This window comes from Streptomyces sp. NPDC047117, from assembly GCF_040643545.1.
GTDB lineage: Bacteria > Actinomycetota > Actinomycetes > Streptomycetales > Streptomycetaceae > Streptomyces.
In genome coordinates this window covers 110,412-168,082 of record NZ_JBEYUN010000008.1, presented here as the reverse complement: position 1 = coordinate 168,082, position 57,671 = coordinate 110,412, and the positions used below count along the sequence as shown (strand labels likewise).

At 71.4% G+C, this 57,671-nt stretch carries 47 protein-coding genes and 1 pseudogene (1 of these 48 only partly in view); 31 read left to right on the top strand and 17 right to left on the bottom strand.

Annotated elements, in window-relative coordinates:
- From coaE to ABZ840_RS17535, 3 genes are all read left to right on the top strand, one after another.
- On the top strand, positions 1-440 hold the 3' portion of the coding sequence (coaE, locus tag ABZ840_RS17545; protein WP_361560370.1) for a dephospho-CoA kinase. The gene continues 151 nt to the left of window position 1, outside the view; 440 of the gene's 591 nt are visible here — the last part of the coding sequence; its start codon lies off the left edge, out of view; the stop codon is at positions 438-440.
- Positions 441-462: 22 nt separating this feature from the next.
- Positions 463-834, top strand: coding sequence for a cupin domain-containing protein (locus ABZ840_RS17540; RefSeq protein ID WP_361560367.1), 372 nt, complete (start codon positions 463-465; stop codon positions 832-834).
- Between the two features lie 341 nt (positions 835-1,175).
- On the top strand, positions 1,176-1,559 hold the full coding sequence (locus tag ABZ840_RS17535; protein ID WP_361560364.1) for a tetratricopeptide repeat protein: 384 nt from the start codon (positions 1,176-1,178) through the stop codon (positions 1,557-1,559).
- Positions 1,560-1,750: 191 nt separating this feature from the next.
- On the opposite strand, the gene ABZ840_RS17530 is transcribed toward ABZ840_RS17535, so the two are convergent.
- From ABZ840_RS17530 to ABZ840_RS17520, 3 genes are all read right to left on the bottom strand, one after another.
- Complete coding sequence (locus ABZ840_RS17530) at positions 1,751-2,098, bottom strand: DUF6343 family protein (protein ID WP_361560361.1); 348 nt, start codon at positions 2,096-2,098, stop codon at positions 1,751-1,753.
- A 19-nt stretch (positions 2,099-2,117) separates the two neighbouring features.
- A complete protein-coding gene (locus ABZ840_RS17525; RefSeq protein WP_361560358.1) occupies positions 2,118-2,297 on the bottom strand; it encodes a hypothetical protein in 180 nt (59 codons plus the stop codon).
- Between the two features lie 61 nt (positions 2,298-2,358).
- Positions 2,359-4,110: a UvrD-helicase domain-containing protein gene (locus ABZ840_RS17520; RefSeq protein WP_361560355.1), complete on the bottom strand. Its 1,752-nt coding sequence runs from the start codon at positions 4,108-4,110 to the stop codon at positions 2,359-2,361.
- 339 nt (positions 4,111-4,449) lie between these two features.
- Here ABZ840_RS17520 and ABZ840_RS17515 point away from each other — a divergent pair, with 339 nt between their 5' ends.
- The 7 genes from ABZ840_RS17515 (at position 4,450) to ABZ840_RS17485 (ending at position 17,207) form a co-directional block, all read left to right on the top strand.
- On the top strand, positions 4,450-7,452 hold the full coding sequence (locus ABZ840_RS17515) for a DEAD/DEAH box helicase (RefSeq protein ID WP_361560352.1): 3,003 nt from the start codon (positions 4,450-4,452) through the stop codon (positions 7,450-7,452).
- Positions 7,449-10,001 carry an SWIM zinc finger family protein gene (locus tag ABZ840_RS17510; RefSeq protein ID WP_361560349.1) on the top strand — a complete coding sequence of 851 codons (2,553 nt, stop codon included), beginning with the start codon at positions 7,449-7,451 and terminating at the stop codon, positions 9,999-10,001. The genes ABZ840_RS17515 and ABZ840_RS17510 overlap by 4 nt, the downstream gene beginning before the upstream one ends.
- 536 nt (positions 10,002-10,537) lie before the next feature.
- Complete coding sequence (locus tag ABZ840_RS17505; RefSeq protein ID WP_361560346.1) at positions 10,538-11,941, top strand: cytochrome P450; 1,404 nt, start codon at positions 10,538-10,540, stop codon at positions 11,939-11,941.
- A gap of 555 nt (positions 11,942-12,496) precedes the next feature.
- Complete coding sequence (locus tag ABZ840_RS17500; protein WP_361560343.1) at positions 12,497-13,855, top strand: cytochrome P450; 1,359 nt, start codon at positions 12,497-12,499, stop codon at positions 13,853-13,855.
- 77 nt (positions 13,856-13,932) lie between these two features.
- Positions 13,933-15,894: a helicase-associated domain-containing protein gene (locus ABZ840_RS17495; RefSeq protein WP_361560340.1), complete on the top strand. Its 1,962-nt coding sequence runs from the start codon at positions 13,933-13,935 to the stop codon at positions 15,892-15,894.
- A 156-nt stretch (positions 15,895-16,050) separates the two neighbouring features.
- Positions 16,051-16,704 (top strand): uridine kinase, encoded by a 654-nt coding sequence (locus tag ABZ840_RS17490; protein ID WP_361560337.1) that lies wholly within the window; start codon positions 16,051-16,053, stop codon positions 16,702-16,704.
- Between the two features lie 50 nt (positions 16,705-16,754).
- Complete coding sequence (locus tag ABZ840_RS17485; RefSeq protein ID WP_361560334.1) at positions 16,755-17,207, top strand: type II toxin-antitoxin system PemK/MazF family toxin; 453 nt, start codon at positions 16,755-16,757, stop codon at positions 17,205-17,207.
- 100 nt (positions 17,208-17,307) lie between these two features.
- On the opposite strand, the gene ABZ840_RS17480 is transcribed toward ABZ840_RS17485, so the two are convergent.
- The 3 genes from ABZ840_RS17480 to ABZ840_RS17470 form a co-directional block, all read right to left on the bottom strand.
- Positions 17,308-17,859: a DUF1697 domain-containing protein gene (locus tag ABZ840_RS17480; RefSeq protein ID WP_361560331.1), complete on the bottom strand. Its 552-nt coding sequence runs from the start codon at positions 17,857-17,859 to the stop codon at positions 17,308-17,310.
- A 55-nt stretch (positions 17,860-17,914) separates the two neighbouring features.
- The gene (locus ABZ840_RS17475; RefSeq protein ID WP_361560899.1) at positions 17,915-18,421 is read right to left on the bottom strand and encodes a methylated-DNA--[protein]-cysteine S-methyltransferase; all 507 of its coding nucleotides are present in this window, start codon (positions 18,419-18,421) and stop codon (positions 17,915-17,917) included.
- Between the two features lie 244 nt (positions 18,422-18,665).
- Positions 18,666-19,562: a glycerophosphodiester phosphodiesterase family protein gene (locus ABZ840_RS17470; RefSeq protein WP_361560328.1), complete on the bottom strand. Its 897-nt coding sequence runs from the start codon at positions 19,560-19,562 to the stop codon at positions 18,666-18,668.
- 427 nt (positions 19,563-19,989) lie between these two features.
- Between ABZ840_RS17470 and uvrB the strand changes: the two genes are divergently transcribed.
- Both uvrB and ABZ840_RS17460 read left to right on the top strand, forming a co-directional pair.
- The gene (gene uvrB, locus ABZ840_RS17465) at positions 19,990-22,122 is read left to right on the top strand and encodes an excinuclease ABC subunit UvrB (protein ID WP_361560325.1); all 2,133 of its coding nucleotides are present in this window, start codon (positions 19,990-19,992) and stop codon (positions 22,120-22,122) included.
- Positions 22,123-22,446: 324 nt separating this feature from the next.
- Positions 22,447-23,448, top strand: a complete 1,002-nt coding sequence (locus ABZ840_RS17460; RefSeq protein WP_361560322.1) for a TerC family protein — start codon at positions 22,447-22,449, stop codon at positions 23,446-23,448.
- A 68-nt stretch (positions 23,449-23,516) separates the two neighbouring features.
- Here ABZ840_RS17460 and ABZ840_RS17455 read toward each other — a convergent pair whose 3' ends face one another.
- Together ABZ840_RS17455 and ABZ840_RS17450 are read right to left on the bottom strand one after the other, a co-directional pair.
- Positions 23,517-24,173, bottom strand: coding sequence for an MBL fold metallo-hydrolase (locus ABZ840_RS17455; RefSeq protein WP_361560319.1), 657 nt, complete (start codon positions 24,171-24,173; stop codon positions 23,517-23,519).
- Between the two features lie 77 nt (positions 24,174-24,250).
- A pseudogene (locus ABZ840_RS17450) lies at positions 24,251-24,978 on the bottom strand (maleylpyruvate isomerase family mycothiol-dependent enzyme).
- A gap of 568 nt (positions 24,979-25,546) precedes the next feature.
- On the opposite strand from ABZ840_RS17450, the gene uvrA reads away from it, so the two are divergent.
- Positions 25,547-28,618, top strand: coding sequence for an excinuclease ABC subunit UvrA (gene uvrA, locus ABZ840_RS17445; RefSeq protein WP_361560316.1), 3,072 nt, complete (start codon positions 25,547-25,549; stop codon positions 28,616-28,618).
- A gap of 450 nt (positions 28,619-29,068) precedes the next feature.
- Here uvrA and ABZ840_RS17440 read toward each other — a convergent pair whose 3' ends face one another.
- Positions 29,069-29,644 carry a rhodanese-like domain-containing protein gene (locus tag ABZ840_RS17440; protein WP_361560313.1) on the bottom strand — a complete coding sequence of 192 codons (576 nt, stop codon included), beginning with the start codon at positions 29,642-29,644 and terminating at the stop codon, positions 29,069-29,071.
- A gap of 93 nt (positions 29,645-29,737) precedes the next feature.
- On the opposite strand from ABZ840_RS17440, the gene ABZ840_RS17435 reads away from it, so the two are divergent.
- Positions 29,738-30,007 carry a metal-sensitive transcriptional regulator gene (locus tag ABZ840_RS17435; protein WP_361560897.1) on the top strand — a complete coding sequence of 90 codons (270 nt, stop codon included), beginning with the start codon at positions 29,738-29,740 and terminating at the stop codon, positions 30,005-30,007.
- 142 nt (positions 30,008-30,149) lie between these two features.
- Here the strand turns inward: ABZ840_RS17435 and ABZ840_RS17430 are convergent, their stop codons facing one another.
- Together ABZ840_RS17430 and ABZ840_RS17425 are read right to left on the bottom strand one after the other, a co-directional pair.
- Entirely contained in the window at positions 30,150-31,130 is a 981-nt protein-coding gene (locus ABZ840_RS17430; protein ID WP_361560310.1) for a carbohydrate kinase, read from the bottom strand.
- 204 nt (positions 31,131-31,334) lie between these two features.
- Positions 31,335-32,333 carry a LacI family DNA-binding transcriptional regulator gene (locus ABZ840_RS17425; RefSeq protein WP_361560307.1) on the bottom strand — a complete coding sequence of 333 codons (999 nt, stop codon included), beginning with the start codon at positions 32,331-32,333 and terminating at the stop codon, positions 31,335-31,337.
- A 266-nt stretch (positions 32,334-32,599) separates the two neighbouring features.
- Between ABZ840_RS17425 and ABZ840_RS17420 the strand changes: the two genes are divergently transcribed.
- The 3 genes from ABZ840_RS17420 (at position 32,600) to ABZ840_RS17410 (ending at position 35,557) form a co-directional block, all read left to right on the top strand.
- Positions 32,600-33,604, top strand: a complete 1,005-nt coding sequence (locus ABZ840_RS17420) for a zinc-dependent alcohol dehydrogenase family protein (protein ID WP_361560304.1) — start codon at positions 32,600-32,602, stop codon at positions 33,602-33,604.
- 5 nt (positions 33,605-33,609) lie between these two features.
- Complete coding sequence (locus ABZ840_RS17415; protein WP_361560301.1) at positions 33,610-35,064, top strand: sugar porter family MFS transporter; 1,455 nt, start codon at positions 33,610-33,612, stop codon at positions 35,062-35,064.
- Positions 35,065-35,137: 73 nt separating this feature from the next.
- The gene (locus ABZ840_RS17410; protein ID WP_361560298.1) at positions 35,138-35,557 is read left to right on the top strand and encodes a Rieske (2Fe-2S) protein; all 420 of its coding nucleotides are present in this window, start codon (positions 35,138-35,140) and stop codon (positions 35,555-35,557) included.
- A 95-nt stretch (positions 35,558-35,652) separates the two neighbouring features.
- On the opposite strand, the gene ABZ840_RS17405 is transcribed toward ABZ840_RS17410, so the two are convergent.
- A complete protein-coding gene (locus tag ABZ840_RS17405; protein WP_361560295.1) occupies positions 35,653-36,591 on the bottom strand; it encodes a hypothetical protein in 939 nt (312 codons plus the stop codon).
- A 238-nt stretch (positions 36,592-36,829) separates the two neighbouring features.
- Here ABZ840_RS17405 and ABZ840_RS17400 point away from each other — a divergent pair, with 238 nt between their 5' ends.
- The 14 genes from ABZ840_RS17400 (at position 36,830) to ABZ840_RS17335 (ending at position 50,890) form a co-directional block, all read left to right on the top strand.
- Positions 36,830-37,447 (top strand): papain-like cysteine protease family protein, encoded by a 618-nt coding sequence (locus ABZ840_RS17400; protein WP_361560292.1) that lies wholly within the window; start codon positions 36,830-36,832, stop codon positions 37,445-37,447.
- Between the two features lie 4 nt (positions 37,448-37,451).
- On the top strand, positions 37,452-38,300 hold the full coding sequence (locus ABZ840_RS17395) for a hypothetical protein (RefSeq protein ID WP_361560289.1): 849 nt from the start codon (positions 37,452-37,454) through the stop codon (positions 38,298-38,300).
- Positions 38,301-38,495: 195 nt separating this feature from the next.
- Positions 38,496-40,565, top strand: a complete 2,070-nt coding sequence (gene uvrC, locus ABZ840_RS17390; RefSeq protein ID WP_361560286.1) for an excinuclease ABC subunit UvrC — start codon at positions 38,496-38,498, stop codon at positions 40,563-40,565.
- Positions 40,566-40,609: 44 nt separating this feature from the next.
- Positions 40,610-41,512 (top strand): RNase adapter RapZ, encoded by a 903-nt coding sequence (rapZ, locus tag ABZ840_RS17385; RefSeq protein WP_361560895.1) that lies wholly within the window; start codon positions 40,610-40,612, stop codon positions 41,510-41,512.
- Positions 41,509-42,567: a uridine diphosphate-N-acetylglucosamine-binding protein YvcK gene (gene yvcK, locus ABZ840_RS17380; RefSeq protein WP_361560283.1), complete on the top strand. Its 1,059-nt coding sequence runs from the start codon at positions 41,509-41,511 to the stop codon at positions 42,565-42,567. Before rapZ ends, yvcK begins: the two co-directional genes overlap by 4 nt.
- Positions 42,558-43,547 (top strand): DNA-binding protein WhiA, encoded by a 990-nt coding sequence (gene whiA, locus ABZ840_RS17375; RefSeq protein ID WP_031065284.1) that lies wholly within the window; start codon positions 42,558-42,560, stop codon positions 43,545-43,547. Before yvcK ends, whiA begins: the two co-directional genes overlap by 10 nt.
- A gap of 246 nt (positions 43,548-43,793) precedes the next feature.
- Positions 43,794-44,798: a type I glyceraldehyde-3-phosphate dehydrogenase gene (gene gap / locus ABZ840_RS17370; RefSeq protein WP_361560279.1), complete on the top strand. Its 1,005-nt coding sequence runs from the start codon at positions 43,794-43,796 to the stop codon at positions 44,796-44,798.
- A 122-nt stretch (positions 44,799-44,920) separates the two neighbouring features.
- Entirely contained in the window at positions 44,921-46,132 is a 1,212-nt protein-coding gene (locus tag ABZ840_RS17365; protein ID WP_361560276.1) for a phosphoglycerate kinase, read from the top strand.
- A gap of 6 nt (positions 46,133-46,138) precedes the next feature.
- Positions 46,139-46,915 (top strand): triose-phosphate isomerase, encoded by a 777-nt coding sequence (gene tpiA, locus ABZ840_RS17360; protein WP_361560273.1) that lies wholly within the window; start codon positions 46,139-46,141, stop codon positions 46,913-46,915.
- 173 nt (positions 46,916-47,088) lie between these two features.
- Positions 47,089-47,319 (top strand): preprotein translocase subunit SecG, encoded by a 231-nt coding sequence (gene secG / locus ABZ840_RS17355; RefSeq protein WP_199896898.1) that lies wholly within the window; start codon positions 47,089-47,091, stop codon positions 47,317-47,319.
- A 159-nt stretch (positions 47,320-47,478) separates the two neighbouring features.
- The gene (locus ABZ840_RS17350) at positions 47,479-47,814 is read left to right on the top strand and encodes an RNA polymerase-binding protein RbpA (RefSeq protein ID WP_078600932.1); all 336 of its coding nucleotides are present in this window, start codon (positions 47,479-47,481) and stop codon (positions 47,812-47,814) included.
- A 280-nt stretch (positions 47,815-48,094) separates the two neighbouring features.
- Positions 48,095-49,747 carry a glucose-6-phosphate isomerase gene (gene pgi / locus ABZ840_RS17345; RefSeq protein WP_361560893.1) on the top strand — a complete coding sequence of 551 codons (1,653 nt, stop codon included), beginning with the start codon at positions 48,095-48,097 and terminating at the stop codon, positions 49,745-49,747.
- A gap of 23 nt (positions 49,748-49,770) precedes the next feature.
- Positions 49,771-50,010 carry a hypothetical protein gene (locus ABZ840_RS17340; RefSeq protein WP_361560268.1) on the top strand — a complete coding sequence of 80 codons (240 nt, stop codon included), beginning with the start codon at positions 49,771-49,773 and terminating at the stop codon, positions 50,008-50,010.
- Between the two features lie 151 nt (positions 50,011-50,161).
- Entirely contained in the window at positions 50,162-50,890 is a 729-nt protein-coding gene (locus tag ABZ840_RS17335; protein WP_361560266.1) for a hypothetical protein, read from the top strand.
- Positions 50,891-50,953: 63 nt separating this feature from the next.
- Here the strand turns inward: ABZ840_RS17335 and pgl are convergent, their stop codons facing one another.
- Genes pgl through tkt form a run of 5 tightly spaced genes read right to left on the bottom strand, consistent with a single transcriptional unit; the run spans position 50,954 to position 57,566 of the window.
- Positions 50,954-51,736, bottom strand: coding sequence for a 6-phosphogluconolactonase (pgl, locus tag ABZ840_RS17330; protein ID WP_361560263.1), 783 nt, complete (start codon positions 51,734-51,736; stop codon positions 50,954-50,956).
- Entirely contained in the window at positions 51,733-52,797 is a 1,065-nt protein-coding gene (gene opcA, locus ABZ840_RS17325) for a glucose-6-phosphate dehydrogenase assembly protein OpcA (protein ID WP_361560260.1), read from the bottom strand. Before opcA ends, pgl begins: the two co-directional genes overlap by 4 nt.
- Complete coding sequence (gene zwf, locus ABZ840_RS17320; RefSeq protein ID WP_361560257.1) at positions 52,794-54,317, bottom strand: glucose-6-phosphate dehydrogenase; 1,524 nt, start codon at positions 54,315-54,317, stop codon at positions 52,794-52,796. Before zwf ends, opcA begins: the two co-directional genes overlap by 4 nt.
- A 5-nt stretch (positions 54,318-54,322) precedes the next feature.
- The gene (tal, locus tag ABZ840_RS17315) at positions 54,323-55,441 is read right to left on the bottom strand and encodes a transaldolase (protein WP_361560254.1); all 1,119 of its coding nucleotides are present in this window, start codon (positions 55,439-55,441) and stop codon (positions 54,323-54,325) included.
- A 34-nt stretch (positions 55,442-55,475) separates the two neighbouring features.
- A complete protein-coding gene (gene tkt, locus ABZ840_RS17310) occupies positions 55,476-57,566 on the bottom strand; it encodes a transketolase (protein ID WP_361560251.1) in 2,091 nt (696 codons plus the stop codon).
- Positions 57,567-57,671: the final 105 nt, after the last annotated feature.

The window sequence follows — 57,671 nt, the reverse complement described above, 5'->3', positions numbered from 1 at the left end:
AAGCATTCGGTACGGACGTACTGACTCCGGACGGCACCCTGGACCGGCCCAAACTGGGCGCCCTCGTCTTCGCCGACCCCGACAGGCTCAAGGCACTCAACGCCATCGTGCACCCCCTCGTCGGCGCCCGCTCCGCCGAACTGGAGGCCGCGGCCGGCGCGGACGCGGTGGTCGTCCACGACGTGCCCCTGCTGACCGAGAACGGCCTCGCCCCCCTCTACGACGTGATCGTCGTGGTGGACGCCGCCCCCGAGACGCAACTGCGGCGCCTGGTGGAGCTGCGCGGCATGACCGAGGACGAGGCGAAGGCCCGCATGAACGCGCAGGCCGACCGGAAGCAGCGCCTCGCGATCGCGGACCATGTCATCGACAACGACGGTCCGCTGGAAGCCCTCGAGCCGCAGGTGCGCGAGGTCTGGGAGCGGCTGCGGACCCGCTGAGGCCGGGCGGTAGCCTCACGCCATGACAGCTACCGATCTTGCCCCCGCGTCGTTCGTCGTCAACATACCCGGCGTCCCGGAAGCCGAACTGGAACCCGAGCCGCTGGACCCGGAACAGATCGTCTCCGGCGACCCCGTCGTCACCGGCAAGGTGTACTGGGAGTCCCCGGACGGCAAGCAGCTCCGCGGCATCTGGCAGATCACGCCGGGCGTCGTGACGGACGTGGAGGCCAACGAACTGTTCGTGGTCGTGTCCGGCCGAGCCACCATCGAGGTCGAGGGCGGTTCGACCCTGGAGGTGGGCCCCGGCGACGCGTGCTTCCTGCGCGAGGGCGACCGGACGCGGTGGACTGTCCACGAGACGCTTCGGAAGGCTTACCACATCAGTTTGTAGGGGCGGGGAGTTGTGGGCCCTCGGGTGAACCTCGTGGGCCCTGTAATTCTGGGCCCCGGGCCCGGGTTGGGATGGGGGCGGCCGAGGCCGGGACGGTGGATGAGCGGGTGACTTGAGAGGGCGGGCGGGTCCGGGGCCGGGCGGGGAATGTGGTGGCGGGCGGCTTTGTTGGGGCTTACGTAACGACCGGGCGGTCGGCGTTCCGGGCTGCGCGCAGGCGGCGAGTCGCCTGAGCGTGGCGGCCGCCGGTACGGCGCGGGCGCCCGTATCCGTATCCGGGACAAGGCGAGTGCCTGTACGTACGAGGTGAATTGCCTGTACGTGTCGGAGAGGAGACGGCCGTGACCGAGCGCACCCCCGAGACGCATGTCATCGACTTCCGTGCGGCTGAACAACTGCTGGCCGCGCGCGACCCGAGGGGTGCTGTTCAGCTCCTGGACCCGGTCATCGCCGCCCACCCGGAGAACACCGCCGCCCGACTGCTGCGCGCCCGGGCCTTCTTCCTGGCGGCGCAACTGCGCCCCGCCGAGCTGGAGTTTCAGGTCGTCCTCGAACGCGAGCCGGACAACGCCTTCGCCCACTTCGCGCTCGGCCGTACCCTCCAGCGTGCCAACCGGCCGGACGAGGCGCTGCGCCACTTCCGCCTGGCCGCCGCGCTGGACCCCCGCCCGGACTTCATTGAAGCAGCACGATTCCCGCTGCCGCCGGACGACTTGGGGGAGTGAGCGGGGGCTGGGGCCGAGTGGAGGCCCGGGGCGGGAGCGGGGGGGCGGGGCGTGACGGGGGGATGAGGGGCTGGGGGTGGGGTGGGGCCGGGGCAGCCTCTGGCCTCTTTCACCCCCGCTGCTCTCGGGGGCCCGCCCCCCCCGCCCCCACCCCGCCTCCCCCTCCGCCCCCATATGTCATCTGCTTGTGCTCAGCGGCCACCGGCATCGCTGTTCTGGTTGCCGTCGCCGTCGCCGTTGCTGCTGCCATCGCCGTCGCCTCGGCCCCCGTGACCTCCACGGGTGTGGTCGCCGCCACCAGGGACGTACCCGGTGTTGCGGCCCCTGTCCGGTTCGTACGGTGGTATGTCCTTGCCGGGCTGGTAGTGCGGCCCTTGGCGTATGTGCCGGCACACGATCACAAGGTCGGTAGCGGCCAGCGCCGCCACCATCGCACAGGCCGCGGCCCACCCGGGGCGCCCGGCGATCAGGAAGGCGGCCACTCCGGCGGCCGCCCAGACCAGCCCCCACAGCGCGAGCGCCCGACGCGTCTTCAGCACGCTCCGCGCTTCGACAGGCTCACTGCCCGTACGCATCTCTCCTCACCACACACCCCGCCTCGTCGCCGTTCACCCACCTCGGCTCACCGCAGGTTCCGGTCGGCCGGCTCCCTCCCTTCTTGGCATACTCCAGCTCGCTGAGCTGGTGTTTTACCCAGTCCTGGCGACTCCTGCTCTCCTCAACCTTCTTCTCAAGCATCCTCCGGTTCGGGCTGTCCGTCACGTCTCTGGTTCGGCCTGTGGATAACTCGTGAGAGGGCTCAGAATGGGGGGATCGCTACCGTCCGTACTCGCCCTGAGCGACCGAGCGACCGGGCGTCCGGGCGTGTGGGCGCGTAGGTGTCCGAGGCGGGTTCAGACGTCATCGTCCGAAGCCAGCGCCCCGACGTCACCGTTCCGATGTCCCCCGCCGGGTGGCTGTTGATCCAGGACAGTCCGCCGAGGTCGAGGCGCTTCCGGGCGCGGGTGACCGCCACGTACGCCAACCGCGCCTCAGCGAGATCGATCGGGCCGGGCAACGGTTCGCCGTGCTCGTCGGTGTCCTCCAGCTCTTCCGGCTCCGTGAAGTCGGCAGCGATGCGCACGCTCGGCCACTCCCGCCCCTTCGCGCGGTGGGCGGTCGACACCGTGATCTCCGCCGACTCCTCGCTCGACAGGCAGCGCAGTGCTCGGAGAACGCTGTCGGCACTGTGCTCGTCGAGGAGTTCGACCAGTGGCAGCAGATCTCTGCCGGACGGGTCGGAGGCGGCGTACTCCCGCAGTTCCTCCCAGGACGGGAACAGCATCAGTTCCGGGTGGGCGGTCCGTCTGCCGCCCTGGAGATCATGTGCGGCTCGGGCCAGTGCTGTCAGTGCTTCGCCCCCACCTGTCAGTGCGACTCTGCGTCCGTCCGACAGCAGCCTCATGACCTCCGCCATCGCGCCGGCGTTGGACCGGCAGAGCACCGCATCGGGGCGGGGCGCGGGGGCCAGCTCCGTGTCGACCAGTCGTGATCCGGTGAGGCGGACGGGGGCGTCGACGATGGCCAGCCAGCGGTTCGCTTCCGCTGCCAGCGCGGGCCCGAACCGGAACGATCGGGAGAGCGTCAGCTGTCTGCCGCGGAACCCGGTCATCACATCGCGTGCGCCTCGCCAGCCGTAGATGGCCTGGGCGGAGTCGCCGACGAGGACGAGCTGAGCGTGCGAGCGCTGGGCGTTGAAGACTTGCTCGACCACGGGGTTGGTGTCCTGGGCTTCGTCCAGGAGAAAGAAATCCGTCTCGATGACCGGTGCGCTCAGCGCCCACATCTTGAGGTAGTGATCGTGCTCGAAGCGGACGGCACCTCGGTCCGGATCTTGAAGATCGGCCCATGCCTTGCGGGCGTACGGGAGGACGATCCGCGCCAGCTGGTCGTGCAGCGCGTCCGACTCGGCGCCGCGCAGTCGTGGCACGTGAGCGGCGGTGAGTGCCGGGGCGGCAGAGCGGCAGTAGCCGGTGACGGTGCCCAGGACCGTGTACGAGAGGGCCTTGCCGGTCAGTGTTCGTGTGCCGAGGCGGAGCCGGAATTCTGGTTCGATGCCCAGAGCGGCGCCGGTTCGCCAGCCTGCCTGGCGTGGTGCGCTCATCCGCCGTTGGAACCGATGGCCGACGGCCGCGTACGCCAGTGAGTGCGCCGTACTGCACGTGACGTGAGCGGGGAAGCGCCGGGCCGCGTCCTGTGCGATGGCTTTGTTGAAGGCCAGGTATCGGCCGGGGCGGCGGGTGCTGCGGGCGAGCATGGCCAGCGTGGTCGTCTTGCCCGTGCCCGCTCCGGCCTGGATCGCTAGATGATCGCCCGCGTGGAAGGCGTCGGCGGCGGCCAGTTGCTCGCCGGTGGGGGAGTGGTGAGTCGCTTCCCCCGAGCGGTGGTCGGGCCGTGCGTCGGGCGGCCGGCTCCGGTCGCGTGGGTTGCGGGGAGGGGGTGAGGTTCCGTGCGCGGGGGAGTCGGTGAGGGGGCGAGGCGTGGTGGTGAGTGCGAGGGACTGGTCGGACATTCGTCTGCTCCCAGGTGATCGGGTGGGCGGTCATCGGCGGCGAGCAGCGGCCGGGGTGCTGAAGGCATGCTCACCGCACTCCGATAACTACGGAGAGTTATCGACGTGGGAACGTTAGCGGATCGCGGTGGGCTGTGGGGGAAAATTTCTTGACCAGCGGTTATGCCTGTGGATAACCCGTCGACGGGGAGATCGTCGGGCATTGTCAGTGCCATCTGCTTCCATGAATTTCACGCTGGGTCGTGGCATCGCCGCCGCAGTCGCCCGGCGGAGGCAAGGGGGGATCAAATGGAGGCGACCGTAGACTCACGAGTCGGAGCACGACACGAACGGAACGGCATGGCAAGACGCTGGGATATGAGCGCGCGGGACGAGGCCGGGGAGCCCCGGTCCACCGACGCCGCGTCATTCGCGTCATCCGCGTCATCCGCGTCATCTGTGTCGTCCGCCTCGGTCGTGGTGTCGTCAGATGCGGCTCGGTACGCCGCTGTGTTCCTGCCCGACGAGCCGCCGAGGGCCGGGGAGATCGCTTTCTGGAGTCCGGACGGTCTGCCGCTGCCCGAGCCCGCCGACGCGGCGGAAGCGACGGACCTGAAGGTCGTGCGGCGGCACGGCAACTCCGTCCGTAGCCGTACGGTTCCCGCGCTGCGGCTGACCGTTGCCGAAGCTCTGCCACTGCTCGTTCAGGCACGTCACGACCCGGCGGCGCATCCCGCTTCCGCCTGCTGGGGCGCCGCGGCCCTGCACGCGCTGCACCTCGCGGCGCGCGGCCGGATGCTCCCGGGACTCACCGCCGGTGATGTGGACGCCTGGCGAGCCGGCCCCCTGGACGCCGAGGACGCCGCGCAGGTGCGGGCGATCGCCGCCGCCATGCCTGTGGAGGCGTACGCCGTCCCCGTGCCGGACAGCAAGCCCCTCCAACTGCACGCACCGAACGCACTGGTCCGTGCCTTCATCGATGCCGTCGTCGACGCCCTGCCGCGCACGCCGGCAGCGGTGGACGTGGCAGGTGCCCCCTTCGCCGCGGCGGAGCCGCAGCGGCTGCCCGGAGCACGGGACTGGGCCGCGGAGGTCGCGGCGGGTGTGGACAGCGGCGTGCGGATCTCGCTGCGCCTGGATCTGGCAGCGCACGAGCTGTTCGACATGTCGGAGGAGGCAGAAACACCGGAGACGTCGCAGGCGCGGCAGAGTCCGGAGGCATGGGAAGCGGGGGCAGTAGCGGGAGAAACGGCGGAGACAAGCGGCAGGGCCGGGGCCGCGGCTGCGGTGCTGCAGGTCAGCCACCTCACCGATCCGACGCTGGTCGCCGACGCCCGGCAGCTGTGGGAAGGGGAGGCGCCCGACGGGTTCGGGCCGCGTGCGCAGGTGGACACGCTGCTCGCCCTGCGTCGGGCGGCTCGTGTCTGGGCCCCGCTCGGTCGGCTGCTCGACCGTGACGTGCCCGATGTGCTGTCACTCGACGAAGAAGAGCTGTACGAACTGCTGGGGGACGCCGCGCCGCGCCTCAAGGCCGCGGGCGTCGCCGTTCACTGGCCGAAGGAGCTGGCCCGGGGGCTGACCGCGAGCGCTGTCCTACGGCCGTCGCCGGGGTCGGCGGCCGACGGGTTCGGGTTCTTCGATGCCGAGCGGCTGCTGAACTTCGAATGGCAGATGGCCCTCGGCGGGGTCCCCTTGAGCGACGCGGAGATGAACGTACTCGCCGAGGCGCACCGTCCTCTCGTACGGCTGCGCGACCAGTGGGTGCTGGTGGATCCCGCACTCGTACGCAAGGCCCGTAAGCGCGAGCTGGGGTACCTCGATCCGACCGAAGCGCTCGCCGTGACGCTCGCCGGCGAGACCGATGTCGACGGGGAACGCGTCGAGGTCGTACCGCTCGGAGTGCTCGCCGGCCTGCGCACGCGCCTCACCGCAGACGTCGCGCCCCTGGAGAAGCCCGCCGGGCTCCAGGCCACCCTCCGGGACTACCAGCTCCGTGGCCTGGCGTGGCTGGACCGCATGACCGCCCTCGGGCTCGGCGGCTGTCTCGCCGACGACATGGGGCTGGGCAAGACCGTCACCACCATCGCCCTGCACCTTCACCGTGACCACCCCGACCCGACCCTTGTGGTCTGCCCGGCCTCGCTGCTCGGGAACTGGCAGCGGGAGATCGAACGGTTCGCGCCCGGCGTGCCCGTACGGCGTTTCCACGGGACGGGCCGCAGCCTGGCGGACCTGCGGAAGGGCGGCTTCGTCCTCACCACGTACGGCACGATGCGCAGCAGCGCGAAGAGGCTGGCCGAGTGTTCCTGGGGGCTGGTCGTCGCCGACGAGGCGCAGCACGTGAAGAACCCGCAGTCGTCCACGGCCAAGGCACTGCGGACGATCAAGGCGCCCGCACGGGTGGCCCTCACCGGCACACCTGTGGAGAACAACCTCTCCGAGCTGTGGGCGCTGCTCGACTGGACCACCCCGGGGCTGCTCGGGCCGCTCAAGACCTTCCGGGCACTGCACGCCCGCGACATCGAAGGCGGTGAGGTGCCGGGGGCCGCGGAACGCCTCGCCCGGCTCGTCCGGCCCTTCATCCTCCGGCGGAAGAAATCCGACCCCGGCATCGCCCCCGAACTGCCGCCCAAGACGGAGACCGACCATCCGGTGCCACTCGGTCGCGAGCAGGTGGCGCTGTACGAAGCGGCGGTTCGCGAGACGCTCGCGCGCATCGAGGCGGCGGACGGCATGGCGCGGCGCGGGCTGGTGATGCGGCTGCTCACCGTGCTCAAGCAGATCTGCAACCACCCTGCGCAGTACCTGAAGGAGACGGCTCCGGGCCTCACCGCGCGCTCCGGAAAGCTCGAACTGCTCGACGAACTGCTGGACACCATCCTCGCGGAGGACGGTTCGGTGCTGATCTTCACGCAGTACGTGGAGATGGCGCGCCTTCTCGAAGAGCACCTCGGCGCCCGTGGCGTACCCACGCAGCTGCTGCACGGTGGCACGCCGGTTGCCCAGCGAGAGGTCATGGTCGACCGCTTCCAGGCCGGGGAAGTGCCGGTCTTCCTGCTGTCGTTGAAGGCGGCGGGCACGGGCCTGAACCTCACTCGGGCCGGCCATGTGATCCATTACGACCGCTGGTGGAACCCGGCCGTGGAGGAGCAGGCGACCGACCGCGCTTACCGGATCGGGCAGACGCAGCCCGTCCAGGTGCACCGGCTGGTCACGGAGGGCACGGTGGAGGATCGGATCGCCGAACTGCTGACAGCTAAGCGTTCCTTGGCCGAGGCCGTGCTCACCGGAGGCGAGGCGGCACTGACCGAACTCACCGACGCGGAGCTCGCCGACCTCGTCACGCTGAGGAGGACGGCATGACCGGTCATGAACGCGACGAGCAAGGGCAGCACGGCGAGGACGCGCAGTACGACGTGCACGGGCAGCGCGATGCGCACGAAGAGGAGTCGGCGTCGGCCGCCATGGGCGAGGGGCTGGAGAGGGTTCGCCGGGAGCTGGAGCGCGGGCGGGCCATGGCGCGGGCGCGTGAGGCCGCGGCGGAGGCGATCCGTGCCCGGGAGGCCGAGGAGCGGCCAGGACCGGACGATGACGCTGCCTTCGAAGCGTGCGGTGCCGCGCGCGAAGAGGACGGCGCTGGTCGCGGTACGGGTGAGCCGCCCGCGGGGGACGACCGTACGCAGCAGAGCGACCTGGTCGACCCCGCCGACGTGGCCGGCGCGGCCAAGGTGGCCGACGCGGCCGGGGAGAGCGGCAGTGGGCGGGTGCCCGGGGCCGGGCGGCGGAGCGAGGCGGCCGAGCGCGCGCGACGGGCGGTGCGGCGTACGGGGGAGGGGCCGCGGAACAGCCCTGCTCACGAGACCGGGGAAGCGGGTCCGAACGCCGTGGGCGAGACGGGCGCCGGGCTGTCGTCGGCTGGAACCAGCGGCGAAGCGGGTACGGGGCGGAGCCGTGCAGCGGAGGAAGCCCGGCAGGCGCTGAAGCGGGCGGCTCCCGAAGCGAGGCGCGCCCGGGAAGAAGCCTCCCGGCCACCGGCCCGGGAGCCGCAGCAGGACGCGGAGGCTGCCGAGAACGGCGCGGAGCAGAAGGCCGTGCGCCGGAGCGCAGCCGCGGAACGAGCCCGCCAAGCGGTGGCCCGCCCTGGGCAGGCCAGGAAACGTACCGATGGCGGCCGTGGCCATGAAGCCCGTGGCTACGAGGACCGTGGCGATGAGGGCCGGGGCTATGAGACGAGCGCCGGAGCGGACCTTGCCGGTGCGAAACCTCCCGAGGACAGGCGGCCCGGCACAGCGGAGCAGGAGCAGCAGTCCTTCGGTACGGGGGACACCCGCAGTACGAAGGGAAGCCGCCCCGCCGAGGCGAACGCGAAAGGGCACCTCGACGCGCTGCGTAAAGAGGCGAGCCGTTCCGAGGTGAGCCGCTTCGAGGAAACCTCGAAGTCCACGCGGCGGGCGTCACCACCGGCTCCGAAGCCCGCGCAACAGGGCCTCCGGCGCGTGGGGGACGCCCTGGGAGGCGAAGTCGAAGGCAGAGGCAAAGGCAAGGACGAAGGCGAACGAGGCGCTGCGAGTGCCGCGGAGGAGGAAGCCGCGGCGGCGGGGCGGGTTGCGGGGCGGGCCCGGGTGTTTCCCGCGGTGGCGGTCGGCGGTGCGGATGGTGAGGAGTTCGCCGAGACCTGGTGGGGCCGGGCGTGGCTCGACGCACTGGAGAGCACGGCGCTCGACACGGCGCGGCTCGCACGGGGACGGGACTACGCGAGCGGCGGGCACGTGGGCCGGATCACCGTGGCCCCCGGGCGTATCTCCGCGCCCGTGACGGGCAGCCGGCCCTACCCCTACCGGGCCGAACTCCGCCTGCGGCCCTTCCCGGACGCCGTGTGGGAAGCCTTCCTCGACGACGTTGCCACGCGGCCCGCTCACCTCGCGGCGCTGCTGGGCAGGACGCTGCCGCGCGCACTGGCCGAGCGCGAGGACGAGGCGGGCGTCCGGTTGCTGCCGGGCCCCGGGGACCTCGTACCGCGCTGTTCGTGCCCCGACCGCGGGCATCCCTGCAAGCATGCCGCGGCCCTGTGCTTCCAGGCCGCGCGCTTGCTGGACGCCGACCCGTTCGTGCTGCTCCTCATGCGCGGACGTGGCGAGCGTGAACTGCTCGACGAGCTGTCGCGGCGCAATGCCACGCACAGCGCCGACACCGAACGAGCGGCCCGCGCGACGCTTCCCGCGGTCCCGGCTCGTGCCGCGTTGCACGCACGGGAACTTCCGCCGCTACCGCCCCCGTTGTCCGTACCGGAGCACACCGGTCGGCCGCCGGTGCTGCCGACGGCCGACGACCCCGCCATCGACCCGGCTGCCGTCGAACTGCTGGCCGCCGACGCCGCCGCCCGGGCCCGCGCCTGCCTGGCCGCCGCGCAGGCTGCCGTCGCCGCGCCGAGGCAGAGTGGTACCGCCTCTCGGGAGGGCGGACTCACGCCGTTCCCCGCCCGTACTCTCTGGGAGGACGCGATCCGGCTGGTCGCGGGGGCGCACCCCACCTCCGGGCTGACCGCCAGCACGCGGGAGATCTACCGCGGCGTCGCCGAGGCCACCGGCCGGCCGGTGAACGAGGTCGCGCGGGCCGTGGCCGCCTGGCGGCAGGGCGGCCCCGAAGGCCTCGACCTCCTGGAGTCGACATGGGAACCGCCCGCCGGTGACTTCGACCGCGCCCGCAGCGCCTTGTCGGCAGCGGACCTTCCCTCGCTGCGGCCCCGGCACAACCACCTGACCGACACCGACCGCGGCATACAGCTCCGCTTCGGCCGCGACGGTCGCTGGTACCCGTACGAATCCGACCCCGGGACGGAGGACTGGTGGCCCACCGGGCGCGCCGACGCCGACCCGGTGGGCGCCCTCACCCCGCTGCTGGCGACGGAATAGGGCGACTGCCCGCCGCCCGCTGGCCGCTCCCCACGGGACCGTCCGCCCACCCGCTGCACTTGACGCGGCCTCAGCAATGGCCACCGGGCGGCCACCGGCCGAGCGTCGCCCCGATGATTACCGGCGCGGCGCCGACCCGACGGCCGCCCGGGCGAGCCCCCGCCCAACGGCCATCGGACGGTTGCCGATTCAGCGACCACAGGCCGGGCACCGCCCCGGCGATCACCGGCGCGACCCCGACCCGGCAGCCACCCGCCCAGCGACCACCGCGCAGCCTCCGCCCGACGGTCACCGCGCAGCCCCGGTCGAGCGAGTGAACGGGCGGGTAAGCAGGGGCTGTTAGCCTGACGCAATGGATCATGCGTGCGCCGTTCGTGTCCGGCGGCTCATATCGGTGTCACCTGGGGAGGGGCGCGGGCTGTGGAGCTGACTCCGGCCGGTAGCGACCCGCCGGGCCCATCCGGTTCTCACACAAGCCCTCAGACGCCGTGTCGGCGCCCTTTCCGCCCCCAGCTTCTGACCTCTCCGGAGTGACCGTGACCATCCCCCAGCACGCCCGCGCAACGTTCAGCCTGCGCTCCTACACCGGCCGGCCCGCCGTGGACGGCACGGACGGACTGCCCCGCCTGTACGGCCCCGAGGCCGCCCGCCCCCAGGAACTGTTCGCGCGGCTCCGCGCCCGGGACGGCCAGGTGTCGCCGGTCATGCTGCCCGGGGATCTGCCGGTGTGGCTCGTGCTCGGCCATCGCGCGAACCTGGACGTGGCGCGTACCCCGTCCCGCTTCAGCCGTGACTCGCGGCGGTGGAACCTCCTGCGCTCGGGCCAGGTGCCGGCCGACTGGCCGCTGCGGCCGATGGTCGAGTGGGAGCCCAGCGTCGTCTTCAGCGACGGCGAGGAGCACGAGCGCACGCGTGCGGCGATCGTCGCGGGCCTGGCGGCGGAGAACCGGGCAGGCATCCGCCGCTACGTGAAGCGCTACACCGAGCAGTTGGTCAACCTGGTCATCGAGCGGGGGCACGCGGACCTGATCAGCGAGTACGCGGAGCGGCTGCCCATGCTCGTGATGACGCGGCTGCTCGGTCTGGACGAGGCGGAGGGACCGCGGCTCGCCGACGCCGCCCGCGACCTGATCCGGGGCAGTGACACGGCGGTCGCCTCCAACGAGCTGATCAAGCAGACGCTGATACGACTGATCGCGACCAAGAAGGCCCGTCCCGGGCGGGACTTCGCCAGCCGGCTGATCGCACACGAGTCGCGGCTCCAGGACTCGGAGCTCCTCAGCCACCTGCGGCTGACGCTGATCGCCGCGAACGAGACCACGGCGAACCTGATCGCGAACACGCTGGAGCGGGTGCTGACCGACGGCCGCTTCCGTGCGCACCTGGCGGGCGGTCAGATGACGCTGCCCGACGCGCTGGACGGCGTGCTGTGGGACGAGCCGCCCCTGTCCACCGTCCCCGGCCGCTGGGCGACCGGCGACAGCCAGCTGGGCGGCTGGCGCATCGAGGGGGGCGACATGCTGCTGCTGTGCCCCGGCGCCGCCAACGTCGACCCCGAGATCCGGCCGGACCTGTCCGTCCCGGTGCACGGCAACCGCTCTCACCTGGCGTTCAGCGCCGGGCCGCACCGTTGCCCGGGGGACGACCTGGGGCGGGCCATCGCCGACACCGGCATCGACACCCTGATGGCCCTGCTGCCCGACCTGCGGCTGGCGGTGCCGCAGGCGGACCTCGACTGGCACCACGTGCTGCTTTCCAAGCGGCTGAGCCGGCTGCCGGTCGAGTTCCAGGCTCGCCCGCGGGTGGCGCTGGGCTCCACGCGAGGGGCCGCCCGCAGGACGGGTGCCGGCCCGGGTGCGGCGGGCGGCTGCCCGGTCACCCACGGCGCCTCCGCTCCCGCCCCCACCCCCTCGTCCGATGTGTGGGCCAGCACCGTCTGACGATCCCCTCGTCCGACGGTCACCACTCAGCCATCGTTCGCGCGTCGGCCCGTACCTCCCGGACTCGTCCGTGGGTGCGGGCCGTACTGATTGGGAGGAAAAGCGCCGGTCAGCGCCATTTTCTTACGGACCGGCCTGCCCAGCTCCGGCGGTTCGCAAGCGTGAGATCAGTCGTATTGATCGCTACGGAGTGGCGCATACCATGCCATCCAGTTGATCACGCTGGGTGCATGCGGAGCGCCCCGGGGGAGTGACCGAACCGCAACAGGAGGGCCCGCTCCATGAGTCCGCTCACAGCCCCAAGTCCGCTCACAGCCCCACCGGTCGGCACCCCGAGCCTCACCGACGACCGCGGCGACCGGGACGAACCGCTCAACCGTGGCCCCGCCCACCGGACGTGCGCCCCGGGCCACCGGACGTCCGACGGCCACCGGAGGTGGGACCCGGGCCCTCCAGGCATTGACCTCACATGACCTACCGCGCGGCGACCGCTGCCGGTCGTCGCCCGCCCCGTGTTGTCCCTGCCCGTGACGTCTGCCTGACGAAAGGCTCCCCGTGACCGTCGTACGCGACATCCCCCGCGCCCCCGGCGGCCTGCCCCTGCTCGGGCATGCCCTGCGTCTCGCCCGTGGGCCACTGCCGTTCCTCCAGGCACTGCCGCGGACCGGCCCGGTCGTCCGCATCAGCCTGGGCACCATGCCCGTCTACGTCCCCACCAGCGCCCGCCTGATCCGTTCCCTGCTCACCACGCACGCCTCCAAGACCGTCAAGGGACGGCTGTACACCCGTGTGGAGCCGCTGGTGGGCAAGGGGCTGGCCACGGCGAGCGGTGAGGTCCACCGCAGCCATCGGCGCCTGATGCAGCCCGCGTTCCACCGCACCCGGATCGCGGGGTACGCGGAGGTGATGAGCGACCGAGCGCGCGCGTTGGTCGACTCCTGGGCACCGGGGCAACAGCTCGCCCTGGAACAGGTCATGGGCGAGTTCACGATCCGCACCCTGGCCGAGGTGATGTTCTCCGCCGATCTCGGCCGGCCGGCCGTGGAGGCGGTACGCGCGAACCTTCCGGTCATCCTGAAGAACATGCTGCTCAGGGCCGCCTCACCGGCCTTCCTGGACCGGCTGCCGATCCGGCCCAACCGGGAGTTCGACGCGGCGGCGCGCGCCATGCGCGAGGTGATCGACCAGGTGATCGCCGACACCCGTCGTACCACCGACGCCGACCAGCCCGATCTGCTGTCGGTCCTGCTGGCCGCGCGCGATGCGGACACCGGCCAGGCCCTGACGGACGCGGAGGTGCGCGACGAGCTCGTCACGATCCTCTTCGCCGGAACCGAGACCACCGCGTCCACGCTGAGCTGGACCTTTCACGAACTGGGGCAGCACCCGGAGGTGGAGAAGGAACTGCTGGCCGAGGTCGACGCGGTGGTCGGCGACGGGCCGGTGACCATCGAGCACGTCCCCCGGCTGACCGCCGTCCGGCGGGTGCTGGACGAGGTGATCCGCCTGTACGGCGTCACGCTGCTGATGCGCCGGACCACCGAGCCGGTCGAACTGCGGGACACCCGCCCCGACGGCACCGAGGACGTCTACCGCATCCCCGCGGACGCCGAGGTCGCGTTCTCTCTGTACGCCGTGCACCGGCACCCGGAGCTGTACGCCGACCCCGACACGTTCGACCCCGGCCGGTGGGTGCGCGACGACATCCCGCGCGAGGCCTTCTTCCCCTTCGGGCAGGGGAACCGGATGTGCATAGGCGACAGCTTCAGCTGGACGGAGGCCACCATCGCCATCGCCACCATCCTTCAGCGCTACACGCTGAGCCCGGTTCCGGGGCACACCCCCCGCAAGGCCACGTCCGCGATGGTCCACCCCGACCATGTCCCCATGACGGTGGTCGCCCGGCAGCCCTAGGGGCCGGAGCCCCGCGCCGCGTGCACTGACCGGCCCGGATTTCCGGGCCCCCCGTCGGTGCCCGTTAAGGTCGCTCCGTGGAAGGCCTAGACACACTCACCAGTGCCCTGGCGCGGCGGACGCCCGAGGGGCTTGCCGTGCTTCTTGCCCGGCATGCCGAGCCGCTGTCGCGTCGGCCGGCTGCGGGGCGGCTCCGGGAGCTGGCCGCCGCTCTGTGGTCGTACGAGACGCTCCACCAAGTGGTGCTCGGGCTCGACAAGCCGGGGCTGCACGTGCTGGCCGTGACCGCGCGGCTCAGTCAGGAGCGGGCCCGGCAGGACGCGCACGGGCCGGCCGCGCCCGAGCCGGGGGCCGGCTACCAGTCCCTCATGGCGCACCGCCTGGCCTTTCCGGACCTCGCGGCGGAGCCGGTGCCGGTGGCGGACGTGTACGCGGCGCTGGCGGCGGCCGGGCACGGGAGCGACGCGGACCGGGAGGCCATCGGGGCGGCGTTGGAGGGGCTGTACGAGGTGGCGCTCGCCGCGCCGACGGAGGACGGCAGGGTCGTGGTGCCGCCGCGTACGGCGCAGTTGATCGGCGGACATGAGGTGGGTGTGTTCGAGGCTGCGCCCTACGACGGAGCGACTGCTTGCACGGGGGGTGGCCGGGGAGCGGAGGCCGCCGAGAGCACGGGCGCGGGGGCGGAGTCGGGCTCGGGCAGGAGCGCGAATGCGCGTCTTGCGCCGGTGGAGGAGCGCGCGTTGACCGGGGAGTCGCAGGCGGCGGCTGCCGGGCTTGCCGCGGCGGCGGAGCGGCTGCTCGCGGCGCTGGCCGTGCAGCCGGCGGCACTGCGGAAGTCGGGCGGGCCCGCCGTACGGGAGATCAAGCGGTTGGCGAAGGCGGCCGGCACCTCCGAGCCGCGCACCCGGCTCCTCCTCGACCTGCTGCTCGCGGCCGATCTGCTCGCGCTGACCAGGACGCCCACCGGGACCGTGGCGCTTCCCACCGGCGGTTACGACGACTGGCTCGCGCTGCCGCCCGGCGAGCGGCTGCTGCCCGTCCTCACCGCGTGGACCGGGCACTGGGCGATCGCGACATGGACGCCGTTCGGGGAGACCCCGACGGCTCTGGAGCGCGGCGACGACCGCCGGGCGCCCGCCCTGCGCCACGGACTGCTCGCCGCACTCGCCACCTGCGCCGCCGAGGGTGAGCCCGGCGTGCCGATCCCGGCTCCGGACGCCCCGTCGCTGGAGGCGCTGCGGCCGCTGGTCGCCGTCACGGCCTGGCACCGCCCGCTGGCCGTCGCCGACGAGCCGCTGATCCTGGAACGCGCAGCCCACACCCTCGACGAGGCCGCCTTCCTCGGGCTCGTCGCGTACGGGACGCTCACCCCCCTCGGCCGGGCCCTGCTGCGTACGGAGACGGACGTCGACCCGGGCCCGCTGCGCGCGGCCCTGCGGTCGCTGCTTCCGCCCCCGCTCGAACAGGCCCTCTTCCAGGGGGACCTGACGGCCGTCGTGCCCGGCCCGCCCTCCACCGCGCTGTCCGGGCTGCTCGCGCTCGCCGCCGACCGCGAGTCCGAGGACAGCGCCACCGCGTGGCGGTTCAGCGGCGCGTCCGTCCGGCGGGCACTGGACGCGGGCCGCACGGCGGACGCGCTGATCGAGGAGCTCACCGCGGTGTCCGCCACGGGGCCGCTGCCGCACCCGCTCACGTACCTGATCAAGGACACGGCGCGCACGCACGGGCGCGTACGGGTCGTACGCGCCGGCTGCTGCATCCGTTCCGACGACACCGCCCTCGTGGCGGAGCTGACCGCCCACCGGGAGCTGCGTGACCTGGGGCTGCGGGCCATCGCGCCGACCGTGCTGGTCAGTGCGCGGGAGCCCGGCCCCACGCTGGAGGCGCTGCGGGCGGCCGGGTACGCCCCGGCCCTCGAAGCCGAGACCGGGACGACCGTCGTCGAACGCGCGCCGACCCATCGCAGCCGGACACCGCTCCGGAAGCCCGCCGATCCGCTCGCCGTGGCCCGGCGGCTGCTGGAGAACGCGCCGGAGTGAAGGTGTGGAGGGGGACGGGAGAGGGAGCGAAGGGGGGCGGGAGCCCCCCGGCCGGCTGTCCGTGCGGCCGGAGAGACTCCCATGTCATGATCAACTAAGCGGGGCGGGAGGTCAACGACATGCCCTCCCGGCCGGCCGCTCCTGCAGAATGGCCGGGTGCGGCTGGAAGCGATCACATGGGAACGGCTGACCGAAGCGCTCGCGGAAGAGGCGGCGGGCAGGACGGCGCACGACGGCAGCCCGTGGCTGCGCGTGGGCATCGACGCGGCCCCGGCGGCGCGCCCCGGTGAGCTGGCCGGGCGGCTCGCCGACGCGCTGCGGCTGCGCGGCCGGTCCGTGCAGACGAACAGCGCCCATGGGTTCCTGCGGCCGGCGTCGCTGCGGCTGGAGTACGGGCGGCACGATCCGGACGCGTACTACGACGAGTGGTTCGACCGGCAGGCGCTCTGGCGGGAGGTGTTCAACCCGCTGGAGCCCGGGGGCAGCGGCCGGGTCCTCCCGGACCTGTGGGACCCCGAGCGCGACCGGGCGACGCGCAGCCCGTACGTCCGGCTGCCGCCCGGCGGCGTCCTGCTGCTGCACGGCCCGCTGCTGCTCGGACAGTGGTTCCCGTTCGACCTGACCGTGCATCTGGGGCTGTCCGAGGGCGCGCTGAAGCGGCGTACGGAGGAGAGCGAGCGGTGGACGCTGCCGGCGTTCGAACGGTACGAGGCGGAGGTCGCGCCCCGGGAGGTGGCCGACGTGGTCGTACGGGCCGACGACCCGCGGCGCCCCGCGTGGGGCGGCATCGGTGGGCACAGGGGAGCGTGAGCCCGCAGCCCTCACCTTTCCTTGATCCACTGGCCGATACCGTGAAGCCCATGGCAATGGATGAAGTGGGCGAACAGGCGGTGCTGCCGGGCAGCGCCGGGCGGACGGCGACCGCGGAGGCGCATCCGCGGACGGTCGGCGCGGTCAGGACGGTGTACGCGCCGGACCACGACGGCGATCCGGACCCCGGCGAGATCGTGTGGACCTGGGTGCCGTACGAGGAGAACGACGGGCGCGGCAAGGACCGGCCCGTGCTGGTCGTCGCCCGGGAGCCGGCGGGCACGCTGCTCGCCGTGCAGCTGTCCAGCAAGCGGCACGACGACCACGAGTGGGTGGCGATCGGCGCCGGGCCCTGGGACCGCGCCGGAAGGCCCTCGTGGGTCGACCTGGACAGGGTGCTGCGGGTGCATCCGGAGGGGATGCGGCGCGAGGCCTGCGCGCTGGACCGCGGCCGCTTCAACCTGGTCGTGAACCGGCTGCGGGAGCGGTACGGCTGGCGCTGAGCGCAGAAGGCGACGCGGATACGGCTGAGCGGCCGCCGCCGAGGCCGTGGGCGGACGCCCCGCCGATGCTGCGGCCGCCCGTACCAGAGGCCCGCCGGCCTCACCCGTCCTCGGCTGCCGCCAGGATCTTGAGAACCGTGTTCCAGTTGCGGGCGGTGGCCGTGACGCCCAGCTTGACGCTCGCCGCCGTGACGGCCGCGGCCAGCTGGGAACGGCCGATGCCGCCCGGGCACCAGAGGTACAGGTCGCGGCCGGCCAGCCGGAACGTGTCGGGCGCGTACCCGGCCGGATCCAGGGCGTCCAGCGGGGCGGTGTCGGCGGGCGGTTCCGACAGGAACGTGAGGTGCAGCGTCTTGGGCTCGGCCGCGGCCTCCGGGAACGGGTTGGCCGCCACGGCTGCGGCGATGTCGTCGCAGGTGCGGACCATGACCGGCACGGAGAAGCCCAGCGCGGCCGCGAATCCGTCCTCCAGGGTGCGCGCCGTCTTCTCCGGCGGGCTGCCGGGGTCGGCGAAGACGATGTTGCCGGTCTGGAGGAGGACGGTGACGTCCCGGAAGCCCAGCTCCGCCATGAGCGCGCGCTGCTGCGCCATGGGGAACTTCTTGTGCCCTCCGACATTGATGCCGCGGAGGAGGGCGACCTGGCGGGGCATGAGCGGGACCTTTCGTGAAAGGAGCGGGAGCCGGGCGGGACGCAGGCGGCGGGAGTCAGAACAGCGGCTGCGGGAGGACCCCTTCCAGCGCCAGGAGCTGCCGCTTCGTCTCCAGGCCGCCGCCGAAGCCGCCCAGTCCGCCGCCGCTCTCGACGACGCGGTGGCACGGCACGACGACCGGCAGCGGATTGGAACCCATCGCGACGCCGACCGCACGCGCGGCACCGCGCTCCCCGACCCGGTCCGCCAGGTCCTGATAGCCGACGACCGTGCCGTACGGGACGTGGGCGGCCAGCTCGCGGAGCACCCGTTCGTTGAACCCCGAGGACAGTGACCAGTCCAGCGGGACCGTGAAGTCCCGCAGCTCACCGGCGAAGTACGCGACGAGCTCCGCGGCGGCCGTGTCCACCGCCGGTATCGCGGCGACCGGCTCGGGGCCGAACGCGCCGCGCAAGCGGGCGAGCGACCTGGCCCGGGCCCGCTCGTCGGCATGGAAGACGACCATGGCCAGGCCCGTGTCGGTCCCGGCGAGCAGGAGCGGTCCGATGGGGGTGTCCAGCAGGCGCCAGGCCCATGCGCGCGGCGGCCGGGCCGGTGTCTGCGCACCGTCGCGCGCGGGTGTCGTGGCCGTGCCGGCGGGCTCGGCGGCGGTCGCTTCGGCAGCCGCCGTCGCGGGGATTTCGCGTTCCTCGGAAATCGTCACGGCTTCAGCCTAGGGCCGCCCACCGACAAGTGCCGTGGGGAGCGGAGATGCGGCCACCGCTCCCGACGGCAGGGGCCTGCGGCCCCGGTGCGAGGTCCGGTCCTTACGCGGCCGGGACCTGGAATCCGGCGCTCTTCACGGCGTCCCGGACGACGTCCGGCTTGTTGGTGATGATGCCGTTCACGCCCCAGCCCGCGACCTTCTTGGCCGTGGCCGCGTCGTTGACGGTCCAGGTGTAGACCTCCAGCGGGCGCCCGTGCGGCCCCTCGAAGGCGTGCACGGCCGCGACGTAGGCCATGCTCAGGGTCGTGTGGCTCGGGTTGATCTGGTCGGCGAACTGCGCGTACTTGGGCAGGTCGGCGACGGCCGGGGTACCGAGGAAGCCCGTCTTGATGTCCGGGCGCAGCTCGTGCACCTTCTTGACCGCGTCACCGTTGAAGCTCTGGATGATCAGCCGGCGCTTCACGTGCTGCCGGTCCGTCCAGCCCTCGCGCCGCAGCTCCCGGATGGTCTGCGCCTCGATGCCCGGGTAGAGCTCCGGGGCCTTCAGCTCCAGGAGCAGCTTCTGGTGGTTGCGGGTGACCGCGTCCATGTAGCGGTCCAGCGTGGGGACCCGCTGGCCCTTGAACTTCGCGTCGAACCAGCTTCCGGCGTCCAGCTTCCGGATCTCCCCGAGGGTGAAGTCGGCGACCTTCCACGGAGAGCGGTTCGGGTACAGCTCCTCGACGTTCGTGGTGCGGTTGAGCGTCGTGTCGTGCATGACGACCAACTTGCCGTCCTTGGTGCGCTGGACGTCGTTCTCCACCCAGTCGATGCCCATGCGGTGCGCCGCGTCGACCGCGGCGATGGTGTTCTCGGGGGCGTACGCCGAGGCTCCTCGGTGGGCCACGGTGACCGGTCTGTGCGGGTGATCCGCGGCCTGGGCGGCGGCAGCGGGGAGGCTGAACGCCGTCAGCCCCACGAGCGCGCCGGTAACGGCGGCAACAGGCCGAATGTGCATACGGACTCCTCGGAATCGTCGTCGGCGGGGGTGGTCGGCGGCAGGTTCCCAGCGGGGGTGTACTGGAAGATAGGTCAGAGATGGACATAAATTGAACGAGAAGTGTCGTGTGTCCTGGGTTTGGGACCGTCCGGGGTGGATTCGTGTGGCGTGGCCGCGCAAGGGGAGTCCTCGCCATAGCCGGGAAACCGCCGGTTGACCGGCGTTCGACGGCACCTGGTGGCAGATCGTCGCCTTTTCATCGATCGGCGGGTTTGGCTGGTTCGTTCCTTACGTGCCGCCGGTGTCTCGAATAGGGGCCGGAGGTGGTGGCCGGTCCGTGGAGGCGGGAGCAAGTGCCGTGACGCGAGGTGTCCGGGCGCTTCCGGACCGTCGTCGCCGGCGTCACGGCACCCGGTTGTCAGTGGCGGGTCGTACGGTGGGTGACATGCGGCCCGTTTCCCACATCGAACGCACGGTGGCGCCTTTCGAGGTCGTCAGCCCGTATCAGCCCAGCGGCGACCAGCCGGCGGCCATTGCCGAGCTGGAGCAGCGCATCCGCGGCGGTGAGAAGGACGTCGTCCTGCTGGGCGCGACCGGCACCGGCAAGTCGGCGACGACCGCGTGGATGATCGAGAAGCTGCAGCGCCCGACCCTCGTCATGGCGCCCAACAAGACCCTCGCGGCCCAGCTCGCCAACGAATTCCGTGAGCTGCTGCCGAACAACGCCGTCGAGTACTTCGTCTCGTACTACGACTACTACCAGCCCGAGGCGTACGTCCCGCAGTCCGACACGTACATCGAGAAGGACTCCTCGATCAACGAGGAGGTCGAGCGGCTGCGCCACTCCGCGACCAATTCGCTGCTCACCCGGCGGGACGTGATCGTGGTCTCGTCCGTGTCCTGCATCTACGGCCTGGGCACGCCCCAGGAGTACGTCGACCGGATGGTCCCCCTGAAGGTCGGCGAGGAGATCGACCGCGACCAGCTGCTGCGCCGCTTCGTCGACATCCAGTACACGCGCAACGACGTGTCCTTCACGCGCGGCACCTTCCGGGTGCGCGGCGACACCATCGAGATCTTCCCGGTCTACGAGGAGCTCGCCGTCCGCATCGAGATGTTCGGCGACGAGATCGAGGCCCTGTCGACGCTCCACCCGCTCACCGGCGAGGTCATCAGCGACGACCAGCAGCTGTACGTCTTCCCCGCGAGCCACTACGTGGCGGGCCCCGAGCGCATGGAGAAGGCCATCGCCGGCATCGAGGCCGAGCTCGCCGACCAGCTCGCCAGGATGGAGAAGCAGGGCAAGCTGCTGGAGGCCCAGCGGCTCCGGATGCGTACGACGTACGACATCGAGATGATGCGCCAGATCGGCACCTGCTCCGGCATCGAGAACTACTCGCTGCACATCGACGGCCGTGAGCCGGGCACCGCGCCGAACACCCTCCTCGACTACTTCCCCGAGGACTTCCTGCTGGTCATCGACGAGTCGCACGTCACCGTGCCGCAGATCGGTGCCATGTACGAGGGCGACGCCTCCCGTAAGCGGACCCTGGTCGACCACGGCTTCCGGCTGCCCTCGGCGCTGGACAACCGCCCGCTGAAGTGGGAGGAGTTCCAGGAGCGGATCGGGCAGGCCGTCTACCTGTCCGCGACGCCGGGCCAGTACGAGCTCTCGCGGGGCGACGGCCACGTGGAGCAGATCATCCGTCCGACCGGCCTGGTCGACCCCGAGGTCGTGGTCAAGCCCACCGAGGGGCAGATCGACGACCTGGTCCACGAGATCCGTACGCGCACCGAGAAGGACGAGCGCGTCCTGGTCACCACGCTCACCAAGAAGATGGCCGAGGACCTCACGGACTACTTCCTGGAGCTCGGCATCCAGGTGCGCTACCTCCACAGCGACGTGGACACGCTGCGCCGCGTGGAGCTGCTGCGGGAGCTGCGGGCCGGCGAGTACGACGTCCTGGTCGGCATCAACCTCCTCCGGGAGGGCCTGGACCTGCCCGAGGTCTCCCTCGTGGCGATCCTCGACGCCGACAAGGAGGGCTTCCTGCGGTCGGGCACGTCCCTGATCCAGACGATCGGCCGTGCGGCGCGCAATGTCTCCGGCCAGGTGCACATGTACGCCGACAAGGTCACCCCGGCGATGGCCAAGGCCATCGACGAGACCAACCGGCGGCGCGAGAAGCAGCTCGCGTACAACAAGGAGCACGGCATCGACCCGCAGCCGCTCCGCAAGAAGATCAACGACATCGTCGCGACGATCGCGCGCGAGGAGGTCGACACCCAGGAGCTGCTCGGCACGGGCTATCGCAAGGGCGCCGACGGCAAGGGCAAGGCGCCGGTGCCCGACCTGGGCGGCGCGGCGGAGAAGGGCGGCAAGAGCGGCAAGAAGAAGGCCGCCGCCACCCCGACCGACCGGCCCGCCGCCGAGCTCGCCGAGATGATCGAGGAAATGACGGAGCGGATGCGGGCCGCCGCGGCGGAGCTGCAGTTCGAGGTCGCCGCCCGGCTGCGCGACGAGGTGGGGGAGCTCAAGAAGGAGCTGCGCCAGATGAGGGAGGCAGGGCTGAAGTAGGCGGCGAAACGGGCAGAACGGTAGGCGTACGGGCGCGGCCCGTGCGCCTACCGGCATGTCGAGAGGAAGGCGGGACGTTCCCCTTGGACCCGCTCCGACCTGCATTTTTGCATATCTCTTTACTTATCCATGGGGTTCCTTTACTCTCGATGGTGCGGAGGGGAGTATTCCCTGCTGCGGCGTACCCGTCATCACGGATCGAATGGAGATCCCGGGGCGTCGGTCCCATCGGTGTCGCGGAGCACAGTGCGCGATTCCGGGGCGGAAGAGACCTCCGGCAGCGACGACGCTGTGGTGTTGTTACGAACCTGCCGGAGGAGTGCAGTGGACGTTTCCCTGACCATGTGGCTGCTGACCATTCTCGGTCTGTGTGCCCTCATCGCCGCCGACTTCTTCATCGGCGGCCGCAAGCCGCACGACGTATCGATCAAGGAAGCCGGCATCTGGACCGGCGTGTGGATCGCGCTCGCCGCCCTCTTCGGGCTCGGACTTCTCCTGTTCGCCGGCGGACAGCCGGCCGGTGAGTTCTTCGCCGGCTTCATCACCGAGAAGTCGCTGAGCGTCGACAACCTCTTCGTCTTCGTCCTGATCATGGCGAAGTTCGCGGTGCCGTCGATATACCAGCAACGGGTGCTGATGATCGGCGTGCTGATCGCACTCGTCCTGCGTGCCGTTTTCATCGGCGCCGGCGCGGCGATCATCGCCAACTTCTCCTGGGTCTTCTACATCTTCGGCGCCTTCCTCATCTGGACGGCCTGGAAGCTCATCCAGGAGGCGCGGGCCGAGGAGCAGGACGAGGAGTTCGAGGAGAACCGCTTCCTGAAGATGGTCGAGCGGCGCTTCCCGTCGACCGACAAGTACCACGGCACGAAGCTGTTCATCGTGGAGAACGGCAAGCGCCTGATGACGCCGATGCTGATCGTCATGCTGGCGATCGGCACCACCGACGTCCTCTTCGCGCTGGACTCGATCCCCGCGATCTTCGGTCTCACCCAGGACCCGTACATCGTCTTCACCGCCAACGCCTTCGCCCTGATGGGTCTGCGGCAGCTGTACTTCCTCATCGGCGGACTGCTGAAGAAGCTGGTCCACCTCTCGTACGGCCTGTCGGTCATCCTCGGCTTCATCGGCGTGAAGCTGGTGCTGCACGCACTGCACGAGTCGGGGGTGCACGTCCCGGAGATCAGCATCCCGGTCTCGCTGGGCGTCATCTGCGCCGTGCTGATCATCACGACGATCACCAGCCTGCGGGCCTCGAAGAAGCAGGCGCAGGCCGAGGCGGCCGCCGGTACGCAGGACGAGGACAAGAAGTCGATAGGCGCCTGACGCCGAACGCACACGCGCGGTGTGCGGGCACCCGCCCGCACACCGCGCGTCGTCGTATCTCGGCGGCTCTACCAGCCGCGCTCGCGCCACTCCGCGAGGTGCGGGCGCTCGGCGCCGAGGGTGGTGTCCGCGCCGTGGCCCGGGTAGACCCAGGTCTCGTCCGCCAGCTGCGCGAAGAGCTTGCTCTCCACGTCGTCGATGAGACTGGTGAAGTGCGCGGCGTCGCCGTGGGTGTTGCCGACCCCGCCGGGGAAGAGGCAGTCGCCCGTGAAGACGTGCGGGTGGCCGTGCGGGTCGTCGTAGACCAGGGCGATGCTGCCGGGCGTGTGGCCCTTCAGATGACGGGCGGTGAGCTCGACCCGTCCGACGCTGATGGTGTCGCCGTCGTCGACCGGCACGTCCGTCGGTACGGGAATGCCCTCGGCGTCGTAGCGGCCGGCGAAGGTCCGCGCGCCGGTCCGCTCGACGACCTCGCCGAGCGCTCCCCAGTGGTCGCCGTGCCGGTGCGTGGTGATGACCGAGGAGATGCCGCCCTCGCCGATCAGCCCGAGGAGCGTGTCCGGCTCCGCCGCGGCGTCGATCAGCACCTGCGCATCGGTTGCGCGACAACGCAGCAGGTAGGCGTTGTTGTTCATCGGACCGACCGCGATCTTGGAGATGATCAGGTCGGTCAGCTCGTGTACGTCGGCGGGTCCGCCGACCTTGACTGCTCCGGTGTACGCCATGCCCGCAGCCTACTGGCCGGGCCCGGGGAGGCAGCGGGTGCGTACGGCCCGTGCGACCGCCCGGCCCGGTGCCGGGATCAGCGGTCCGGCAGCTCCGGCAGCGGTGCCCCGTCGTCGGTGGAGAGGCCGGCGCCCGCGGTACGCCCGGTGAGCCAGCCGACGAGCGCGGCCGGGGAACCGCTGACGGTGAGCGGGGTGCCGTCCGCGGGGCCGGTACGCCAGCTCCGGCCGTCGTCCGCGCGCAGCTCCAGCGCGGCGACCTCGGAATGGCCCTTCAGCCGCTGCTCCGCGAGGAAGGCCAGCTCGGCGTCCAGGTACTCCGGGGCCAGGTGGTCGACGGTGTAGCCGACGCCGAGGTCCACGTGGTGCAGCTCGACCTCGGCGAGGCGGCGGAAGGGCAGCCGCCCGGCCCGCTCGACGACGCCGTTCCGCATCTCCACCTCGTAGGCCAGGCGCTCGGGGCCGAGGGCCTGGCAGGCCGCCTCCCAGCGCTCGGCGGCGGACCGCAGGTCCTTCAGGTGGGCCGTGAGCGGGCGGTCGGCGTCCCGCTCGATGTCGGCGTCGCGGGCGGCGGGGGAGGCGTACATGGGCGTGGGCGTGCCGTACGCGCCCACGTGAGGAGGTTGACGAGCGCGTCGGCGTTGCGCGCGAGGTGCGCGAGCACATGGCCGCGGGTCCAGTCGGGCAGCAGGGAGGGCTCGCCGACGGCCTCGTCGTCGAGCTTGCCGACGGAGACCAGCAGGCGGTCGGTGGCGGCGTGGACGGCTGCCGCGTCGTACGCGAATTCCTGTGCGATGTCGGTCATGAACCGAAGCTAGCGCCGCCACCGTGCCGGCGGGAGTCGGCGCGCGTCGCCAGCCGGGAGCGCGCGAGCGCCGGGGTACGCGCCACGGCGGAAGGGATCGGGCGGCCGCGGTGTTGTGGGAGGAGGCCGTCCGGATCGGGGCGGTGCGGGGCCGGGACCCGACGGGTTCGGTCCCTCGAACGGGTAAGCGCAGGTCAGAAGCTGTGCGAGCGGTACGGGGCCAGGCGTTGTCAGACCCCGGCAGTACGGTGAATGACGCGGTGGACTCTGCCGCCCGGCGCGTCCGTGAGCAGCTCTTCGGCATGGCGCCGCCAGGCGGTCGAAACCACCGTGCAGCAGGCTGTCCGGCGCTCGCGTGCCGGGCCACCGTCGCCTTTGCGTCAGTGGCCTGCCGTCCGGCCACACCTTCGGGTGAACCCGACCGGCGGACACCGTAAATCGAATGCACGTGCTATAGGCTCGTGTGTGGCATCGAAACGACTTTGAACAGACATTGCCGCGGCGGCCCCCATACCCTGGGGCGGGGGTGCGCGGCACCCCGCCCCTCTCACGAAAGGTGCCGACCGGCGTGACAGACCGTCTCATCGTCCGTGGCGCTCGCGAGCACAACCTCCGCAACGTCTCGCTCGACCTCCCCCGTGACTCCCTCATCGTGTTCACGGGTCTCTCCGGGTCGGGCAAGTCCTCGCTCGCGTTCGACACGATCTTCGCCGAGGGCCAGCGGCGCTACGTCGAGTCGCTGTCCTCGTACGCCCGGCAGTTCCTCGGGCAGATGGACAAGCCCGACGTCGACTTCATCGAGGGCCTCTCCCCGGCGGTCTCGATCGACCAGAAGTCGACGTCGCGCAACCCGCGCTCGACGGTCGGCACGATCACCGAGGTCTACGACTACCTCCGCCTGCTGTTCGCCCGCATCGGCAAGCCGCACTGCCCCGAGTGCGGCCGCCCGATCGCCCGCCAGTCGCCGCAGGCCATCGTGGACAAGGTGCTGGAGCTGCCCGAGGGCAGTCGCTTCCAGGTCCTCTCGCCGCTGGTCCGCGAGCGCAAGGGCGAATTCGTCGACCTCTTCTCCGACCTGCAGACCAAGGGGTACAGCCGGGCCCGGGTCGACGGCGAGACGATCCAGCTTTCCGAGCCGCCCAAGCTCAAGAAGCAGGAGAAGCACACGATCGAGGTGGTCGTCGACCGCCTCACGGTCAAGGACAGCGCCAAGCGGCGCCTGACCGACTCCGTCGAGACCGCGCTCGGCCTCTCCGGCGGCATGGTCATCCTCGACTTCGTGGACCTCGACGCCGACGATCCGCAGCGCGAGCGGATGTACTCGGAGCACCTCTACTGCCCGTACGACGACCTGTCGTTCGAGGAGCTGGAGCCGCGGTCCTTCTCCTTCAACTCGCCGTTCGGCGCCTGCCCCGAGTGCACCGGCATCGGTACGCGCATGGAGGTCGACCCCGAGCTGATCGTCCCCGACGAGGACAAGTCGCTCGACGAGGGTGCCATCCACCCCTGGTCGCACGGCCACAACAAGGAGTACTTCGGCCGGCTGATCGACGCGCTCGCCGACGCGCTCGGCTTCCGTACGGACATCCCGTGGGCCGGCCTGCCGCAGCGCGCCAAGAAGGCCCTGCTCAACGGGCACCGGACCCGCATCGAGGTGCGCTACCGCAACCGCTACGGCCGGGAGCGGGCGTACACCACGCCGTTCGAGGGCGCCCTGCCGTTCGTGCGGCGGCGGCACTCCGAGGCGGAGAGCGACTCCAGCCGTGAGCGCTTCGAGGGCTACATGCGCGAGGTGCCCTGCCCGACCTGTGAGGGCACGCGCCTGAAGCCGATCGTGCTGGCCGTCAGCGTGCAGGGCAAGTCCATCGCCGACGTCGCGGCCATGTCCATCAGCGACTGCGCCGACTTCCTGCGCGACATGAAGCTGGACGCCCGCCAGAAGAAGATCGCCGAGCGGGTGCTCAAGGAGGTCAACGAGCGGCTGCGGTTCCTGGTCGACGTCGGCCTGGACTACCTCTCGCTGAACCGGGCCGCCGGCACGCTGTCCGGCGGCGAGGCCCAGCGCATCCGGCTCGCCACCCAGATCGGTTCCGGGCTGGTCGGCGTGCTGTACGTGCTCGACGAGCCGTCGATCGGCCTGCACCAGCGGGACAACCACCGCCTCATCGAGACGCTGGTCCGGCTGCGGGACCTCGGCAACACCCTGATCGTCGTCGAGCACGACGAGGACACCATCAAGACCTCGGACTGGGTGGTGGACATCGGCCCCGGCGCCGGTGAGCACGGCGGCAAGGTCGTGCACAGCGGCCCGTTGAAGGAGCTGCTGGCCAACGAGGAATCGATGACCGGGCAGTACCTCGCCGGCAAGAAGGTCATCCCGACGCCGGACGTGCGCCGGCCCGTCGACCCCGAGCGCCGCCTGACGGTGCACGGGGCGAAGGAGAACAACCTCCAGGACATCGACGTGTCCTTCCCGCTGGGCGTGCTGACCGCCGTCACCGGCGTCTCCGGATCCGGCAAGTCGACGCTGGTCAACGACATCCTCTACACCCACCTGGCGCGCGAGCTGAACGGCGCCAAGTCGGTGCCGGGCCGGCACACCCGGGTCGAGGGCGACGACCTGGTCGACAAGGTCGTGCACGTGGACCAGTCACCCATCGGCCGTACGCCGCGGTCCAACCCGGCGACGTACACCGGTGTCTTCGACCACGTCCGCAAGCTGTTCGCGGAGACGATGGAGGCGAAGGTCCGCGGCTATCTGCCGGGCCGCTTCTCCTTCAACGTCAAGGGCGGCCGCTGCGAGAACTGCTCCGGCGACGGCACGATCAAGATCGAGATGAACTTCCTGCCGGACGTCTACGTCCCGTGCGAGGTGTGCCACGGGGCGCGGTACAACCGCGAGACGCTGGAGGTGCACTACAAGGGCAAGTCCATCGCCGAGGTGCTGGACATGCCGATCGAGGAGGCGCTGGACTTCTTCGAGGCCGTGCCGACGATCTCGCGGCACCTGAAGACGCTCCACGAGGTCGGCCTCGGGTACGTCCGGCTCGGGCAGCCCGCGCCGACGCTCTCCGGCGGTGAGGCGCAGCGCGTGAAGCTGGCGTCGGAGCTGCAGAAGCGTTCGACGGGCCGCACGGTCTACGTCCTGGACGAGCCGACGACCGGTCTGCACTTCGAGGACATCAGCAAGCTGATCCGCGTGCTGTCCGGGCTGGTCGACAAGGGCAACTCCGTGATCGTCATCGAGCACAACCTCGATGTGATCAAGACGGCCGACTGGCTCGTGGACATGGGCCCGGAGGGCGGCAGCGGCGGTGGCCTCGTCGTCGCCGAGGGCACGCCCGAGCAGGTCGCGGCGGTCCCGGCCAGCCACACCGGCAAGTTCCTGCGGGACATCCTCGGCGACCGGGTCAGCGACGCCACCCCGTCGAAGAAGACGGCGGCCAAGCGCGCGGTGGCGAAGAAGTCCCCGTCCGTCGCGGCGAAGGCGCCGGCCAAGAAGACGGTGACCAAGAAGACGGCGGCGAAGAAGGCCGCGGCCGGCAAGACGGTGGCCGCGGAGAAGTCGCCCAAGAAGAAGACGGTGACCAAGGCGGTCAAGCCGAAGACGACCCGCGCGAAGGGGAAGGCCGCGGGGTAACGCGGAGGGCGTGGCCGGGCCTGGTGGGGGAGCCGGGCCCGGTTGCGCCGGGGCGGACTAGGGGCGGTGGCAGTTCGCTCGCTGATGGCCGCCCCCCCCGGGCGTCACGACGGATGTGGTGCGCGCTGAGTCCGTCCCGGGCCGTCACCACGGATTCGGTGGGGCGTACCGAGCCCGTCCGGGGCCGTCACCACGCCGTCCCGGGCCGTCACCACGGATTCGGTGGGGCGAGCCGAGCCCGTTCCGGGCCGTCACCACGGATTCGGTTTGGCGTACCCGAGTCCGTCCCGGGCCGTCACCACGGATTCGGTGTGGCGTACCGAGCCCGTCCGGGGCCGTCACCACGGATTCGGTGTGGCGTACCGAGCCCGTCCGGGGCCGTCACCATGCCGTCCCGGGCCGTCGCCACGCAGTGCCGGCCCTCATGGCCGCGGCCGGTCCGCCGTGTGGTCAGTTCTCCAGGGTCTGGAGGGTGGCTGTGAGGGACGGGGTGGCGGCGGGGCGGCGGTTGTGGGGGAGCTTGGCCAGGGCCCTCGCCATGCCGCAGGTGTCGGTGGCGGCGGAGAAGACCAGCCCGGCGCCGATCGCGGCGGAGAGGTACTTCGCACCCGGCAGGACGCGGTCGGCGAGTACACCGGCCAGCACGATCGAGCCGGCGGCCAGCCGTACCTGGCGCTCCATGGGCCAGACGGCGCGGCCCTCGGCCGGGCGTTCCAGGGGCCGGCCGACGGCGGCCCAGGCGCTCGTACCGCCGGTCACCGAGGCGGCCGTGACCCCGGCGTCGGCGAGCAGGTCGCAGGCGGTGGCGGAACGGTTGCCGCCCGCGCAGACCACGGCGAGCGGCCCCCGCGCGGCGACCGAGCGGAGAACCGGTACGGCGCGGTCGAGCTGGTCGAGGGGGACGTTGAGGGCGCCGGGGATGTGTCCCGAGGCGTACTCCCCGGGCGTGCGGACGTCGATGAGCGTCAGCTCCGGAAGGCGGGGACGGAGCTCTTCGACCGACAGGGGAGCGGCGGGGGTGGCCATGGGGGTCCTCTCGCAGACGTACCGGGAATGCGGGTGCAAGGACCAGCGCTACCATACCCGCGGGGGTATTCGTGGAAAGGAACGGCCGTGGAGCTGCCAGCAGAGGAACTGAAGGGCGCGGTCAACCGGCTGCGCCGGGCCCAGGGGCAGATCTCCGGGGTCATAGGGATGATCGAGCAGGGCCGGTCCTGCGAAGAGGTCGTCACGCAGCTGGCCGCCGCGTCCCGCGCCCTGGACCGGGCCGGTTTCGCGATCATCGCCACGGGCCTGGAGCACTGTCTGACGGACGACGGGACGGGGCCGGAGATGGAGCGCGACGAGATGCGCGCCAAGCTGGAGAAGCTCTTCCTGTCGCTGGCGTGACCCCGGCGAGCCACCGGGGCGCCTGCCCGGCGTGAGCCGCCGGGGCCGACTGCCTCGCGTGAGCCGTCGCGGCGTCCGTCCGGCGTGAACCGTCGGGGCGGCCTCGACACACGCCCCGGCCCGTTGGCCGGTCGGCGGCCGCTCAGGCGAGTTCCGCTGCGTACGGGGGTTCCGCGCCGGGGCGGGAGCAGGTGACGGCCGCGGCCCGCGCGGCGTAGCCGAGGATGTCGCGCCAGGAGTCCTCGCCCAGCGCCGCGAGCGCGGCGGGGGAGAGGGCGTGGTGCGCGTCGAGCCGGTGCAGGAGCGCCGCGTTGACCGTGTCGCCCGCGCCGATCGTGTCCACGACGTCGACGCGTTCGCCCGGTACGGAGACCTCGCCGGAGGCGGTCGCGACGGTCAGGCCGTCGCCGCCCCGGGTGAGTACGACGGCCGCCGGGCCGGCGGCCAGCCACTCCTTCACCGCACCGGCCACCGCCGTGGCAGCCGCCTCCTCCGGAAGGTCGTCGGCGCCGGCCAGCCAGCGCGCGTCCTCCTCGGAGAGCTTGAGCAGCGCGACGTGCGGGAGCCAGGAGCGGAAGCGGGCGCGGTAGGCGTCCGGGTCGGGGATCAGACCGGCGCGGATGTTCGGGTCCAGCGCGGTGAACACCCCGCGGTCCGCCTCGCGTCGCATCAGCGCCTCGTACGCACTGGCGCCCGGTTCCAGGACGAGGGAGCAGGTGCCCAGGGAGAGGGCGCGTACGCCGTAGGGGAGGGCGGGCGGCAGGGTGAAGAGGCGGTCGGCGGTGCCGTCGACGTAGAAGCCGTAGCCGGCCGAGCCGTCGGGGCTGATGTCGGCCAGCGCGAGCGTGGTGGGCTCGGTGCCCCGCTGGACCAGCGCGGTGTCGACGCCCGCCGACCGCAGGCCGGCCAGGAGGGAAGCGCCGAAGGCGTCGGTGGAGATCCGTGAGCAGAAGGCGGCCGGCGAGCCGAGCCGTCCGAGGGCGACCGCGGTGTTGTACGGGCCGCCGCCCCGGCGCGGCGACAGCGCGGGCAGCGCCGCCGCGCTGTCCGCGGGGGCGGGCTCGCCGTTCGCGGCGCTCGTGGGGACGAGGTCGATGAGGGCTTCGCCGGCGACGACGATCACGAGAGGTCCTTTCCGGGGGCGGTCCGGGGTGCGGGAACGGCCCGCTGTACGCGGCCGATCCGAGGTGCGGCTGAGGCTGCGGCATCGGCCGCGGGGGCGGCCTGCGGTGCGCGGTGGAGTCGGGGTACGGGGGTGGTTGCCGATCGGCGCACCCCCGCGTGAGTCACCCCGTCGCGGTGTCCCTCCGTAGCTCGCACCTCTTCCTCACTCCCCGCAGCCGCAGGAGGTGCGGTGGATGAAAGTGCAGGGGAGGCGGACGGTGCGGGGCGGGCGGTTCGGGGTCCGGAGGCGGTCCAGGAGGAGGTCGACGGCGGCGGCGCCGATCTCGCGGCTGGGTTGGGAGATCGCGGTGAGCCGGGGGGAGAAGAGGTCCGCCCACGAGAAGTCGTCGAAGCAGGCGAGCGCGATGTCGTGCGGCACCCGGAGGCCCAGCTCGCCGAGGGCCTTCAGGGCGCCGATGGTCATGGCGTTGTTGGCGGTGATCACGGCGGTGGGCGGTTCGGGGGCGGCGAGGAGGTGCCGGGTGGCGTCCTCGGCGCCCTCCGCCTCGGAGTTGCCGCCCGCGAGCAGTTCCGGCGCGAACGGCAGGCCGCGGGAGCGCAGGCCCTCGCGGTAGCCGGCCACGCGTTCGGTGGTCGTGCTCAGGCCGGGGAGGCCGGCGATCAGGCCGATACGGGTGTGGCCCAGGTCGGCCAGGTGCTCGACCAGTTGCCGCACGGGGCCCGTGCTCTCGGCGCACACCTGGTCGTGCGCGTCGCCGACCAGCCGGTCCAGGAAGACCGTGGGGACCTCGCGCTTGGTGACGTACTCGACGAGCGCGGCGGGTTCGGCGGACGGGGCGACGATCATGCCGTCCACGCGGCGTTCGTGCAGCAGCTGGACGACCTTGCGCTCGTGTACGGGGTCGTCGTGCGGGTCGGCGATCAGCAGGCTGTAGCCGGCCTCCAGCGCGCCGGCCTCGACGCCCTGGAGGATCTCGGTGAAGTACGGGTTGCTGATCGCGGAGACCGCGAGACCGATGGAGCGGGTGCGCGAGGTCACGAGGGAGCGGGCGAGCGTGTTGTGGGTGTACCCCAGCTCGTCGATGGCTTCCAGGACGGACCTGCGGGTGTCGGGGCGGACGGGCCGGGTCTCGTTCAGGACGTGCGAGACCGTCGCCACGGAGACGCCCGCGCGGCGTGCGACATCCACCATCGTCGCCATCCGATGTCGTCCTCCCCGACGTGGCCGACGTGACCGACGGCGTGCGTGATTGTGGGGAAACCGTAACGCATGAGAAGCGTGCCGTAAACGCTTGCGTAAGCGTTTACGTGCGAGCTAGCCTCCCGGCAACCGAGGGCTGGCGAAGCCCCACGGAACCGAGGAGCGACGGAGCCCCCGCGCGGAGCCTCGGGGCGGGAAGCGGCGCAGCCGCACCAGCACGAGCCGCAGTACCCAGAAGCCGCAGCACAACGAAGTGGAGGCGCGAAATGCGCGCTGTCGTGGTCACCGAGCCGGGGCGAGCCGCCCCGGCCGACGTGCCGGACCCCCGGCCTGAACCCGGCGAGGTCGTCGTCCGCGTCTCCTCGTGCGGCCTGTGCGGGACGGACATGCACATCCTCGGCGGCGAGCTGCCGCCGGTGACGTACCCGGTGATCCCCGGGCACGAGCTGACCGGCGAGGTGATCGCGGTCGGCGAGGGCGTCGCCGTGCCGGCCGTCGGCGACCGGGTGGCCGTGGACCCCAACATGCCGTGCGGCGCCTGCCACTACTGCCGGATCGGCCGCGGGAACCTCTGCGAGGACTACCGGGCGATCGGCGTCACGCAGGCGGGCGGCTTCGCCGAGCAGGTGGCCGTCCCGGCGCGCTGCTGTTACCTGATCCCGGCGTCCTTCTCCGAGGCCGCGGCCGGCCTGATCGAGCCGCTGTCCTGCGCGGTGCACGGGCTGAACCGGCTGCCGCGCCGCCCCGGCGAGCACTACCTGATCTACGGCGCGGGCACGATGGGCCTGATGATGGCCGCGCTCGTACGGACCGCGGGCGCTGCCTCCGTCTCGGTGGTCGACCTGAACGAGGAGCGGCTGGCGTTCGCCGAGTCGTTCGGCCTGGACGCGGCCGTGACCAGCGCGGACAAGCTCGGGCGCGGCAAGGAGCCGGGCTTCGAGGTGGTCGTGGACGCGACCGGCGCGGTGCCCGCCATCGAGGACGGGCTCGGCCGGGTGCGCAAGGGCGGCACGTTCCTTCAGTTCGGCGTGACGGACCCGTCCCGGAAGGCCGCGTTCTCGCCGTACGCCGTCTACAACAGCGAGATCGACATCATCGGCTCGATGGCCGTGCACAACAGCTTCCAGCCCGCCATCGACGTGCTCGCCTCCGGGCTCGACCTGGATCCGCTGGTCAGCGACGTGTTCGGGCTGGAGGACTTCGACGAAGCCGTCGCCCGCTTCAAGGCCGGCACCGGCCGCAAGATCCACATCGCGCCGAACAAGGGGTGACGCAGATGGCAACCGCGGCCCCCGCGACACAGCGGGCCTCCCGCCTCAAGAACGGGCTGATCTGGGTCTTCGGCGCCCTCGGCGGCATCCTGTGGGGCTACGACACCGGCGTGATCTCCGGGGCGCTGCTCTACATCAAGCGGGACCTCCCGATGACCCCGCTGCTGGAAGGCATGGTCGTCTCCGGGCTGCTGGTCGGCGCGATGCTGGGCGCCGGCCTGTCCGGGCGGCTGTCGGACTCCTGGGGCCGCCGGCGGCTGATCCTCGCCGCCTCCGGGGTCTTCATCCTGGGCACGCTCGGCGCGGCGCTCGCCACGCACGTCTGGGTGCTGATCGCCTTCCGCTTCGTCCTCGGCATCGGCGTCGGCATCGCGTCCGTCGTCGTGCCGCTCTACCTGACCGAGCTGGCGCCCAAGCACGTACGTGGCGGGCTCGCCTCGCTGATGCAGCTGCTGGTCACGGTCGGCATCTTCCTCGCGTACGTCACCGACTACGTCTTCCACGACTCCGGCGCCTGGCGCTGGATGATCGGGCTCGGCGTCGTGCCGGCCGCGGTACTGGCAGTCGGCATCATCACGCAGCCGGAGAGCCCGCGCTGGCTCGTCGGCAAGGGGCGCGGCGACGAGGCGCGGCGGGTGCTGTTCCAGCTGCGCGGGGAGGGCGAGGCGGCCCGGGCCGAACTGGCCGAGATCGAGGAGACCGTACGGACCGAGCGCGAGCAGACCGAGAGCCTGACCTTCCGGCACCTGCTGTCGCCGAAGCTGCGGCCGGTCTTCGTGGTCGGGATGCTGCTGGTGTTCTTCCAGAACTTCGTCGGCATCAACACGATCATCTACTACGCGCCCCGGCTGCTGACCAACGTCGGCTTCGGGGACAGCGGCGCGATCATCGCCACGATGGGCGTCGGCGCGCTGAACATGCTGATGACGCTGCCCGCGATGCGGCTGATCGACCGCAAGGGGCGCAAGCCGCTGCTCCTGTGGGGCGCGCTGGGCATGTGCGCCGCGATGGTGCTGCTGGCCGTCACGAACCTCAGCGGACTCGGGTACGGCGCGCTGCTGTCCGTCCTCACGCTCTTCGGGATCGGCCTCTACATCGCGTCGTTCGCCGTCTCCTGGGGGCCGGTGCAGTGGGTGATGCTGCCCGAGCTGTTCCCGATGCGGCTGCGGGCCGCGGCGGTCGGTCTGTGCGTGATCTTCAACTGGCTGTTCAACATGGCGGTCGCGCTGGTGTTCCCCTCGCTCCTCGACACCTTCGGAGCGGGCGCCAACTTCCTCTTCTTCGCGGTGATGACGTTCCTCGCCTTCGTGTTCGTGCGGAAGCTGCTCCCGGAGACCAAGGGACGCAGCCTGGAGGAGATCGAACAGGACCTGCTGCGGAGGACGGCGAGCGATCCGGCGGACCCGGCCGGGGGCGCGGATTCCGTCCCGGTATCGTCGGGAAGCAGCGTCGGCCCCTGAGAGCGCGCGCGTCCCGCGAGGGGGCGCGCACCCCGGGGACAGCATCCCGCCCCCGGAACGCAGGAGTCATGACATGAGCGAGCCCCTCCACCGCCGTACCGTGCTGCGAGGGGCCGCGCTCGCGGGCATCGCCTGTGTCGGCGCCGCCGCGTGCTCCGCGGGGGGTTCGGGGTCGGGCTCGGCCCCGAAGGCGCCCACGCAGGAGACGGAGCTGGGCGCGGCCGCCGAGATACCGGTCGGCGGTGCCAAGCTCTACCCCGAGGAGAAGCTGGTCGTCTCGCAGCCGGCCGAGGGGGAGTTCAAGTGCTTCAGCTCGGTGTGCACGCACGCCGGCGCGGTACTGAACAAGCTGGACAAGGAAGTGGCGACCTGCCCGCTGCACGGGAGCCGGTTCGACGTGGCCACGGGCAAGCCCGTGCACGGGCCGGCGACCACGCCGCTGGAGGAGATCCCGGTCAAGGTCAAGGGCGGCAAGCTGATCGCGGGTTCGTAGGGCTGCGCTTCCGCGCCCCCGAAGAGCCGCCTTTCTGCCCCCCCAGAGCTGAGCTTCGTCCCCCGAAGGGCTGCGCTTCCGCGCCCCCGTAGGGCTCAGCCCCAGTCCCATTCGATGCCGAGCAGGCCCGGGCGTACCGACTGGTCGACCAGGTGGACGGCGCGGTGCTGGCCCGTGAGGGTCAGGTCCTGGCGGGCCGTGCGGGGCGCGGCCATCGTGGCCTGCGCGAAGCGGCCGCAGCGCACGGGGAGCGCCGCCTCGTCGAAGCGGATCTGCAGGACGTACTGCCCGCCGGGGAACGGGAAGCCGCGCAGGTACTCCGTGCTCTCGCCCGCGGTCCCGTCGCGGAACCCGTAGGAGAAGACGTACGTCTCGCCGGCCCGCAGCCGGGTGTCGAAGAGCAGCTCGGCGACCACGAGCGGCGCCTCGGGGTCGTACCGCACCCGGCCCACCCGGCAGTTCTCCGTGGCCCGCACGGCCATCCGCGCCGGATCGGCGCCCTCGTCGCCGCAGTGGATGGCGACGTACCGGTCGATGCCGTCCCGGTGCGCGCGCACCACGTGCTGCGACTCGCGGTCCAGCAGCTCGCGCCGCGCTCCTATGCGCACCCGCTCCGACTGCCCCACGGTGTGCAGCCCGCCGTCCGTGGGCGCTCCCAGGTCGGCGAGGAGCTTGCGCACCACGTCGGAGGCCTCGGTCAGGGTGCGGTACGACCGGCCGGTGGGCCGCTCCACGTCCGGGAACACCGGGGTCTGCGACTCCAGGAGCCGGGTCAGGGAGCCGGCCGGCAGCTCCAGCACCTCTTCCAGAGCGGTCACCGCGCGCAGCGACTCGGGGCGCTGCGGACGGCGGGCGCCCTGCTGCCAGTAACTGAGGCTGGTGACGCCGACCTTGATGCCGCGCTGCGCGAGCTTGTACTGCACGCGGTGCAGGGCCAGGCCGCGTTCGGCCAGTGCGGCCCGCAGGGCCAGGTGGAACGGCCCGGTGCGCAGCACCTGTGCCAGCACGTCCGATGCGGCGGTGTCCTGTGCCATTGCCAACCCTCCGGTGCGCGGGGTGAACGTTCACAACCGGAGTTCACACGTCCCGCTGGCGCTGTCCGTTCCTCGCAGATCGCCGGGCAGGGGACGTTCACACCAGGGACCGTCCGTCCACACCCCCGCGTCATCTCGCATTGAAGCGTGTTGACCTGCCCCGGACAACACCCGATGCTCCTCAGCATCATCCGGATGCGTTCCTCTCCCTCTTCCCACCCCCCTCGGGAGGACCGCCATGCACCGCCCGTCCCGTGGCACACGCTCGTGCCGTACCCGCACAACGCGCCGCAGATGGCCCCTGATCGCGGCCGTCGCCGCCGTCCTCACCGGCTTCCCCGCCGCGACGGCGACGGCCGCCCCCGACACCGCCCTCGGCAGCAAGAAGCTGAACATCACGATGCAGGCCCAGCAGAACAGCAACTGGTGCTGGGCGGCCTCCGGCAACACCATCGCCACGTGGTTCGGCCGCAACTACAGCCAGAACCAGTTCTGCAACGCCTCCTTCGGGCGGCAGCAGGGCACCACCTGTCCCAACAGCCAGGCGACCCTGGGGGACGTGCAGAACGGCCTCGACTGGGCCGGCGTCAACCCCGGCAGCTACGTCAGCGGCTACCTGAACTACAGCACCGTGCAGAGCGAGATCAACGCCAACAGGCCCGTGGAGACCCGCATCCAGTGGTCCTCCGGGGGCGGTCACATGCACGTCCTCTACGGCTTCGACACCGCGAACAACTGGGTGTACTGGGGCGACCCCTGGCCGGACAACAACCGCTACAACTGGGGCGATTACCGCTACTACGTCAACGGCAGCGAGTTCTCCTGGACGCACTCCCTCTACCGGATCGGAGCCTGAGGCGATGACGCACAGGAACGTGAAGCGGGGCGCCGTCACCGCGGCGCTGACCACCGCGCTCGCCGCGCTCGCCCCGCAGGCCGCGTCGGCGGCCGAGACCCCCGCGCCGCCCGGGAAGCCGGCCGCGGCGAGCGTGGCCGCCGCCCACGAGGCGGCGACCGCGCCGGACACACTGAAGACCCTCGCGCGCTTCTTCGCCCGCGACGGCAAGGTGGGCGTCAAGGCCGCGGCGCCGCGCATCGAGGGCGCCACCGTGCCCGTCTACGTGCTCTCGCCGGACTTCGTGCGCGGCCGCTCCGGCGCCCCCGTGGCGAAGCTCGACTTCCTCGCCAGCAAGGCCGTCTCCGCCGACGGCCAGGAGGCGTCGGTGTGGACCGTACGACCCAAGGGCGCGGAGGACTGGCGGGTGGTGAACATCGCCACCGGCGCGGACGAGACGACGTACGCGGCCAAGGCCGGGGCCGCGGGCGGCACGCTCTTCCGCGAGCCGCAGATCGACGCCTGGTACGTCCTGCGCGGGGACCGCGTCCGGCCGCTGGACGCGGACGCGCGGCGGGCGGTCGGCGCGGCCGGGACGACGGTCGCCGCGTACGGGAAGCGGGTGCGCGCGGCCTACGGAGACAAGCTGCCCGGCTCGGCGTACGACCGGCGCGGCGAGGCCGGCGGTTACGGAGCGGCCGCCCGGCCCTCCGGCGCCGCGGCGGACCGCCCGGCCGCCGGGCAGGCCGCCCAGCCGGTCGCGGCGGCCGCCTCCGAGGGCAGCGGGCCGCTGGTGGCGGTGCTGACCGCCCTCGGCACCGTGCTCGTGCTGGCGGTCGGTGGCGCGCTCGTCTCCCGCAGCCTGCGCCGCTGATCCCGCGGCCTGCGCGGCCGACCACGCGCGGCAGCCGCCCGCAGCGGCTTCCGCGGTCGGCTCCACAGCGCCACCTCCCACACCGGCCCCGGCCCCCGGCGACGCGTTCCGCCGGGGGCCGGGGCCTTCCACGCGTGCCGCCCGGTGTCCTCGCCTGTGCCCGGGTTGTCAGTGGTCACCAGTAGGGTGGCGGACATGGCAGACCCCAGCAGCTATCGACCCAAGCCGGGACAGATCCCCGACTCGCCGGGGGTCTACAAGTTCCGGGACGAGCACCGGCGGGTGATCTACGTAGGCAAGGCCAAGAGCCTGCGTCAGCGCCTGTCGAACTACTTCCAGGACCTCGCGAATCTGCACCCGCGCACGCGCACGATGGTCACCACCGCCGCGGCCGTGGAGTGGACCGTCGTCTCCACCGAGGTCGAGGCGCTCCAGCTGGAGTACAGCTGGATCAAGGAGTTCGACCCGCGGTTCAACGTCAAGTACCGCGACGACAAGAGCTATCCGTACCTCGCGGTCACCCTCAACGAGGAGTATCCGCGGGTCCAGGTCATGCGCGGCGCCAAGAAGAAGGGCGTGCGCTACTTCGGTCCGTACGCGCACGCCTGGGCCATCCGCGAGACCGTCGACCTGATGCTGCGGGTCTTCCCCGTCCGGACCTGCTCCGCCGGGGTCTTCAAGCGCTCCCGCCAGATCGGCCGCCCCTGCCTGCTGGGGTACATCGGCAAGTGCTCGGCCCCCTGCGTCGAGCGGGTCTCGGCCGAGGAGCACCGCGAACTGGCCGACGAGTTCTGCGACTTCATGGCCGGCCGCACCGGCGCGTACATCCGTCGCCTGGAGCGGCTGATGGGCGAGGCCGCCGAGGAGATGGAGTACGAAAAGGCGGCCCGGCTGCGCGACGACATAGAGGCGCTCAAGCGCGCCATGGAGAAGAGCGCCGTCGTGCTCGCCGACGCCACCGACGCCGACCTCATCGCCCTCGCCGAGGACGAGCTGGAGGCCGCCGTCCAGATCTTCCACGTGCGCGGCGGCCGGGTGCGCGGCCAGCGCGGCTGGGTCACCGACAAGGTCGAGAACGTCGACAGCGCGGCCCTCGTCGAGCACGCCCTGCAGCAGCTCTACGGCGAGGAGCGCGGCGACGCCGTGCCCAAGGAGGTCCTGGTCCCGGCACTGCCCGACCCCGTCGAGCCGGTCCAGCAGTGGCTGACCGAGCGCCGCGGGTCGAACGTCTCGCTGCGCATCCCGCAGCGCGGCGACAAGAAGGACCTGATGGCCACGGTCGAGCGCAACGCCCAGCAGGCCCTCGCGCTGCACAAGACCAAGCGCGCCTCCGACCTGACGACCCGCTCCCGGGCGCTGGAGGAGATCGCCGAGGCGCTGGAGCTGGACTCGGTGCCGCTGCGCATCGAGTGCTTCGACATCTCCCACCTCCAGGGCGACGACGTCGTGGCGTCCATGGTCGTCTTCGAGGACGGACTGGCCCGCAAGAGCGAGTACAGACGCTTCCAGATCAAGACCTTCCAGGGCCAGGACGACGTCCGGTCGATGCACGAGGTGATCTCCCGCCGCTTCAAGCGGTATCTGCAGGAGAAGCAGAAGACCGGCGAGTGGGAGGAGGAGACCGGACCGGACGCCGCCGGACCGGTCTCCGGACCCGCGCCGGGGCCGGCGGACCTCGCCGGGCCGGAGCCGGGACCGAAGGACGAGGAGGGCCGCCCCAAGCGGTTCGCGTACCCGCCGCAGCTCGTCGTCGTCGACGGCGGCCGGCCACAGGTCGCGGCGGCGCAGCAGGCGCTGGACGAGCTGGGCATCGACGACGTCGCGGTCTGCGGGCTGGCCAAGCGCCTGGAGGAGGTCTGGGTGCCCGGCGAGGAGGACCCGGTCGTCCTGCCCCGTACGAGCGAGGGGCTGTACATCCTCCAGCGCGTCCGTGACGAGGCGCACCGCTTCGCCATCGCCTATCAGCGCAACAAGCGCGGCAAGCGACTCACGGCGGGCCCCCTGGACACCGTGCCCGGCCTCGGCGAGAGTCGCCGCCAGGCCCTCCTGAAGCACTTCGGCTCCCTGAAGAAACTCAGGGCCGCGACGATCGAGGAGATCTGCGAGGTGCCCGGCGTCGGCCGCAAGACCGCCGAGACCGTCGCGGCGACCCTGGCCCAGGCCGCTCCGGCCGCCCCGGCGGTCAACACCGCCACCGGAGAGATCATTGAAGATGAGGGGGCACCGCAGGCCGCGTTGCCTTCAGAACAGGGACAGGAACGATGAGCGACAGCAGCCCCGAGCAGCAGACCGAGAGAGAAGGCGCGCAGATGGGTGCGGCGCCGATCCGCGACGACCAGGACCGCAGCCCCGCGATCCCCGAGCTGGTGATCATCTCCGGGATGTCGGGGGCCGGGCGGAGCACGGCGGCGAAGTGCCTGGAGGACCTGGGCTGGTTCGTGGTCGACAACATCCCGCCGGAGCTCATTCCGCCGATGGTCGACCTCGGCGCCCGCTCCCAGGGCAACGTCGCCCGTATCGCGGTGGTCGTCGACGTCCGCGGCCGGCGCTTCTTCGACAACCTCAAGGAGTCCCTGGCCGCGCTGGACGCCGCGCACGTCAAGCGCCGGATCGTCTTCCTGGAGTCCTCCGACGAGGCCCTGGTCCGCCGCTTCGAGTCGGTGCGCCGCCCGCACCCGCTGCAGGGCGACGGCCGCATCGTCGACGGCATCGCGGCCGAGCGCGACCTGCTGCGCGAGCTGCGCGGCGACGCCGACCTGGTGATCGACACCTCCAGCCTGAACGTCCACGAGCTGCGCGCCAAGATGGACGCCCAGTTCGCCGGCGAGGAGGTCCCCGAGCTGCGGGCCACGGTGATGTCCTTCGGCTTCAAGTACGGCCTGCCGGTCGACGCCGACCTCGTGGTGGACTGCCGCTTCATCCCGAACCCGCACTGGGTCCCGGAGCTGCGCCCGTACACCGGCCTGAACGAAGAGGTGTCCAACTACGTCTTCAGCCAGCCCGGCGCCAAGGAGTTCCTGGACGGCTACGCCGAGTTGCTGCGGATCGTCGCCGAGGGGTACCGCCGCGAGGGCAAGCGGTACGTGACCATCGCGGTCGGCTGCACGGGCGGCAAGCACCGCAGCGTCGCCATGTCGGAGAAGCTCGCCCGCCGCCTGGTCTCCGAAGGAGTCGAGACGGTCGTCGTCCACCGGGACATGGGGCGCGAGTGACCAGCCGCGCGCCCCGAATGCGCCGCGTACGCCGGCTCGTACGGGGCAGCTCGCCGAAGGGCGCCACCCCGAAGGTCGTCGCCCTGGGCGGCGGCATGGGCCTGTCCGCCTCGCTCGCCGCACTGCGCCGCATCACGCGCGACCTGACCGCCGTGGTCACCGTCGCCGACGACGGCGGCTCCAGCGGCCGGCTCCGCGACGAGCTGGGCGTCCTGCCGCCGGGCGACCTGCGCAAGGCCCTCGCGGCCCTGTGCGGCGACGACGACTGGGGCCAGACCTGGGCCCGGGTGATCCAGCACCGCTTCCAGAGCGGCGGCGAGCTGCACGACCACGCTGTGGGAAATCTCCTGATCGTCGCCCTGTGGGAGCAGCTGGGCGATCACGTCCAGGCGCTGGACCTGGTCGGCAAGCTGCTGGGCGCGCACGGCCGGGTGCTCCCGATGTCCGCCGTGCCGCTGGAGCTCCAGGCCCTGGTCAAGGGCCATCACGAGGGCCGCCCGGACGAGATCTCCACCGTCCGCGGCCAGGCCACGGTCGCCCTCACCCGCGGCGAGGTGCAGTCCGTGCACGTCGTCCCCGAGGCCCCGCCGGCCGTCCCGGAGGTCGTCGAGGCGGTCCGGGACGCGGACTGGGTGGTGCTCGGCCCCGGGTCCTGGTTCTCCTCCGTGATCCCGCATCTCCTGGTGCCGCAGCTGCGCGAGGCGCTGGAGGAGACCAAGGCACGTAAGGTTCTCTCGTTGAACCTCGCACCCCAGCCGGGGGAGACGGACGGGTTTTCCCCGCAGCGTCATTTGGAGGTTTTGGCCCGACACGCCCCTAAACTCGCCTTCGACGTGGTGCTGGCCGATCAGGACGCCGTGCCCGACCGGGAAAGCCTGACCGGAGTGGCCAAGGAGCTCTTCGGCAGCGAGGTCGAGCTGGCGGCCGTGGCCGCTCAAGGCGAAGCCTCCCAGGGAAAGCCCGGGGGCGGTTCTCCTCGGCACGACCCCGAGCTGCTGGCGGCCGCGTACGACCGTATTTTTCGGATGCATGGAAGGATCGGCCCATGGCGATGACGGCAGCGGTGAAGGACGAAATCTCCCGGCTCCCCGTCACCCGGACCTGCTGCCGGAAGTCGGAGGTCTCGTCGATCCTTCGGTTCGCGGGCGGGTTGCACCTGGTCAGCGGGCGGATCGTGATCGAGGCGGAGCTGGACACGGGCATCGCGGCCCGGCGGCTCCGGAAGGACATCCTGGAGATCTTCGGGCACTCCTCCGACCTCGTGGTGATGGCGCCCGGCGGACTGCGCCGCGGCAGCCGGTACGTCGTCCGGGTGGTCGCCGGCGGCGACCAGCTCGCGCGCCAGACCGGCCTGGTGGACGGCCGCGGCCGCCCCATCCGCGGCCTGCCCCCGCAGGTGGTCTCGGGGGCCACCTGCGACGCGGAGGCCGCCTGGCGCGGCGCGTTCCTGGCCCACGGCTCGCTCACCGAGCCCGGCCGCTCCTCCTCCCTGGAGGTGACCTGTCCCGGCCCGGAGGCGGCGCTCGCGCTGGTCGGCGCGGCCCGCCGGCTCGGCATCGGGGCCAAGGCACGCGAGGTGCGCGGCGTGGACCGGGTGGTGGTCCGTGACGGTGACGCGATCGGCGCGCTGTTGACGCGGCTCGGTGCGCACGAATCGGTACTGGCCTGGGAAGAGCGCAGAATGCGCCGCGAGGTGCGGGCCACGGCCAACCGCCTCGCCAACTTCGACGACGCCAACCTCCGGCGCTCGGCGCGGGCCGCGGTCGCCGCCGGCGCCCGTGTGCAGCGCGCGCTGGAGATCCTCGGCGAGGAGGTGCCGGAGCACCTCGCGGCCGCCGGCCGGCTGCGCATGGAGCACAAGCAGGCGTCCCTGGAGGAGCTGGGCGCGCTCGCCGACCCGCCGCTCACCAAGGACGCGGTCGCGGGCCGGATCCGCCGGCTGCTCGCGATGGCCGACAAGCGCGCACAGGATCTCGGCATTCCGGGTACGGAATCCAATCTCGCCGACGACCTCGCGGAGGGCATGGTCGGCTGAACCGGATCGCTACTTGTCAGTAGACGCCCCCGACACCCGCACTGGGTGCCGGGGGCGTGTGCGTACTGACGTGGGGCCCGTGCGCAAGGGCGTCAGAGGGGCTCAAGGGTGCTCACCTGAGCAGAAGGAGGGCCCCATGTCAATGTCACGTACGTCTCGTACAGGGGGTAGGGTCGGAGGCGGTCGGGGACATCCCATACAGCTCGGCGGTGCACAAACCGCCGTACCAACGAGGAGATCGGTTTCGTGACGATCCGCGTAGGCATCAACGGCTTTGGCCGCATCGGTCGTAACTACTTCCGCGCGCTGCTGGAGCAGGGTGCGGACATCGAGATCGTGGCTGTCAACGACCTGGGTGACACCGCGACCACCGCGCACCTCCTGAAGTACGACACCATCCTGGGCCGCCTCAAGGCCGAGGTGTCGCACACCGAGGACACCATCACCGTCGACGGTCACACCATCAAGGTGCTGTCCGAGCGCAACCCGGCGGACATCCCCTGGGGTCAGCTGGGCGTCGACATCGTGATCGAGTCGACCGGCATCTTCACCAAGAAGGCCGACGCCGAGAAGCACATCGCCGGTGGCGCGAAGAAGGTCCTCATCTCGGCTCCGGCCAAGGACGAGGACATCACCATCGTGATGGGCGTCAACCAGGACAAGTACGACGCGGCCAACCACCACGTCATCTCCAACGCCTCCTGCACCACCAACTGTGTGGCGCCGATGGCCAAGGTTCTCGACGAGAACTTCGGCATCGTCAAGGGCATGATGACCACGGTCCACGCGTACACCAACGACCAGCGCATCCTGGACTTCCCGCACAAGGACCTGCGCCGCGCCCGCGCCGCCGCGGAGAACATCATCCCGACCTCCACCGGTGCCGCCAAGGCCACCGCGCTGGTCCTCCCGCAGCTCAAGGGCAAGCTGGACGGCATCGCCATGCGCGTGCCCGTGCCCACCGGCTCGGTCACCGACCTCGTCCTGGAGCTGGACCGCGAGGTCACCGCCGACGAGATCAACGCCGCCTTCCAGAAGGCCTCCGAGGGCCAGCTGAAGGGCATCCTGGAGTACACCGAGGACCCGATCGTCTCCTCGGACATCGTGAACTTCCCGGCGTCCTGCACCTTCGACTCCGGCCTGACCATGGCCCAGGGCAAGCAGGTCAAGATCGTCGGCTGGTACGACAACGAGTGGGGCTACTCCAACCGTCTGGTCGACCTGACCGTCTTCGTCGGCGAGCAGCTCTGATCCCTGCCTGACCCGCAGGGCAGTACCAGCGAGATGTGAGCGACGGGGCTCGTACGACGCGATGAAGCGTCGTACGGGCCCCGTGCTATGACTGACTTTCCGAACAGAGCCACGGAGTCACCATGAAGACGATCGACGATCTCGTCCAGGACGGCGTGAACGGCAAGCGGATCTTCGTCCGCGCCGACCTGAACGTGCCGCTGGACGGCACCACCATTACCGACGACGGCCGGATCCGCGCCGTGCAGCCGACCATCGCCAAGCTCGCGCAGGCGGGCGCCAAGGTGATCGTCGCCTCGCACCTCGGCCGTCCCAAGGGCGCACCGGACCCCGCCTTCTCGCTCGCCCCGGCGGCGGAGCGGCTGGGCGAACTGATCGGCCGGCCCGTCGCGTTCGCCACCGACACGGTCGGCGACTCCGCGAAGGCCACCGTCGCGGGCCTGGGCGACGGCGAGGTGGCCGTCCTGGAGAACCTCCGCTTCAACGCGGGTGAGACCAGCAAGGACGACGCCGAGCGCGGCGCGTTCGCCGACCAGCTCGCCGCCCTCGCCGACCTCTACGTGGGCGACGGCTTCGGCGCCGTGCACCGCAAGCACGCCTCGGTGTACGACCTGCCGGCCCGGCTGCCGCACGCCGCCGGCGACCTGATCGCCGCCGAGGTCACCGTTCTCAAGAAGCTCACCGAGGACGTCAAGCGCCCCTACGCGGTGGTGCTCGGCGGTGCCAAGGTCTCCGACAAGCTCGGTGTCATCGACCACCTGCTGGAGAAGGCCGACCGCATCCTCATCGGCGGCGGCATGGCGTACACCTTCCTCAAGGCCCAGGGCCACGAGGTCGGCATCTCGCTCCTCCAGGAGGACCAGATCCCGGTGGTCCAGGAGTACATGAAGCGTGCCGACGAGCGCGGCGTGGAGTTCGTCCTCCCCGTCGACGTGCTGGTCTCCGCCGATTTCCCGGACCTGAAGACCAAGGCCCCGGCCAACCCCACCGTGGTCGCCGCCGACGCCATCCCGGCGGACCAGGAGGGCCTGGACATCGGCCCGAAGACCCGTGAGCTGTACGCCGAGAAGCTCAAGGACGCGGCCACCGTCTTCTGGAACGGCCCGATGGGCGTCTTCGAACACCCCGACTACGCGAACGGCACCAAGGCCGTCGCGAAGGGCCTGCTCGACTCCGACGCGTTCACCGTCGTCGGCGGCGGTGACTCGGCCGCTGCCGTACGCCTGCTCGGTTTCGACGAGAATGCTTTCGGCCACATCTCGACCGGTGGCGGCGCCAGCCTCGAATACCTCGAAGGCAAGACGCTCCCCGGCCTCGCCGCTCTGGAGGACTGAAGAACCGTGACGGAACGCACCCCGCTGATGGCGGGCAACTGGAAGATGAACCTCAACCACCTCGAGGCCATCGCGCACGTCCAGAAGCTCGCCTTCGCACTCGCCGACAAGGACTACGAGGCCGTCGAGGTCGCGGTCCTGCCGCCCTTCACCGACCTGCGGTCGGTGCAGTCGCTGGTCGACGGCGACAAGCTGAAGATCAAGTACGGCGCCCAGGACATCTCGGCGCACGACTCCGGTGCCTACACCGGTGAGATCTCCGGTGCCATGCTCGCCAAGCTGAAGTGCGCGTACGTGGCCGTCGGCCACAGCGAGCGCCGCCAGTACCACGGCGAGGACGAGGCCGTCTGCAACGCCAAGGTCAAGGCCGCCTTCAGGAACGGCATCACTCCGATCCTCTGCGTCGGTGAGGGCCTGGACGTCCGCAAGGCCGGCAACCAGGTCGCGCACACCCTCGCCCAGGTCGACGGCGGCCTCAAGGACGTCCCGGCCGAGCAGGCCGAGACGATCGTCATCGCTTACGAGCCGGTGTGGGCCATCGGCACCGGTGAGGTCGCCACGCCCGAGGACGCGCAGGAGGTCTGCGGTGCGATCCGCGGCCGCCTCGCGGAGCTGTACAGCCAGGAGCTCGCCGACAAGGTGCGGATCCAGTACGGCGGCTCGGTGAAGTCCGGTAATGTCGCCGCGATCATGGCGCAGCCGGACGTCGACGGCGCCCTGATCGGCGGCGCGGCGCTGGACCCGGACGAGTTCGTCAAGATCGTTCGATTCCGCGACCAGTAACGGTCACGGCCGCGCTCCGTACCACTGTGAGCAGCGGCTATGACGGCGGGCCCGGCCCGTCGTAGGCTGTCGGGGCCGGGACCGGTGTCACACGACGCCGACCCGGCCCCTCCGCATCACAACCGCCCGTACTTCCCGTCCGTCAGTCCTAGAGAGTTGGTCCAGCCGTGGTCATGGGATTCTCGATCGCCCTCATCGTCTTCAGCGCGCTGCTGATGATGCTGGTGCTCATGCACAAGGGGAAGGGCGGCGGCCTGTCCGACATGTTCGGTGGCGGCATGCAGTCCTCGGTCGGCGGCTCCTCCGTGGCCGAGCGGAACCTCGACCGCATCACCATCGTCGTGGGCCTCCTCTGGTTCGCCTGCATCGTCGTTCTCGGCATCCTGATGAAGCTGGACAACTGACATACCGTCGGGGGCGCGGCTTATCATGAGTGCGGCGTCCTTCCGTGGCCGGGTAACTCCTGTCACTGGACGCGCGTTGGGCCTTACGTAGACTGGGGCGCTCCGCAGCGAAGAATCCCGTCGATGCTTCGCAGCACCATGACGCAGGGAGTTACGACCGTGGCAAGTGGCAACGCGATCCGAGGAAGTCGGGTCGGGGCGGGGCCGATGGGGGAGGCCGAGCGGGGCGAGTCCGCGCCGCGCATCCGCATCTCCTTCTGGTGCTCCAACGGGCACGAGACACAGCCCAGCTTCGCCGGCGACGCGCAGATTCCTGACACCTGGGACTGCCCGCGCTGTGGCTTCCCCGCAGGCAAGGACCGGGACAACCCGCCGGACCCGCCGCGCACCGAGCCGTACAAGACGCACCTGGCGTACGTACGGGAGCGCCGCACGGACGCGGACGGTGAGGCGATTCTCGCGGAGGCGCTCGCCAAGCTCCGCGGCGAGATCTGACGACGCCTCGCGCGCGGCGGTACGGACGGAACAGAAGAGTGGCGGACCGGCCCGGCCGGAAGGTTTTGGCCTTCCTGCCGGGCCGGCCGCGTTCCGCTGTTGGAGTGGCCTCGCAGGTGAATCCGGTACGGACACACGGGCGTCAGCCGATCGACGGCGGGCGGACATCTCTCCCCCGCTCTCGGCTTCGCTCGAGTGGGAGGTGCCCCCATCGTCCCCTGATCAATTAGGTTGGGGGATGGCGGGGCCGATACGAGACCAAAGAAGGCTGATGTCCGAGATGAACGCAGATGGCCGCAGCAGGCTCGACCAGACGTCCGAGTGGGCGGCCCTGGGCAAGCACCGCGAACAACTCGCGAGCACGCATCTGCGCGAGCTGTTCGACCAGGACCCGGGCCGTGCGGAGCGCTACACGCTCCAGGTCGGCGACCTGCACCTGGATTATTCGAAGCACCTGGTGACCGACGAGACGCTGTTGCTGCTGCGCGAGCTGGCCGCCGCGACGAAGGTCGCCGAGCTGCGGGACGCCATGTTCCGCGGCGAGAAGATCAATATCACCGAGAACCGCGCGGTGCTGCACACCGCGCTGCGCGCGCCCGAGTCGGCGGTTGTCAAGGTCGACGGGGAGAACGTCGTTCCCGCCGTGCACTCCGTGCTGCGCAAGATGCAGGTGTTCACCGACCGGATCCGCAACGGCGACTGGAAGGGCCACACCGGCAAGCGCATCAAGAACGTCGTCAACGTTGGCATCGGCGGCTCCGACCTGGGCCCGGCCATGGCGTACGAGGCGCTGCGCGCCTACACCGACCGCGACATGACGTTCCGGTTCGTCTCCAACGTCGACGGCGCGGACCTGCACGAGGCCGTGCGCGACCTGGACCCGGCCGAGACGCTGTTCATCATCGCCTCGAAGACCTTCACCACCATCGAGACGATCACCAACGCGAAGTCGGCCCGCGACTGGCTGCTGAGCGGCCTGGGTGCGGGTGACGAGGCCGTTGCCAAGCACTTCGTGGCGCTGTCCACCAACGCCGAGAAGGTCGCCGAGTTCGGCATCGACACGGCCAACATGTTCGAGTTCTGGGACTGGGTCGGCGGCCGCTATTCGTACGACTCGGCCATCGGCCTGTCGCTGATGCTCGCGATCGGCCCGGAGCACTTCCGCGAGATGCTGGCCGGCTTCCACCTGGTCGACGAGCATTTCCGGTGCGCGCCGCCCGAGGAGAACGCACCGCTGCTGCTCGGCCTGCTGGGCGTCTGGTACGGCAACTTCTGGGACGCGCAGTCCCACGCGGTGCTGCCGTACAGCCACTACCTTTCCAAGTTCACCGCCTATCTCCAGCAGCTGGACATGGAGTCCAACGGCAAGTACGTGGGCCGTGACGGCGACGAGGTGAGCTGGCAGACCGGCCCGGTGGTCTGGGGCACGCCCGGCACCAACGGCCAGCACGCGTACTACCAGCTGCTGCACCAGGGCACGAAGATGATCCCGGCCGACTTCATCGGCTTCGCGCAGCCCGTGGACGACCTCCAGCCCCGCCTGGTCGCCCAGCACGACCTGCTGATGGCCAACCTCTTCGCGCAGGGCCAGGCGCTGGCCTTCGGCAAGACGCCGGAGGAGGTGCGCGCCGAGGGCGTGCCGGAGGAGCTGGTGACGCACAAGACGTTCAAGGGCAACCGCCCCTCCACGACCATCCTGGCCAAGGAGCTCAGCCCGTCGGTGCTGGGCCAGCTCATCGCCCTCTACGAGCACAAGGTGTTCGTCCAGGGCGCCGTCTGGAACATCGACTCCTTCGACCAGTGGGGCGTGGAGCTCGGCAAGGTCCTCGCCAAGCGCGTGGAGCCGGCGCTCACCGAGGGCGCCGAGGTCGAGGGGCTGGACGCCTCGACGAAGTCGCTGGTCGCCACCTACCGCACGATGCGGGGGCGTTGATCCCGGTGCACGAGGACGCGCTCTTGAGCTTTCTGAACCTGCTGACGCCGGAGAACCGCGAGTGGCTGGCGGCCCAGCCGGCGGCCAAGCAGCAGGAGGTGGCCGCCCGCCATCTCGAGGTGGAGCAGGGCGACAAGGAGGCCGGTCTCGGCCCGTACAACACCCTCGACGAGGACGTCGAGGGCGTCGCGGTGGGCGACCTCCAGGACCCGGCGCACCTGGCCAACGCCATGGTGCGCCAGGAACGGGAGCGGCGACCGTGACCGCCTGAGCCGCCGTTCGCCCTACGGCGCGCGGACTGTCGGCTAATATCCCCCGGACGATCATCGGTACCGCGTTCGTTCGGGGGATACGCGCATGCTGTGGCGCTGGCTGTGGGGCGGGGGGAGCGGGCGGCACCGGTCCCGGTGGGGGATGGCCGACCCCAAGCACGCGGCCTGGCGGCTCTTTCACCCCGAGTGGGTACCGGAGGCGGACGACCCGGCCGTGGAGCGGCTCAAGCGCATCCGCGTCCTCGCCGGGCTGATCGTGTCGTTGGGGGTCTACACGTTCGTGGCCCACGACTTCGACTTCACCCAGGCCGTGGAGAACATCGCGGTCGCCGGCCTGGTCCTGCTGCTCATCACCCCGCTGACGGTCGGCGTGATGCTGCTGGTTTGGCGGCGCGGCGGGCCGTTGCGGCCGCTGCGACGCACGCTTCTGAGGTGCCTGAAGCTGCTGGTGGGGTTCGTGGCGGCGCTGGTCGGCACGGTCCTGCTGTGCGTGTACTTCACGCAGCAAGGGGGCGTCGTGGTGCTGCTCCCGGTGGTCCTCTGGCTGCTGGGCTTCATGATCCAGGCCGCCCTGCGGGTCAACGGCAACTTCTTCGGCACCGGTGCCGTCCACCGCTGCCTGCCGCCGGTCCTGGCGGCCGTCACCTCCTGGCTGATGGCGCTGCCCGACCTGGCCACCGGCGATCTGCACGGCCTCGGGGCGCGGCTCGGCACCGTCTTCATCCTGGGCGCGCCCGTCCTGGTCACCCTGATCGCCCTGCTGGAGATGCGCCGGCTGCGGCGCTTGCACGGCATACGGCTGCGGGACCATCCCGGGGCGCCGCTCCGGGCCGGGCACCCGCCGCAGCGGGGTCCACATCCGTACGCGTAGCCCGGGACCGACGACGCGAGGGGCCCGCACCGGTGTCCGGTGCGGGCCCCTCGCGGTGCCGGATCAGGCCGAGGCCGGCGGGTACAGGTCCCGCGGCAGCTGAGAGGCGGCTGCCTCGTCCAGGAGCCAGAGCGTGCGGCTGCGGCCGTACGCGCCTGCGGCGGGGGCCTGTATCTCGCCCGCGCCGGAGAGCGCCATCGCGGCCGCGTTCGCCTTGTCCTCGCCCGCGGCGAGCAGCCAGACCTCGCGTGCCGCGCGGATGGCGGGCAGGGTCAGCGAGATCCGGGTGGGCGGCGGCTTGGGCGCGCCGTGCACGCCGACCACCGTCCGCTCGGCCTCCCGCGCCGCCGGGTGCTCGGGGAAGAGCGAGGCGACGTGGGTGTCCGGGCCGACGCCCAGAAGGAGGACGTCGAAGGACGGGACGGGGCCGTGGTCCTCCGGGCCCGCCGCCGCGGCCAGTTCGGCGGCGTACGCCTCGGCCGCGGCGTCCGCGTCGTTGCCGTACCCGCCGTCGGACGGCGCCATCACGTGCACCCGCGCCGGGTCCAGCGGGACGCTGTCCAGCAGCGCCTCGCGGGCCTGGGTGTGGTTGCGCTCCGGGTCGCCCTCGGGCAGGAACCGCTCGTCGCCCCACCACAGGTCCAGCCGGGACCAGTCGACCGCGTCCCGGGCGGGCGCCTCGGCGAGGGCCGCGAGCAGCCCGTTGCCGTTGCGGCCGCCGGTCAGGACGACGGAGGCCGAGCCGCGCGCCGCCTGGGCGTCCACGACCTTCGTGATCAGCCGGGCGGCCGCGGCCTTCGCCATCAGCTCCTTGTCGCGGTGGACGACGACCTGCGGCGCGCTCACTTGGCGGCCGCCTTCTTCGCGGGCGCCTTCTTCGCCGCCGCCTTGCCCTTGGGGGCGTCCTCGGCGGCCTGCGCCTCGGCCTCCCGCTCGGCGTCCTCGGCGGTCTTTGCCGATTCGCCCGGGAGCCCGTCCTTGTACGCACCCAGCCGCTCCACGCCGTACTTCAGCGCGGACGCGTAGGTGTCGTCCGGGTCGAGCCGGCGCAGCTCCTCGGCGAGCAGTTCGGCGGTCTCCCGCCGCTGCAGCGCCACCGCACGGTCCGGTTGGCCGGACATGCACAGCGTGGCGAGCGCGCCGTCGGCGCGGTCCAGCACGATCGGGCCGCTCTTGGTCTCCAGCCGGACGGCCGTCAGGCCGGGGCCTTCGGAGAGCGTCCGCTGGACGGGGACGTGCAGCCGGTCCGCGAGCCACATGGCGAGCAGCTCGCAGCTGGGGTTGTACTCCTCGCCCTCGACCGTGACCGAGGTGACCTCGCTCGGCTGCTGGTCGAGCGCGGCGGCCAGCATCGAACGCCAGGGCGTGATGCGGGTCCAGGCCAGGTCGGTGTCGCCGGGGGTGTACTTCTCGGCGCGCGCGGCCAGCTCCTGGACGGGCTGCTCGGCGGCGTAGGTGTCGGTGACACGACGCTGGGCGAGCGCCCCGAGCGGGTCGGCGGCCGGCTCCGTCGGGCCGCCGACCGGCCACCAGACCACCACGGGGGCGTCCGGCAGCAGCAGGGGCAGCACGACCGACTGGGCGTGGTTGATGGCCTCGCCGTACAGCCGCAGCACGACCGTCTCGCCGGTGCCGGCGTCCGCGCCGACCCGTACCTCGGCATCGAGGCGGGCCTGGGCGCGGCCCCGCGGCGAGCGGGAGACGCGCTTGATGACGACCAGGGTGCGCGAGGGGTGCTCGCGCGAGGCGTCGTTGGCGGCCTTGAGGGCGTCGTAGGCGTTCTCCTCGTCGGTGACGATGACGAGGGTGAGCACCATGCCGACGGCCGGGGTGCCGATGGCCCGGCGGCCCTGGACCAGCGCCTTGTTGATCTTGCTGGCCGTGGTTTCGGTGAGATCGATCTTCATGGCCGACGCCAGCTCCGTCCGTCTCGTGCGAGCATTTCGTCCGCCTCGACGGGTCCCCAGGTACCCGCCGGGTACTGCGCGGGCTTGCCGTGCGTGTCCCAGTACTGCTCGATCGGGTCGAGGATCTTCCAGGACAGCTCGACCTCCTCCGTGCGCGGGAAGAGGTTGGCGTCGCCGAGGAGGACGTCCAGGATCAGGCGCTCGTACGCCTCGGGGCTGGACTCCGTGAAGGACTCGCCGTACGCGAAGTCCATGGAGACGTCCCGCACCTCCATCGAGGTGCCCGGCACCTTCGAGCCGAACCGCACGGTGACGCCCTCGTCCGGCTGCACCCGGATGACCAGGGCGTTCTGCCCCAGCTCCTCGGTGGCGGTGTGGTCGAAGGGGGAGTGCGGCGCGCGCTGGAAGACGACCGCGATCTCGGTGACGCGGCGGCCCAGGCGCTTGCCGGTACGCAGGTAGAAGGGCACCCCCGCCCAGCGGCGGTTGTCGATGCCCAGCTTGATCGCGGCGTAGGTGTCGGTCTTCGACTTGGGGTCGATGCCGTCTTCCTGGAGGTAGCCGACGGCCTTCTCGCCGCCCTGCCAGCCTTCCGCGTACTGCGCCCGTACGGTCTCCTTGCCCAGGTCCCTGGGGAGCTTGACCGCGCCGAGGACCTTGGCCTTCTCCGCGACCAGCGCGTCCGCGTCGAAGGAGGCGGGCTCCTCCATGGCGGTCAGCGCGAGCAGCTGGAGGAGGTGGTTCTGGATCACGTCACGGGCGGCGCCGATGCCGTCGTAGTAGCCGGCCCGGCCGCCGATGCCGATGTCCTCGGCCATCGTGATCTGTACGTGGTCCACGTAGGAGCGGTTCCACAGCGGCTCGAACATCGTGTTGGCGAAGCGCAGCGCCAGGATGTTCTGGACCGTCTCCTTGCCGAGGTAGTGGTCGATCCGGAAGACCTCTTCCGGCGGGAACACCTCGTGCACGATGCGGTTGAGCTCGCGCGCGCTCTCCAGGTCGTGGCCGAACGGCTTTTCGATGACCGCACGGCGCCAGGAGTCGGCCTTCTGGTCGGCCAGCCCGTGGTGCTTGAGCTGCTGGACGACCTTGGGGAAGAACTTCGGCGGCACCGAGAGGTAGAACGCGAAGTTGCCGCCGGTGCCCTGGGCCTTGTCCAGGTCCTGGATCGTGGACTTGAGCGTCTCGAAGGCCTGGTCGTCGTCGAAGTCGCCCTGGACGAAGCGCATGCCCTGGCTGAGCTGCTGCCAGACCTCCTCGCGGAAGGGGGTCCGCGAGTGTTCCTTGACCGCGTCGTGGACGACCTGGGCGAAGTCCTCGTTCTCCCAGTCGCGGCGGGCGAAGCCGATGAGCGAGAAGCCCGGCGGCAGTAGGCCGCGATTGGCCAGGTCGTAAACGGCAGGCATCAACTTTTTACGTGACAAATCGCCCGTGACGCCGAAGATGACGAGGCCCGACGGCCCCGCGATACGCGGGAGCCGTCGGTCCGCGGCGTCACGCAGCGGATTGCTGCTTGACAAGAGTCTCAGCCCTCCGAAGGAGCGAGGCGCTTCAGCTCCGCCTCGGTCGACTTGAGCAGGTCTTCCCAGGACTTCTCGAACTTGTCGACGCCCTCGTCCTCCAGCACCTGCACGACGTCGTCGTACGAGACGCCGAACTTCGCGAGCGCGTCGATGTCGGCCTGCGCCTGCTCGTACCCGCCGCTCACGGTGTCACCCGTGATGTCGCCGTGGTCGGCGGTGGCCTCCAGGGTGGCCTCCGGCATGGTGTTGACCGTGTTCGGCGCGACCAGCTGCTCGACGTACAGCGTGTCCTTGAGCTCGGGGTCCTTCACACCGGTGGAGGCCCACAGCGGACGCTGCTTGTTGGCGCCGGCCTTCTCCAGGGCGGCCCAGCGGTCCGAGGAGAAGACCTCCTCGTACGCCTGGTACGCCAGGCGGGCGTTGGCGAGCGCCGCCTTGCCCTTGAGGGCCTTGGCCTCGTCGGAGCCGACGCCGTCCAGGCGCTTGTCGATCTCGGTGTCCACGCGGGACACGAAGAAGGACGCCACGGAGTGGATCTTGTCCAGCTCCAGCCCCAGCGACTTGGCCTTCTCCAGGCCGGCCAGGTAGGCGTCCATGACCTCGCGGTAGCGCTCCAGCGAGAAGATCAACGTGACGTTGACGCTGATGCCCTTGCCGATGACCTCGGTGATCGCGGGCAGGCCCGCCTTGGTCGCCGGGATCTTGATGAGCGTGTTCGGACGGTCCACCAGCCAGGCCAGCTGCTTGGCCTCGGCCACGGTCGCCTTGGTGTTGTGGGCCAGGCGCGGGTCGACCTCGATGGACACCCGGCCGTCCTGGCCGTCGGTGGCGTCGAAGACCGGGCGCAGGATGTCGGCCGCGTCCCGGACGTCCGCGGTGGTGATCATGCGGATGGCTTCCTCGACGGTGACCTTGCGGGCCGCGAGGTCGGAGACCTGCTGCTCGTAGCCCTCACCCGAGGAGATCGCCTTCTGGAAGATCGACGGGTTGGTGGTGACACCCACCACGTGGCTCTGGTCGATCAGCTCGGCGAGGTTGCCGGACGTGATGCGCTTGCGCGACAGGTCGTCCAGCCAGATCGCAACGCCTTCGTCGGAAAGGCGCTTGAGTGCGTCTGTCATGGGAATTGCATCTCCTACTTGTCGTCTATGGACGTCAGCGCGCGGCGGCGTCGATCGATTCCCGCGCGGCGGCGGCCACGTTCTCGGGCGTGAAGCCGAACTCGCGGAAGAGGACCTTGCCGTCGGCGGAGGCGCCGAAGTGCTCCAGCGACACGATGCGGCCGGCGTCGCCCACGTACTTGTGCCAGGTCAGGCCGATGCCGGCCTCGACGGCGACACGGGCCTTGACGGCCGGCGGCAGGACGGAGTCCTTGTACGCCTGGTCCTGCTCCTCGAACCACTCCACGCACGGCATCGAGACGACCCGGGTCGGGACGCCCGCGGCCTGGAGCTGCTCGCGCGCCTCGACCGCGAGGTGCACCTCGGAGCCGGTGGCGATCAGCACCGCCTGGGGCTCGCCGCCTTCGGCGTCGAACAGGACGTAGCCGCCCTTGGCCACACCCTCGGCGTTCGGCTCGTACGTCGGCACGCCCTGGCGGGTCAGCGCCAGACCGTGCGGGGCGCCCTTGCCGAACTCCTTGGTCCAGCGCTTGTTGATCTCGCCCCAGGCCAGCGCCGTCTCGTTGGCGTCGGCCGGCCGGACCACGTTCAGGCCCGGGATGGCGCGCAGCGAGGCCAGGTGCTCCACCGGCTGGTGGGTCGGGCCGTCCTCGCCCAGACCGATCGAGTCGTGCGTCCACACGTACGTGACCGGCAGGTGCATCAGGGCCGACAGGCGTACGGCGTTGCGCATGTAGTCGGAGAACACCAGGAAGGTGCCGCCGTAGATGCGGGTGTTGCCGTGCAGCGCGATGCCGTTCATCTCCGCGGCCATGGAGTGCTCACGGATACCGAAGTGGATCGTACGCCCGTACGGGTCCGCCTCCGGCAGCGGGTTGCCCACCGGCAGGAACGAGGAGTTCTTGTCGATGGTGGTGTTGTTCGAGCCCGCCAGGTCGGCGGAGCCGCCCCACAGCTCGGGGACGACGGCGCCCAGCGCCTGCAGGACCTTGCCGGAGGCGGCACGGGTGGCCACCGCCTTGCCGGTCTCGAAGACGGGCAGGTGCTGCTCCCAGCCCTCGGGCAGCTCACCGGCGCGGACGCGGTCGAACGTGGCGGCGTGCTCGGGGTTGGCGGTCCGCCACTCGCCGAACGCCTTCTCCCACTCGGCCTTCGCGTCACGGCCGCGGTCCAGCGCCGCACGGGTGTGCGCCAGGACCTCGTCGGAGACCTCGAAGTCCTTCTCGGGGTCGAAGCCCAGGACGCGCTTGGTGGCGGCGACCTCCTCGGCACCCAGCGCCGAGCCGTGCGCCGCCTCGGTGTTCTGGGCGTTGGGGGCCGGCCAGGCGATGATCGAGCGCATCGCGATGAAGGACGGACGGTCCGTCACGGCCTTGGCCGCCTCGATCGCCGCGTACAGCGCCTCGGGGTCCAGGTCGCCGTCGGCCTTGGGCTCCACGCGCTGGACGTGCCAGCCGTAGGCCTCGTAGCGCTTCTCGGTGTCCTCGGAGATCGCGGTCTCGGTGTCGCCCTCGATCGAGATGTGGTTGTCGTCCCACAGCAGGATCAGGTTGCCGAGCTTCTGGTGCCCGGCCATCGACGACGCCTCGCCGGAGATGCCCTCCTGGAGGCAGCCGTCACCGGCGATCGCGTAGATGTAGTGGTCGAACGGCGAGGTGCCGGCGGCCGCCTCCGGGTCGAACAGGCCACGCTCGTACCGGGCGGCCATCGCCATGCCCACTGCGTTGGCCACGCCCTGGCCCAGCGGGCCGGTGGTGGTCTCGACACCCGTGGTGTGGCCGTACTCCGGGTGGCCGGGGGTCTTCGAGCCCCAGGTGCGGAAGGCCTTGAGGTCGTCCAGCTCCAGGCCGAAGCCGGCCAGGTACAGCTGGATGTAGAGGGTCAGGGACGAGTGCCCCGCGGACAGCACGAACCGGTCGCGGCCGGTCCACTCCGCGTCGGCGGGGTCGTGCCGCATGACCTTCTGGAAAAGGGTGTAGGCGGCAGGAGCGAGGCTCATGGCCGTGCCCGGGTGGCCGTTACCGACCTTCTGCACGGCATCTGCTGCCAGAACGCGGACGGTATCGACGGCCCGCTGGTCCATTTCGGTCCACTCAAGACCTGTGGTGGTCGGCTTGGTGCTCACCCTGGGTCAGGGCTCCTCTCCACATGTCGAATGCCGGGGGTCGGAAATGCCCTCGGACGCTGTCGAGCCTACCTGCGCGGGAGGCGCAATTTTCCGCCGGAACCC

Coding starts and splice junctions, on each gene's coding strand:
- ABZ840_RS17420 (WP_361560304.1), top strand. CDS start 32,600: ATGCGCGCTGTCGTGGTCACCGAGCCGGGGCGAGCCGCCCCGGCCGAC.
- pgi (WP_361560893.1), top strand. CDS start 48,095: ATGAACGCAGATGGCCGCAGCAGGCTCGACCAGACGTCCGAGTGGGCG.
- ABZ840_RS17470 (WP_361560328.1), bottom strand. CDS start 19,562: ATGCACATTCGGCCTGTTGCCGCCGTTACCGGCGCGCTCGTGGGGCTG.
- uvrC (WP_361560286.1), top strand. CDS start 38,496: ATGGCAGACCCCAGCAGCTATCGACCCAAGCCGGGACAGATCCCCGAC.
- ABZ840_RS17520 (WP_361560355.1), bottom strand. CDS start 4,110: ATGTCCGACCAGTCCCTCGCACTCACCACCACGCCTCGCCCCCTCACC.
- ABZ840_RS17395 (WP_361560289.1), top strand. CDS start 37,452: ATGACGCACAGGAACGTGAAGCGGGGCGCCGTCACCGCGGCGCTGACC.
- rapZ (WP_361560895.1), top strand. CDS start 40,610: ATGGGTGCGGCGCCGATCCGCGACGACCAGGACCGCAGCCCCGCGATC.
- ABZ840_RS17365 (WP_361560276.1), top strand. CDS start 44,921: ATGAAGACGATCGACGATCTCGTCCAGGACGGCGTGAACGGCAAGCGG.
- ABZ840_RS17480 (WP_361560331.1), bottom strand. CDS start 17,859: ATGCCCCGCCAGGTCGCCCTCCTCCGCGGCATCAATGTCGGAGGGCAC.
- opcA (WP_361560260.1), bottom strand. CDS start 52,797: ATGAAGATCGATCTCACCGAAACCACGGCCAGCAAGATCAACAAGGCG.
- whiA (WP_031065284.1), top strand. CDS start 42,558: ATGGCGATGACGGCAGCGGTGAAGGACGAAATCTCCCGGCTCCCCGTC.
- ABZ840_RS17485 (WP_361560334.1), top strand. CDS start 16,755: ATGGCAATGGATGAAGTGGGCGAACAGGCGGTGCTGCCGGGCAGCGCC.
- uvrB (WP_361560325.1), top strand. CDS start 19,990: ATGCGGCCCGTTTCCCACATCGAACGCACGGTGGCGCCTTTCGAGGTC.
- secG (WP_199896898.1), top strand. CDS start 47,089: ATGGGATTCTCGATCGCCCTCATCGTCTTCAGCGCGCTGCTGATGATG.
- ABZ840_RS17510 (WP_361560349.1), top strand. CDS start 7,449: ATGACCGGTCATGAACGCGACGAGCAAGGGCAGCACGGCGAGGACGCG.
- ABZ840_RS17405 (WP_361560295.1), bottom strand. CDS start 36,591: ATGGCACAGGACACCGCCGCATCGGACGTGCTGGCACAGGTGCTGCGC.
- ABZ840_RS17400 (WP_361560292.1), top strand. CDS start 36,830: ATGCACCGCCCGTCCCGTGGCACACGCTCGTGCCGTACCCGCACAACG.
- ABZ840_RS17540 (WP_361560367.1), top strand. CDS start 463: ATGACAGCTACCGATCTTGCCCCCGCGTCGTTCGTCGTCAACATACCC.
- tal (WP_361560254.1), bottom strand. CDS start 55,441: ATGACAGACGCACTCAAGCGCCTTTCCGACGAAGGCGTTGCGATCTGG.
- ABZ840_RS17410 (WP_361560298.1), top strand. CDS start 35,138: ATGAGCGAGCCCCTCCACCGCCGTACCGTGCTGCGAGGGGCCGCGCTC.
- ABZ840_RS17455 (WP_361560319.1), bottom strand. CDS start 24,173: ATGGCGTACACCGGAGCAGTCAAGGTCGGCGGACCCGCCGACGTACAC.
- ABZ840_RS17515 (WP_361560352.1), top strand. CDS start 4,450: ATGGCAAGACGCTGGGATATGAGCGCGCGGGACGAGGCCGGGGAGCCC.
- ABZ840_RS17440 (WP_361560313.1), bottom strand. CDS start 29,644: ATGGCCACCCCCGCCGCTCCCCTGTCGGTCGAAGAGCTCCGTCCCCGC.
- ABZ840_RS17335 (WP_361560266.1), top strand. CDS start 50,162: ATGGCCGACCCCAAGCACGCGGCCTGGCGGCTCTTTCACCCCGAGTGG.
- ABZ840_RS17525 (WP_361560358.1), bottom strand. CDS start 2,297: ATGCTTGAGAAGAAGGTTGAGGAGAGCAGGAGTCGCCAGGACTGGGTA.
- ABZ840_RS17415 (WP_361560301.1), top strand. CDS start 33,610: ATGGCAACCGCGGCCCCCGCGACACAGCGGGCCTCCCGCCTCAAGAAC.
- ABZ840_RS17425 (WP_361560307.1), bottom strand. CDS start 32,333: ATGGCGACGATGGTGGATGTCGCACGCCGCGCGGGCGTCTCCGTGGCG.